Below are 57671 nucleotides of genomic sequence, written 5' to 3'. Positions count from 1 at the left end.
GGCGTTGACGTGGAGCTGCGCAAGGACATGTGGGAAATCGTGAGCGCCCTGCAGGCCGACGGCGTCACCATCATTTTGACCACGCACTATATCGAGGAGGCCGAGGCGATCGCCGACCGCGTCGGCGTCATCGACAAGGGCCGCCTGATGCTCGTCGAGGACAAGGTGACGCTGATGCAGCGCCTCGGCACGAAACAGATCCGCATCGAGCTGCAGGACCCGCTCGGCAGCATCCCGGAAGCACTCTCCCAGTACGAGCTGGAAATCGACGGCAGCGGCAACGCACTCATCTACACCTACGATCCGACCGGCGGTCGCACCGGCATTACCTCGCTCTTCACCGACCTGAAATCGGCGGGCCTTGTGCTGTGTGACGTGCAGACGCACCAGAGTTCGCTGGAAGAGATCTTCGTCGATCTCATCAAGGGCCAGACATGAACATTCACGCCATCAAAGCGATCTATCTGTTCGAGATGTCGCGCACGTTCCGGACGCTGCTGCAGAGCGTCGTCTCGCCGGTTCTGTCGACGTCGCTTTACTTCGTCGTCTTCGGCGCCGCCATCGGTTCACGCTTCGCCGAGGTCGAGGGCGTCAGCTACGGCACCTTCATCGTGCCCGGGCTGATCATGCTTACTGTCTTGACCCAGAGCGTCTCCAACGCCTCGTTCGGCATCTATTTCCCGCGCTTCATCGGCACCATCCAGGAGATCCTGTCCGCGCCGATCTCCAGCATCGAGATCGTCGTCGGCTATGTCGGGGCCGCGGCCACCAAGTCGTTCATCATCGGGATCATCATCTTGCTTACGGCCAATCTCTTCGTGCCGTTGCGCATCGATCATCCGGTGTGGATGCTCGGGTTCCTGGTGCTGACCTGCATATCGTTCAGCCTGTTCGGCTTCATCATCGGCGTGTGGGCGCAGAATTTCGAGCAGCTTCAGCTCGTGCCGCTGCTGGTGATCACGCCGCTGGTGTTCCTCGGCGGCAGTTTCTATTCCATCAACATGCTGCCGCCGCTGTGGCAGAACATCACGCTCTTCAATCCGGTGGTTTACCTGATCTCCGGCTTCCGCTGGAGCTTCTTCAGCGAAGGCGATGTCAGCGTCGAATTAAGCCTGGCGATGGTCGCCCTGTTCCTGGCGGTCTGTCTCGGCACCATCATGTGGATCTTCAAGACCGGCTACCGCATCAGGAACTAGCCGACGCCGGTGATCATCGAGACGATTTCGTTCTTGTCCGTCCTGGCCGTTTCGCGCACGCCGATCTGCACGCCGCGGCGCAATACGCAGATACGGTCCGATAGCCGGAACACCTGATCGAGGCTGTGGCTGATGATCAAGATGGCGATGTTGCGCGCTCGCAGTGTCCTGACGATGTCCTCCACCTTCGCGGTTTCGGCAACGCCCAGCGCCGCCGTCGGTTCGTCGAGCAGGATGAGCTTTTTGGCCCAGTGTGTCGCGCGGGCGATCGCCACGCCCTGCCGCTGGCCGCCCGAAAGGTCGCGGATGACCGCCTTTGCCGACGGTATGCGCACGTCGAGTTCATCGACGAGCGCCTGTGTCTCGCGCATCATCGCCTTCCGATCAAGCAGCTTGAGCGGGCCGCGCACCGTTTCGCGCCCCAGGAACATGTTCATGTAGACCGGCTGCTGGTCGGCCAGCGCAAGGTCCTGGTAGACCACTTCAATCCCGTGCGCCCGGGCGACACTCGCATCGGCGAACGACACCGCCTCGCCGTCAAGGCTGATCGAGCCGGATGTCGGCGCATGGACGCCCGATATCATCTTCACGAGGGTCGACTTTCCCGCCCCGTTGTCGCCCACCAGCGCGACAATCTCGCCGGCGTGAAGGTCGAGCGAGAAATCCTCGACGGCGACCACGCCGCCGAACGCCTTGTGGATGCTCTTCAGTTCGAGCACCGGCGCCGTGGCTTTATCGCGGTTGGTTGCGGTCATCAGCGCAGCTCCGGCCAGGTTTCGGCGCCGCCGAATATGTTCTCGATGGACACCACCTTCGGGTCTCCCGCCGAAATGCCCGAGATGCCGACCGTAAAGGCCCTGGTGACGAAGGCCTGGCCGCGGAACCCGAAGACGACACTGTCGCCCGGCTTCGGATCGGCCGGGCCGGACGTATCGATCATGCCGTAGTAGTCGATGGCCGAAGGCGGCGGGATTTCAACGCTGGCAAGCGCCGTGTCGCGCGTCGTCGGCTCGCGCGCGACGACGGCCCTGACGTCGTAGTCCGGGAAGACCGGATCGATATAGAGCCCGCCGCCGAAGCAGTAGGCGCGCCCGCCATGCAGATGCGAGACCTCGCTGAGATAGGCCACCGCGGGGCGTTCGGGCAGGTCCTCGAGCGCGTGAAGCGGCGTTGTTCCATGCAACCCGTTTCCCGGCTCGCACTGCGTCGCACCGGCATCGGCAAGCGCATCGAGCACCACCGATGACGTCGTTCCCGGCGCATTGATCTCGATTGCGGAACGGCCCGCCGCGGCCAGCTTCTCGGCCGCCTTCGCAAGCGTGGCAAGGTTCGGCGTCGGCTTGACCTTCCGCGTCTCATTGTCGAACAGCAGTGCCGGAAAGGTCGTGATGCCGGCAAAGCGCGCGCCGGCAAGCGCGTCAATCATCTCCGCCGCGGCAACAACATCATCGGCCGGGAACCCGCCCTCGTGGCCGCGATAGAATATGTCGCCCTCAGTCTGGATCCTGGCCATGAGCGCCTGCTCGCGGCCTTCCCCGTGCGACGCGGCGGCGGCTTCACGTGCCTTTTCCTCGCTGAACACCGTCCAGTATTCGGGCCTGATGTTCCTTGCCGCCGGCGCTGCTTCATGGCGCGGCACCTGAACCAGATGCCCAAGGTGACCGATGGTCATGCCGGCGCGCCTGCAGGCCACCGCGCAGGCCATGTCCACGGCGACCGCGCGATCGACACCGCCGCGCATCAGCGCCTGGCAAAAGGCGCTGTTGCGCCCGACCTGCTTGGTCATCGCGAAGACCTTGAGGCCGCGCTTGTCGGCCTCGGCCTTGAACCGCCGCGCGTTCTCCTCGACGGCGTCGATATCCAGCACGTAGGAATTGGCCGGAATCCGGCCCTTTTGGTGCAGCGCGATGGCCGCCTCGATCAATTCCGGGTTGCGTCGCCTCAATACGTCCAGGAACAATTTTGCCTCCCTACCTGCCGGGATCGCGCAGTGAAATCGCCACGGCGATCAGTATGATCAGTCCGCGCACGATCATCTGGTCCGATACCGAAAGACCCATGAGAATGAGCCCGTTGTTGAGCATGCCCATCAGGAGCGAGCCGACCAGCGCGCCGATGATCGAGCCCTTGCCGCCGTTGAGCGCGGTGCCGCCGACGATCACCGCTGCGATAACCGTCATCAGATCGCTTTCGCCGAGCGTGTACCGGGCCGCCTGCAGCCGCCCGGCATAGAGCAGTCCGGCAAGCCCGGCGCAGCCGCCGCTGATCATCATAACGGCCAGCCTGATGCGCGGCACCTTGATGCCGGAGACCTGCGCCGCTGCGGCATTGTCGCCGGTCGCGATGACATGCGCGCCGAAACGCGTTTCCCGATAGATGACGTGACCGACGATCACCGCGCCGATGGTCCACAGGATCAGCGACGGGATTCCGAACAGCGCCCCGGAGCCGAAAAACCCGGTAAAGGCATCGTTGGTGACCGGGATCGAGCGCAGGTCCGTCATCGACCGGGCGACGCCCGCAAAAAGCCCGAGGGTCGCGAGCGTGACGAGGAACGACGGCAGGCGAAGATAGGCGACCAGGAACCCGTTGAACCAGCCGATCGCCAGGCCGATCCCCAGACCGGCCGCGATACCGGCGACCATCGGGTAGTCCTGCATCACCACCGCGCCGGACAGGGCCGAAACAGCGACGATGGACCCGAACGACAGGTCGATCTCACCGGCCGACAGCACGAAGACAAAGCCGATCGCCATGATCGTCGCCGGGGCCGTCTGCAGCACGATGTTCGACAGGTTGCGCGTGGTCAGGAACCCGTCGTCGCTCAGCGTGACGGCGAAGAACAGGAAGATGGCCAGGAAACCGAGATAAACGACATATTGCTGCAGATCGAAGGTGTGTCTGGCGGATCTCAGCCAATCCATGAATTCAGGCTCTCCGGCAAGCGGTTGTTTCGGTGACCGGCCGGCTGTCGCCGGCCGGGTGTGGCGGGTTGCTTACTTGCCCGCGTTCTTGACGCTGTCCGGCGCGTCGCGGTGCAGCGATTGCTGCCAGCCGGCCTCGACATTGGCCGGGGTCACCGTCACGGCGGGCGCGACCACGAATGGCGGCGTCTCCTGCCCGACGAGGGCACGTGCGCCGGCGGCGGCCATCGCCCGGCCGAGTTCGTAGGCCTCGTCGGCAACGATCGCGGTGACGTTGCCGCCCTTGACCATATCCAGCGCGATCGGCTCGGACAGATCGAGGGTCACCACCTTGGTCGTCTTGTTGCCGTTGGCGCGCAGCGCCGCGAGAACACCCTCTGCCGGTCCAGCCCAGGTGACGTAGATGCCGCCGAGGTCCGGGTTCTTCAAAAGCATCGCATTGGCGATATCTTCGGCCCGGGCCGGATCGCTGATGCCCTGCTCCGCGACGATCTCGATATCCGGATAGTCCTTCTCGATGGTCGTCTTGAACGCATTGTCGCGCTGGTTGGTGACATAGTAATTGGCATCATGGAAAATCCAGCCGACGGTGCCCTTGCCGCCCATGCCTTCGGCGAGCGCGTCGGCAGCCTGTTTGCCCATCTGGAACAGGTCGTCCGTAACGATGGCCGCGTAGTCGGTCGGGTGCTGGTAGTCCTGCGGCAGGTTCGACAGGAACACAAGCTTCACGCCTTCGGCCTTGGCTTCCTTGAAGGCGGCTGCGGATGTAACCGGATCGAGCGGCAGCGAAAGGATGATGTTCGGTTTCTTCGCCAGCGCCGTCTCGATGTCACTGCGCTGTTTTGCGGCGTCGAACCCGGCGCTGGTCGTCGCCACCACCTCGATGCCGAGCCGGCTGAACTCGTCCGTTGCTCCTGCCGTCACGGCATTCACGAAGTCGGACTGGTCGTGCCACAAGAGCGCAGCACGGTAATTGCCATCCTTGAGCATCGAGACCTTGTCATCGTCCACCTTGATGGTGGAGGACGGTGTCGCGGTTTCGCCCTGCGGACCGACGGTCTGGGCGTAGGCAAGACCGCCGAGCAGCATCATCGTCACCGACGCCGTCGTTATCATTCTGGAAATATGCATAACAGGTACCTCCCTTGTTGATGCCGCGGTGGGTCAGTGACCGACGACACCGCACTGGCTTGCGATAAAGGCGGCAAACGCAACGGCGCCGGCCGCGTATTCTTCAACATTCACGCGTTCTTCGAGCGTGTGGCAGTTGGTGATGTCTCCCGGGGCGCAATAGACCGCCGGGCATCCGATCTGGTCGATCAGGAACGGGACCTCCGACCAGTAAGGCGCGCCCTCGATGCGGCCGCGGCCCGGCATCGCCTCGGCGAGGATCCCGGCAAGGTTCCGGATCGACGGAAGGTCTTCCGCGACCTCTGCGGGCGCGCCGCCGAAACGGTGGTCCCGGCCGGCCGGATAGGAAAATTCGATGGCGATGCCATCGGCAACATTGGCGCCGCGCACGGCCGCTTCGAACTCCGCAACAGCGTCATCCAGCGCTTCCCCTGGCAGCAGCTTGCGGATCAGCGAGAGCCTGCATTCGCCCGGAACGGCGATATAGCCGCCGCCGCTCATCTCCGTCACAAGGGCGAATGCCCTTCCGACCAGCGCATGGTCCGCCCGCGCGGATATCGCGTCCGAGTGTTCCCAGATGGCCGCGGCGACGGCATGCGCGGCCTTCAGGGCATCGACGCCGAGCTCCGGCACCCCGAAATAGGCAGACTTTCCGGTGATGTTGATGTCGGCAATGAAGAATCCCATCTGCGCCGGATAGACCGAAAGCCGCGTCGGCTCGACATAGACGGCAAAATCCGGCTTCCCGATCTCGCCGGAAAGGACGCGGCGCGTGTAATCCTTGATGCCGGCGCTGACGCCGGTCTCCGGCTCGCCGCTCTCCTCGTCGCCGACAAAGGCAAACGCGACGTCGCCCTTCAGTTTCAGGCCGGCCTTGTCGATCAACCGCAGCGCCGCCAGCGCCGAACAGATACCGGCCTTGAGGTCACCGGCACCGCGCCCCCAGATCTCGCCGTCGATTTCGGCGGCCGCAAACGGGTCCTCGCGCTCGGTTCCTTGCCATCGCTCCTGCCAGCCGCGGACGTGGACCGTATCGGTATGGCCGATGAACAGGAGCCGTTCACCGCCCTCCGCGCCCTTGCGCTCGCCCCAGATATTGGGCCGCCCGGGCAGGAAATCCGCCTGCTGCGGGTCAAGGCCCAGACCGGACATCTGCATCTCGAGGAAATCGACAAAATTGGCTTCATTGCCGGTGATGCTCTGCCGCTGGACGGCAGACTGCAGCAGGGAAACGAGCTCTCCCCGGTCGGCCAGTCGCCGGAATTGTTCAATGTGGGGAGCAGATGCCGTCATGCCCGCGCTCCGCCGAATTTCATCACGTCGCGCGGCGGCAGGGCGATCGCTGCGCCCGGCACGCCGCCGGAAAAGAGCGTTGCATGCAGGTGGCTGAGGCCGACGGCCGCCGCGCCGATGATGGCGGCCTGCGTTCCCAGAGACGAAACAGCAATATCGATCCGGCGCGGAAAACACTGCGCCGCGAAGGCCCGCACGCGGTCGGCGATCTCATCGCGGCTGCCGATCGATCCGCCGAGGACGACCCTGCCGGGTCCTGTCACGGCGCAGATCGCCGCCACGGCGCGCGCGACCAGCCGCGCCGTCTCGTCGAGAACCGTCAGCGCCTCGGCCTCACCGTTCGCCGCGGCGTCGAATATGGCAGGCACGCCTTCGTCCTTTCCGGTCAACTGGCTGTATCTGTCGCGCATGCCGAATGTGGCGGTCACGCGCTCAAGTGCGCCGATGCGCAATGATTCCGGTTCGAACGGATCGGCGCCGAACGGCAGGAAACCCAGCTCGCCCGCCGCGTGCGCGTGACCGCGAACAAGTTCGCCGCCGACCATGATACCAGCGCCAATGCCGGTTCCGAGCGCGACATAAGCAAGATCATCGATGCCCGATCCCGTCCCAATCCAATGCTCGCCGAGAACCGCGAGATTGACGTCGTTTTCGACGAACACGTCGCGGTCCAGTTCCTGTCTGAGGGTCTCGACGACATCAAAATTCTCAATGTCCGCGATATTGGGCGCCATCAGCACACGCCCGGTATCGGGATCCGGCACACCCGGCACGCCGACGACGGCAAGCCGCACCTTCTCGAAATCAATGTCATTGTGCCGCGCCACGTCCCGGCACATGCGCGCAATTTGATTGACGACATGGACCCCGCCCCTTTCGTCGGTGGGCTCGACAAGCTCGGCCAGGACATTGCACGACAGGTCGGCGATCGCTGCCCGGGCCTTCGTGCCGCCGAGGTCGACGGCCGCAATACAGGCCGCATCCGGAACGATTTCATAGGTCACGGCGCTACGCCCCACATGGCCGCTGGTCCGTCCGGTCTCACGGATCCAGCCGTCCTTTTCCAGCAAGCGCGCGATTTCGGAGATCGTCTGTTTGGAAAGCCCGGTCTGCTTTGCCACGCTCGCCCGCGAGATCGGGCCGTAATGGACGATCGTCTCCATGACCGCGCAAAGCGAGAGTTGTCGTGAAATGCGTGTGGCGTCGCTCAACAGACATTCCTTTTAGTTCGTTCTGTTACCGAACTAATTAACGAAAACCCGTTCGCACGTCAACAGTCGCTGTCAGATCTGTCGGGATTCCGGCCGCATTCTCGCAGCTCCCGGACAATGCGTGCGCTGCACCGGGCATCCGCCCGCGATCCAGCCGACAAACTGCAAGAAAACGATCACAGAACTGAAACCTGCGGTTCACAGCCGTGGCCGAACCTGACACTCTCACCTTATCAAGGAGCGGCCATATGATATCCCGGAAACTGATGACGACCCTTGCCGTGCTGCTCGCCGGCACGGCCATGACCTACGCCAAGGATGCGACCTATATCGGGTCCGTCGAAACCATAAAGGGCGAGGCCGGCGACAAGGCGCGCGGCACCGTCTTTCTCGACGCGAACCGAAATTCCAGGTTCGATGGCGGCGAAGCCAGCATCGAGGGTGTCATGGTATCCAACGGACGCGAAGTCGTCCTCACCGGCGCCGACGGCACATATGAACTGCCGGCCTATGACGACATGAACCTGTTCGTCACCAAGCCGGCCGGCCATGCGACGCCGGTCGACGAGGACATGATTCCGCAGTTCAACTATGTCCACAAGGTTGCCGGTTCGCCCGACCTGCGCTTCGGCGGCATCGAGCCGACCGGCCCCCTGCCCGCGCAGATCAACTTCCCGCTGATCGCCGACGGCTCCGGCACCGGGTTCGACTGCCTGGTCTTCGGCGACGTGCAGGCCTACACCAACCGCGAGCTCGGCTATGTGCGCGAGACCGTCGGCAAGATGCTCGTCAACCGCGACAACGACAAGACCGAATGCCTCATCTACGCAGGCGATGTCGCCGGCGACGACCTGTCGCTCTATCCGCGCCTCAAGAGGATCGGCGCGGTCGGCCGCGTGCCCCAGTACTGGGTCGGCGGCAACCACGATCTCGACCTCGACGCCGAGAGCGATGCCGATTCCTTTGACACCTTCAGGACCGAATGGGGACCGGAATACTACTCCTTCGACATCGGCAACGTGCACTTCGTCACGCTCGACAACGTGCGCTACCCCTGCAACGGCGTCGATCCGCACCCCTTCTGCTCACCCGACAAGAAATCGGCCTATAACGGCGTGATCTCGGACCGGCAGCTCGCCTGGCTCGCCAACGATCTCGCCCATGTGCCGCAGGACAAGCTGATCGTTGTGAGCGCCCACATTCCGTTCCAGACCTTCACCGACAACATCACGGCCAAGCACCAGACGGACAATTTCGACAAGCTTGCCGCGCTGCTGGAGGGCCGTCCGGCGCTCGGTCTTTCCGGCCACACGCACACGACCGAGAACATCTTGCCGGGCGAGGACTACCAGGGCTGGGAAACGTTCACCAAGGTCCCGTCGGCACCCTTCCACCAGATCGTCACTGGCGCCGTGTCCGGTTCCTGGTGGGCCGGCGACCTCAATGACAGCGGTGTCCCGCGCTCGACCCAGCGCCTCGGCTCGCCGCGCGGCTACTATCAGCTCGAGTTCGACGGCTCCGACTATGTCGACACCTATTTCAAGTTCGGGGGCGAGGAAGATGAGCAGATGCACGCCTCCTTCAACACGCCGCGTTTTCGCGAATGGGCCATGGACCTTTACACCTATGTCCAGCTTAACGGAGCGCCTTCGGACGTGATCCCCACGGTCACCATCAATGACCTCTTCGACCTCAACATGCTGACCAGGGCGGATCTTAAGGGCGGCACCTGGGTCGCGGTCAATGTCTGGAACGGCACCAGGGACAGCAAGGTCAATGTCTCGATCAACGGCAGCGAGCCGATTGCCGCAAAGCGGACCCAGGAAGGCACGGGCGAGGCCAAGCGTACGGGTGTCGAATATGCCGATCCGCTGGCACTGGCGATACAGTCGACGAATGGCCGCATCGCCTTCAAGTCGACGAAGAACAGTAAGGAGACAGACGGATTTGCCACGTGGGATGGCGTCGAATGGCAGGGGGTCGCGGGTCCGCTCGAGGGCTGGATGCTGTCGCAGAACTCGCAGCACCTCTGGCGCGTCGACCTGCCGGCCGACCTGCCTGCCGGCGTCCATACGCTGACCGCCCGGACGACCGACCGCTACGGCCGGAGCTTCGACTATACAATGACCTTCGAGGTGGTCGAGGAAATGCCGCAGATGACCTGGCAGAAGGATCTGTGGGACTGATCAGGCATGGCCCTTCCCGAACGCGGGAGGGGCTGCCTTCCTTCTACGTATCGAAGTTCAGCCGCTTGAACTGCCGCTCCACGACGCTCAGGAACAGGTGCTTCACCGGATCGATGGCGGTCGCGGCGGAAATGATCAGCCCGATCTTGTATTCGCTGAGCGCCTTGTGCGACAGCTTGACGAATTTCAGTTCGCCGCGCGCGATCTCGTCCATGAAGCCCATCTTCGTATAGATGCCGACCACCTGCTTGGACAGGATCGCCTGCTTGGCGATCACCAGCGCGTTGGTGAAAATATGCGTCGACAGGTGCACCGAGAGTGACGCCATCTCCTGGTCGAGCAGCGAATGCCCTGCCCTGGCGTCGATGGTCCTGACCAGCGGGTAGCCCTCGATATCGTCGACCGTGACGCTGGTCCGTTCGGCCAGCGGATGGTCCGGGCGCATGATGACGCCGAACGGCGCAGCCTTTTCCGCAAAGACCCGTACGTCCGGATGCACGTAGTTGCTGAAGCTGATGCCGATATCGGTGTCGCCGGAGACGACGGAGTTGACGATGGATTCCGGCTGGTCCGTCGTCACCGAAAGGGAAATGCCGGGATAACGCTCGCCATATTCAGCGAGCACGTGCGGCAGGACGCCGAAGGTCACCGAATCCAGCGTCTGGATGTTCAGGTGGCCTGTGCGCAGGTCCCTGATGTCGTCGATCATCGCCTTGATCCGGTCAAAATCGTAGAGCGTCTTGCGGCAGTGTTCGAGCACAAGTTTGCCCGCCGGCGTGATCTCCACGCCCTCCGGCGAACGGTCTAGCAGCCGGATGCCGAGCGCCTCCTCGATGTTGATGATCTTGCGATTGACGGAGGTAGACGAGACATTGAGCAGGTTGGCCGCCTTGCGGATCGAGCCCTGGCGGGCGACCTCGTCCAGGTAGCGCAGAAAGACCGTGTGCATGGGGCCCTCGCTAGGGTGGTGCATTTTTTGCACCACTGTTGGCAAATATTGGTTCTTCTTGCCTCACCTAAATCGCGACTAGAGTCAAGTCGTGTGGAAAGCGACCGGTTCCCGCCGTTTCTGTCGGCATGGGTCGCAATTGAACCCGCAATGGGAGGAATTAATGTCAATCAAGGCCAATCATCAGATTCACAGACGCACGCTTCTCAAGGGCATGGGCGCAGCCGCAGGCGCGGCATTCACCGGCACGATGATTAACATCGACAAGGCGGCAGCCGCCGATGAATTCAAGGTCACCATGCAGCTCGGCTGGCTGGCGTCGAACGGCATTCTCGGCGAGGTCGCCGCCGACAAGCTCGGTTACTACAAGGACGAAGGCCTCAGCCTCGAGATCGTTCCTGGCGGACCGAATATTGACGGTGTTGCATCCGTCGCTTCGGGACGTGCCAATCTCGGCTCGATTTCCTCCAGCCCGTCGCTGATGCTGGCGCGCGCGGCCGGCATTCCGATCAAATGCATAGCAGCCGGTTACCAACAGCATCCGTTCACCTACTTTTCCTTGAAGTCCAACCCGGTCAACACGCCGCAGGACCTCATCGGCAAGAAGGTCGCCACCAACGGCACGGCACGCATTTTGCTGCGTGCGCTTTTGGCCAAGAACAACATCAACGAGGACGATCTGGAAGTGATCGTCAGCGGCAGCGATATGTCGGTATTGATGACCGGCCAGGCGGACGTCGTCACCGGCTGGACCACCAACGTCAACGCCCTTTCGGTGCTCGGCGACCAGCGGGTTGATCTGAGCCTGTGGGATGCCGGCATCCAGCTTTACGCCAACCCCTATTACGTGACCGACACAACGCTCGCCGAACACCGCGACAAGGTCGACGCCATGATCCGCGTCAGCGCCAAGGGTTGGGGCTGGGTCCACGAGAACCAGGAACAGGCGTGCGAATTCCTCGTCGAGCGTTATCCGAATCTCGACCTGGCAAGCGAACTCAAAGCCGTTCCGCTCGTTGACGGATATTCGTTCAATGCCGTTACGGCCAAGAACGGCTGGGGCTCCATGACCCGCGAAAACTGGCAGGCTCAGATTGACGCCTACGCCGCACTCGGTCAGTTTGAAGGCGACCCGCCCAAGGTCGACGATATGATGACCCTGTCGGTCCTCGAGGCAACAGCCGCCGATCGGCCCAAATACGGATAAGCAAAATGCCTTCTGGTGCAACAGTCCAGGCAGCGGCAACCGGTTCTCCTCCGGTTGCCGCATCCCTGAAGAACGCCTACGTGCGTTTCGGTTCTTTTACAGCTATCGAGAATCTCAGCCTCGACGTCGAGGACGGCGCGTTCTACACCATTCTCGGACCTTCCGGCTGCGGCAAGTCCACCATGCTCAGGCTGGTGTCCGACCTGATCCCGGCAGCCTCCGGTGAGGTCAGCATCTTCGGAAAATCGACCGAGGCGGCCCGGCTTGCACGCGAGTTCGCCTTCGTTTTCCAGGATGCAACGCTGCTGCCCTGGCGCACGGCCCTGCAAAATGTCGAGCTTCCGCTGGAAATCGGCCGCAAGCGCGGGGTGAAGATCCCGATCAGTGAGAAGAGCCCGTCGGAGCTGCTTGATCTGGTCGGATTGTCCGGTCGCGAGGATGCCTTGCCCCACGAACTGTCCGGCGGCATGCGTCAGCGCGTTGCCATCGCCCGAGCGCTCGTCTGCAAGCCGAAGCTTCTGCTGATGGACGAACCCTTCGGCGCGCTCGATGAAATGACCCGCGACCATCTGAATTTGCAGTTGCTCAAAATCTGGCAGGAAACCGGCGTGACGATCCTCTTTGTCACCCACTCCATCCCGGAGGCTGTTTTCCTGGGTCAGAAGGTGCTGATGCTGGCTGCCCATCCCGGAAGACTGCGCGAAGTGGTCGATATCGACCTGCCCCATCCGCGCGAGATCAAGCTGCGCGACACGCCTGAATTCACTCGGCACGCAGCCCATCTGCGCGAACTGCTGGAGACATGCTGATGACCATGGTGGACAAAGCAAATCCAGGCGACGTCGAAAACGACGAAACGACGGAAAAGGCTCTGATCGCGGAGCAGAAATTCGAACGGCGTCGCAAGATCGAATCCATTGCCATTCCGATCGGAACCGTGATCTGCCTGCTGATTATATGGCAAATTGGCGTGCGGCTGTTCGGCGTGCCGACCTATATCGCACCGGCTCCCAGCGATGTTGCCGAAAAGCTCGTCTCGCAGTTCCCCATACTGCTGGCGAATTTCTGGCCGACACTGCTTGAGGCCGTGCTCGGGTTCATCACCGGAAATCTCGCGGCGGTGTTCATCGCCATCGCCTTCGTGCACTCGAAATCCGCGGAAAAGGCATTCTTTCCGATTGCCGTCTTCATCAACACGATCCCGATCCTGGCAATCGCACCGATCCTGGCACTGATTTTCGGCCCCGGGCTGACGACCAAGGTGGTGATCGCAGCGATGATCTGTTTCTTTCCCACACTCGTCAACATGGTACGCGGCCTGCAGTCGGTCAGCCCGCAAGCCCTGGAACTCGCACGAATTTTGTCGGCATCCAAATCGGAAATATTCTGGAAGATCCGACTGCCCTCCTCGCTTCCGTTCCTGTTTTCGGCGCTCAAGATCGCCGCGACCACCTGCGTGATCGGAGCCATCGTCGGCGAATGGATCGGGGCTGACTACGGACTGGGTGCGCTGATCCTCGATTCGATGTTCAACTACCGCTCACCGCTGCTCTACGCGACCGTGTTCATGTCGTCGGGCCTGTCGGTGCTGCTGTTCGCAATCGTGTCGGTTGCGGAGCGAAGAATAATCCGTTGGCACACATAGGGAACGCTTGAACCGAATTTGTAAGGCAATCCCTTAAGCCGCTGAAAAATTGGAATATAACAGCAACCGAATAGCCGTTCGGCAGGTCAGTTGCGCCCCAAGGAGCAAGTAAAAATGGCTGAACAGACAAAAGATTTCGTCCTGTCGTCAAGTCAACAGATACCGGTCGTCGCCGCTTCGGACGTAGTGGTCATCGGCGCAGGTCCCGCCGGCCTGACCGCCGCCGTATCGGCGGCCCGCAACGGTTGCTCCGTGACCCTCGTCGAACGCTATCACCACCTCGGCGGCATGGCATCCGGCGGCATGGTCCTGGTTCTCGACGACATGGTCAACGAGGGCAACGAGATCGTCACCACCGGCATTGTCAATGAGTTCGTCGACCGCATGGAAAGCCAGGACGGCGCCGTTTATCCTCCCCGCGAAGACTGCCTGACCAACTGGGAGATGTGGCAGAAATGGTCGCGCTGGGGCTGCATCGACTTCCACAAGACCGGCATGCCCCAGCCGATCATCCACGCCGTCGCCTTCGATCCGGACTGCTGGAAGCGGGTGAGTCTGGACCTCGTACGCGAGGCCGGGGTCAATCTGCGCCTGCACAGCTGGTTCTCAGAAGCGCTGGTCGAGGACAACAAGGTCACGGGCATCATCGTCCAGACGAAACTCGGGCGGCAGGCGATCAAGGCCGACATGGTCATCGACGCCTCCGGCGACCTCGATGTCGCGGCATCCGCCGGCGCATCATTCATCAACGGCCAATACATCGTCACCACGGTCTTCCGGCTGTCGGACGTCGACACGGACAAGGCCGAGGCCTTCGAATACAGCGAACCGGAGGCCTACAAGAAGCTCGACCGCGAGGCGCGCCGGCGCATCGGCGGCGCCTGGGGCATGTGGTGGCTCAAAACGCCCCTGCCCGGCGTGGTGTGGTGCAACTGCCCGCACATGCCGGGCTATGACGGCATCTCGCCCGAGGACATGGTCGCTGCTGAGTTCGAGGGCCGAGAGCGCATGATGAACCTCCTGCATTTCGCCCGCGAGAATCTTCCCGGTTTCGAAAACGCCAAGATGCTGGGTGCCGCCGAACAGTTGGGAATTCGGCAGACCCGGCTTCTTCGGGGCGAATATGTGGTGACCAAGAAGGACGTCGCCAGCCGCCGCTATTTTGCTGACAGCGTCTGCCGCGGCCGCGACTACTACACGCCCTACCGGGCCCTGCTTCCGAAAGGCATCGACAACCTGATCGTCGCCGGCAGGCACTATTCCGTCGACAGCGACGCGCAGAAACTTTCGCGCGAGATCCCGCCCTGCATGGCGCAGGGCGAGGCCGCCGGCGTCGCGGTGTCGCTGGCGCTGAACAGCGGCGGCGCGCTGCGCGATGTCGACGCGAAGCTGATCCAGAAGCAGATGCGGGCGCAAGGCGCCGACCCGGGCGACGTCCCGTCCGCCAACGCCCTCATCGAAGACACCGTTACCGCCTGAGGACAAGAACAATGACACAAACAGACACAATGCCCCTCGACGGCGTGCGCATCCTCGATTTCACGCAGGTGATGCTCGGCCCGTGCGCGACGCAGATGCTGGCCGATTTCGGCGCCGACGTCATCAAGATAGAACGACCGGGCGCCGGCGACCTCTCGCGCAACTTCTTCGGAGAGACCTCGGAAGCGGCGATGAACAACGCGGTATTCTCGTCGCTCAACCGCAACAAGCGCTCCATCGAGATCGACACCAAGTCGGAGGAAGGCAAGAACGCCATCTACGAACTGGTGAAGCACAGCGATGTGGTCGTCGACAATTTCCGCGCCGGCGTCATGGAAAGGCTCGGTTTCGGCTACGAGGACCTCAGGAAGATCAATCCTCGCATCATTTGCGCCTCGGGCACCGGTTTTGGCGAGAAGGGTCCCTACGCCCACAAGGGCGGACAGGACGTGCTCGCGCAGGCAATGAGCGGTGTCATGGAAAAAACCGCCGACCCGTCCGTTCCGCGCTCCATCTATCCGACCACCCTGTGTGACTACACCGCCGGGATGCACCTGGTTCAGGGCGTCCTGGCGGCACTTTTGATGCGCGAGAAGACCGGGGTCGGACAGAAGGTCGGCGTATCGCTCTACGATTCGATGATCGCGATGCAGATGCAGGAAGCGGCGCAATGGAGCAAGCACCGCGAGGTGCTCAACTGGGCGGCCATGCCGCTGACGGGCGTGTTCGACACCACCGACGGCGCCATCGTCCTTGTCGGCGCCTTCAAGGCCAACCCGCTGCGCGATATCTGCACGGCGCTCGGCATCGACGATATCTCGCCGCAATATCCGGACCTTGCCGCGCAGCGCAAGAACAAGCCCTATCTGCAGGAGCTTTTCCGCAAGCACTTCGCGACCAACACGACGGCCCACTGGCTCGAACGGCTTGAGGGTCAGGACCTGTTGTGCGCGCCGGTGCGCCCGCTGGGCGACGCGCTCGACGATCCGCAGACGGCGATCAACGATATGCTGGTCGATATCGACCATCCGGTGCTAGGGCCGCTCCGGCTTGTCGGATCGCCCGTCCACATGAGCGCCGCGCCCCTGACCGTTCGCCACACGCCGCCGCGGCTCGGCGAGCACACGGATGAGGTCCTCGGTGAATTCGGACTGCGTCCGGCCAAGGACAAGGTTGCAATATGAGCGTTGATTTTCAGATTACCGATTGCGTCGCCAGGATCACGATCAACCGCCCCGACCGAATGAACGCGGTCGATGCGCCGACGGAAGCCGAACTGGAGCGGATCTGGACCGAAATCGAGGCGAATGAAAGCATCCGCTGTGTCGTGCTGACCGGGAGCGGCGACCGTGCTTTTTGCGCCGGTGCGGATCTGAAATCTGACGAAGGCAAGTCTGGTCTGGACTACTGGTCATCGCGCAGCCCCAACTGCTTTGGCGGTATCGCCATGCGCCAAGGCTTGAGCGTGCCGGTCATCGCACGCGTCAATGGTCTGGCATTGGGGGGTGGTCTGGAGATGGTTCTTGGCTGCGATATCGTGATCGCGGCTGACACCGCCCGGTTTGGTCTCCCCGAGGCAAAGGTCGGCCGTGTGCCGCTTGATGGGGGCATGGTGATGCTGCAACGGATGATTCCCGAAAAAATTGCCGCCGGACTAATGATGACGGGTCGTCTGATGTCGGCAAGTGAGGCCGCCGCACATGGCCTGCTGAACTCGGTTGTGTCCGCCGACCAATTGGACGAGGAAGTCGACCGCTGGGTCGCCGATATCGTGGCCTGCGCGCCTCTTTCCATTGCGGCAATCAAGGCCACTATCAGGAAAACCTCCCATTTGGCCCCGCATGAAGCGTACGCACAGAGGCTACCCGAACTGGTTGCTGCACTGAACAGCGAGGACGGCGAGGAGGGCGTTGCGGCGTTCCGCGAGAAGCGTCCTCCGCAGTGGAAGGGCCGCTAGGGCAGTCAGAGCACCATGACGCTGATCATCAAAAGCGAGTGCATTGACGTCAAGGACGGCGAGTGCACCGCCGTGTGCCCGGTCGACTGCATCTATGAAGGCGCGCGCATGTACTACATCCACCCGGTCGAGTGCATCGAGTGCGGCCTTTGCGAAAGCGTCTGCCCGGTCGACGCCATCCGATGGGACGACGAAGTTGCCGCCGAAGACGAGATTTATGTTGCCATCAACCGGGAGTACTTCGAAGATGCCGTCACCGGGCTCGGCAGCCCGGGCGGCTGGAACTCCGATATGCCGGCCGACAAGGATCATCCGCTCGTTGCCGCCGCACCGCGAAACCCGCTGGCCGACACGGCGGCACAGAAAGAAAGTTCACGATAGATGCAAGGTGTCATTGCCGCCGTCCCCACGCCGATCGCGACCGGTGGAGAGCCGATCCGCGACCTTTTTATCGCCCATTGCCGCTGGGCGCTCGAAAACGGCTGCGACGGCCTCAACGTGCTGGGTTCGACCGGCGAGGCCAACTCGTTCGCCGCTTCCGCGCGGAAAACCGTCATGGCCTGGGCAGCCGAGGACCTGGACCGGTCCCGGCTTATGGTCGGAACCGGCACGCCCTCGCTCGCCGAAACAATTGATCTGACCGAGACAGCCGACGATCTCGGTTACGGCGTGGCACTCGTATTGCCGCCCTACTACTACAAGCCCGCCTCCGAAGACGGCCTGTTCGCCTGGTATGCAAGCCTGCACGAAGCGCTCGGGGATCGCCCGATCGCCGTCTATTTCTACAATTTTCCGCAAATGACGGGCATCAACCTGTCGGTTGCGCTGATCGAGCGGCTCAATGGCATGTGGCCCGATCGGTTTCGCGGCATCAAGGATTCGTCCGGCGACCTCTCCTATTGCCGCGAGCTGACCTCACGGCTGCCGGATCTCAAGGTGTTCCCAAGCTCCGAGGTGGCGCTCGGCGAGGCCGCCGCAAGCGGCTTTGCCGGCTGCATCTCGGCGACCGTCAACGAGGCTCCGCACCTTTCCGCACAGCTTTGGGAAAGCCGCGCCGAGCCTGATCCGGCACTTGTCGGCAAGATCGCCGACATCCGCGCCGCAGTCTCGGCCCAGCCGTTGATCCCGGCTGTCAAGTTCCTGGTCTCGCGCCGCACGGTCGAGACCCAATGGCGGCGCGTCCTGCCGCCCTTTTGCGAACTGGACGACGCGCAACACACTGTCCTGTCAGAGGCGATTGAGAAGCTCGAGGCGCTATGACAGTCTTAAACGAAACATCACGCTAGAGGATCAAAATGACCAAGCACGACAATCTGATCGGCGCCGACTGGATCAGCTTCGGCAACTATCAGGACAACATCAATCCGTCGGACGTATCGGATGTCATCGGCGCCTATTCCTATGGCGACAACGAGAGCGTCAATGCAGCGGTCGAAGCGGCCAAGGCCGCCTTGCCCGCCTGGCGGGATGCGACTCCGCAGGCCCGCCATGACGTTCTCGACGCGGTCGGCAATACCATTGCCGCACGCAAGGACGAAATCGGTCGGCTGCTTTCACGCGAAGAGGGCAAGACGCTGGCCGAAGGCATCGGCGAAACCATGCGCGCGGCACAGGTATTCAAGTTTTTCGCCGGTGAAGCGCTGCGCCAGTCGGGCGACCTGCAGGCATCGGTGCGCCCCGATATCGACATCGAGGTGACGCGCGAGCCGGTCGGCATCGTCGGCCTCATCACACCGTGGAACTTCCCCATCGCCATTCCCGCATGGAAGATCGCCCCGGCCCTTGCCTACGGCAACTGCGTCGTCCTCAAGCCGGCCGACCTGACGCCCGGCTGTGCGCACGTGATCGCCGGGATCCTCAACGAATGTGGCTGCCCCGCCGGTGTCTTCAATCTTGTCATGGGTCGCGGTTCGGTGGTCGGCGAGGCGCTGATCAGTCATCCCGATATCGCCGCAATCTCCTTCACCGGATCGGTGGCAACCGGCCAGCACATCGCCGAGACCTGCGGCCGGCTGCGCAAGAAGGTGCAGCTCGAAATGGGCGGCAAGAACCCCATGGTCGTGCTCGATGACGCCGATCTTTCGGTCGCGGTGCCGGCCTGCATCAACGGCACCTTCTTTTCCACCGGCCAGCGCTGCACGGCGTCGTCGCGGCTGATCGTCGAAGCTGGCATTCACGATGCCTTCGTCGACGAGATGACCCGTGCGATGAAGGCGCTCAATGTGGGCAACGCTCTTGACCAGGCGACCCAGATCGGACCGGTGGTCGACGCCAGGCAGCTCAACTCCAACCTCGAATATGTCGAGATCGCCAGGGGCGAGGCCGATGAGGTGATCGGCGGCGAGCGGCTCGAACTCGCCGACAACGGGTTCTACCAGGCCCCCGCTCTATTTGTCGGCACGCGCAACGACATGCGCATCAACCGCGAGGAAATCTTCGGGCCGTGCGGCTCGATCATCAAGGTCGCCGATTTCGACGAGGCCGTCGCAGTGGCCAATGACACGGATTTCGGACTGTCTGCCGGTATTTGCACGCAGAGCCTCAAACACGCCCGCGCCTTCAAGCGCAAGGCCGAGGCAGGCATGGTGATGGTCAACCTGCCGACCGCCGGTGTCGACTATCACGTGCCGTTCGGCGGCCGCAAGGGATCCTCCTTTGGCGCGCGCGAACAGGGCCGTTACGCGGTCGAGTTCTACACCACGGTCAAGACGTCCTACGTCTACGCGGGCTGATGGACGGGGCAAAAAAACAGAAATGGGATCGGCGGTTCATGGAACTTGCCGATCACGTTTCCACCTGGACGGAAGACCGGGACTTTTCCGTCGGCGCGGTGATCGTTGGTCCGGACCTCGAGGTCCGCTCCACCGGCTATAACGGCCTGCCGCGCGGCGTGAAGGCCGACGACGATGCCCGTTTCGACCGGGCCTCCGGGGAGAAGTTCTTCTGGTTCGAGCACGCCGAACGCAACGCCATCTACAACGCGGCGCGCATGGGAACCCCGGTTGACGGCTGCACCATCTACGTCAACCGTTATCCCTGCGCCGATTGCGCGAGAGCCATCATCCAGAGCGGCATTTCCACGGTTGTCTGCCCCCCGAAACCGGCCCATGACGGCGCGCTCGACCACAGTTTCGATGTCTCCGAGGTCATGCTGGCAGAGGCAGGCATCCACGTTCAGACCGACACGGCCTGACCCACCGCGGCGGGTTCGGATACGCCAAGATAGGCGCTGTGCAGGATTTCAGGGTCTGATTTCAGCCGGTCCGGCGAACCCTCATACTGGATTCTGCCCTGATTGATGACGTAGCACCGGTCGGAGATTTCCAGCGCCAGATGGGTGAACTGCTCGATCAGCATGATGCCGATCGGCCGCGCCTTGAGCGCAAGCACGACGTCGACGAGGCGCTCGATGATGACGGGCGCAAGACCAAGCGACATTTCGTCGATCAGCAGGAAGCGCGGCCGGCTCACCAGCGCCTGGGCCAATGCAACCATCTGCTGCTGCCCGCCGGACAGGGATCCCGCCGCCTGGCGGCTGAGCGGCCTGAGTTCGGGAAACACGCCATAGGCCTCGTCTTTCGACAGCTCCAGCTCCGCCGACGCCAGCGCGGCGCCGGCGGCGGCCAGATTGTCGTCGACGGTCAGGCCGGCAAGGACCTGATGTCCTTCCGGCACAGCGGCGACGCCGGCTTCGCGCACCTTCTGGGGCGCAAGGGCCGAGATATCCGCACCATTCACCGACACGCTGCCAGCTGTTTTCGGAATGACACCGGCGACGGCGAGCACCAGCTCGCTCTTGCCCGCGCCGTTCGGGCCGAGCAGCGAGACCACCTCCCCTGCGGCGACGGTCAGCGAAACGTTGTTGACGACGGTCTTGCCGCCGACCGCGACGGAAAGTGCCGAAACCGACAATGTGGAATTCATGCCACCTCCTACCGGCCGAGATAAGCCGCCTTCACCTGATCGTCCTGCAGGACCGTGCGGGTCGGCCCGAAGGCAATGAGCCGCCCGAAATCCAGCACCGCGGTCCTTCCGCACACAGCGCGGATGAGATCGACATCGTGGTCGATGAGCAGCACCTGCGCCCCGAAGCGCGGCCGGATTCCTTCAATCACGGCACGCAGCCGCGCCGTTTCGACTTCGGACAAGCCGCCGCCGGGCTCGTCCAGCAGAACGATCCTCGGCGCCGCCGCGAGGCAGCGCGCGATTTCTGTCATGCGCCGTTCGAACTGGTTGAGTTCCGCGCCCAGCGCCCCGGCCCGGCTGGTCAATCCGACATAGGCGAGCACGTCCCGAGTGGTCTTTTCACGTTCGTGCCGCGTACGCTGCCGCGCGTCGAGAACCACCTGCACGTGGTCTTCGACCCGCAGGTCATCGACGATCTGCACCTTCTGGAACGAGCGTGACAGACCCCAGCGCGCGCGCCGGTGCGGGCTGAGCGACAAAAGATCCGTTCCCTCGACCAGAACGCTTCCCGAGGACGGGCGGACAAAGCCGGAAAGGACGTTGACCAGGGTCGATTTGCCGGCGCCGTTCGGTCCGATGATGCCGGCGACGTCATCGCAGATGCGCAGCGAAACGCCGTCGAGGGCGCAAACACCGCCGAAATGCACGCTCAGGCCGGAAATCTCGATCATCGCGCGCTCCCGACCGATCCGAGCACACCCGATAGCTGCCCGGCAATGCCGCGCGGCGCCGTCATGAGCGCGTGAAGCAGCGCGGCGCCGAAGAGAACGAGCGATAAATCGGAGTCCAGCCCCCAGTCGTTGAGCAGCGCCGGCACGACCCTGTAGAGAATGCCGGCCAGGACCGCGCCCAGCCAGCCATAGACGCCGCCGACGACACAGAGCGCAAAGAGCAGGATGCTCTCGCCCGCCGCGAAGGAGCGCGCATCGAGGATATTAAGCGCCCCGGCGAGCAGTCCGCCAGCCAGTCCCGCCAGGAAGCCTGCGAGGCCGAAGGCCCAGACCTTGTACACGGTCACGTTGACGCCGGCGGCCATGGCATTGGCTTCCGACTGCCGGATCATCGCCCAGGCACGCCCCGGCCGGGCCCGCTCATGCCAGGCGGCGAACAACATGCCGAGGGCGGCGATACAGATCACGTAGCGCAGATAGGCCGTATCCCCCGCCGCGATCGCCGGCCTTCGCATCTCGCCCGGCGATTGCAGCGCGACACCCCAGAAGCCGCTGCCGCCATTGGGAAACTGAAAGGCCGTGAACAGGATCTGGAAGGCGCCCGCAGCCATCAGCGTGACGAGCGCGAGGTAAAGGCCCCGCATGCGCAGGGCCGGAAGCGCCAGCAGCATCCCGATCAGGGCGGTGACGCCGGCACCGGCGAGGAGAAGGACCTCGAACGGAAGCGACGTGGCGTAGTTCAACCGCAGGACAGTCCAGCCGCCGACGCCCACCAGGGCGACCTGCGCCAGGTTGACGAGACCCAGCCGCGCGTAGAGTACCGATGCGCCCCGCGCCGCCAGCGCGAAAATCGCCGCGGAAGTAAAGACTTTGACCCATATGGCGCCGGCGATCGCGGGCACCACGGTCAGGCACAGCAGCAGAAGGGTCAGAACCGGGAGGCCGTCCCGCAGCGGTTTCATGCGAACCATCTACCCCTCCCTCGCGAAGGTCAGGGTTTCCTTGCGCTGCATCCAAAGGATCACCAGGGCCGCAAGCAGAAACGGTGTCATGGAACGCAGCGGCGCAAGCGGCTTGACGAGGGTCAGCATCGCTTCGCAGACCCCGATGGCCAGTCCCCCCGCAAAGGTCAGGGGCAAGGAATTCAGGCGCCCGCAAACAGCGGCCGCGATCGCCGGAATGACCGTGAAGGTGATAACCGTCGGGTCGAGCCGTACCAGGTCTCCGAACATCAGGCCGGTAAACCCGGCCAGCGCGCCGGACAGCGCCCAGGCCGCGGTCTCGACCCTGAAGACCGGTATGCCGATAAGCGCGGAATGGTCGCGATTGTCGGCAAGCGCCCGCATGTGAAGGCCGGTGCGGGTCTTGTCGAGATAAAGAACTGCCCCAATCAGGATCGCAATGCTTCCGAAGAAGGCGATCATCCGGGTCACCGTGATCTTCATGCCGAGCAACCGCACGCCCATCTTGTCGGTGGGAAGCACGAGCTTGCGCGCCGCATCGTCCCAAAGAAATGAGACGACCCCGAGGATGATCAGCGCGAAACCCAGCGTCGCGACCGCCTTGACGGCCGGCTCGCGCCAGGCCAGCCCCGGGGCGACGACCATCCCGTATAGCAGCGACAGGGCCGTCCCCGTCACAAGGGCCGAGAGCCAGGCCGCCGGCCCCGGAAAGTCCCACTGCCCGAACTGCCAGCAGACCATGGCCGCGGCCGCCGCGATCGCACCGTAGGCGAAATTGAGCACGCCGGTCGCCCGCCGCAGGACAACGAGGCCGATGCCGCCCAACGCGTAGAGCGAACCGACCGCAAGTCCGGAAATAAGGAAAAGACCGTAGATCTTCATTTGTGATCGCCGAAGTAGGAGGCGCCGCGTCGGCCGGGAACGGCAACGCGGCGCGCTATGTTACTGTGTCAGGCCGAGCTGGCGTTCCTGCTCGCGGATCGGATCGAGATAGGACGATTCGATATCGTAGCACTCGCGAACCACGTCGAACCGGCCGTCGCGGAACACCACCATGCGCCCGGCGTGATTGGGCATGTGCCGGTCGAAGTCGCCAACATAATACGGCCCGCACAGAAGGTCCGACGTCTTGCCGGAAATGCTCTTGATCGCCTCCGTCACCGATGCGCGGTCGATGGAGCCCGGATCCATTTCGAGCAGCGCCTCGACAAAGAATTTCGCCGATACGTATCCGGACTGCGAGAACGTGTCCCGCCTGTCGTCTTCCCGGCCATAGGCATCCATAACGGCGTTCCAGTTCCGGTTGTCCGGGCCGTCGGAATCGAAGGGCGCCAGTTCGATATTGACGTAGAGACTGTCGTTCCAGTAGTCGCCGAGGGCGCCGGGAACCGTCGGATCATAGAGCGGTGTGGGTGAAACCCATTTGAACATGTCGCGCCCGTCCTGCTCTTCCGCGACCTTCAGGATGCCGAGCGCCGGACCCGCCGGCAGCATGAGAAGGATGGTATCGACACCTTCGGCCAGGGCCTGCAGGTAGACGGAATTGAGATCGACCGCGGCCGGATCCATAAGCAGGGCCGTGGATTTCCTGCCCTGCGATTCCATGTATTTGCCCATCCAGTCGCAGGCCCATCCGCCGTTGTTCGGGATGTTGAAGCCGATGCAGGCCGCGTGCTCCGTCCCCAGCTCCTCGATGGCGAACTTCAGCGCACCGATGCCGGAAGGCAGCGGCCCCTGGTTTGTGGATACGATATTGGCGTTCTCGTAACAGTCCGATATGGCGCAGGCCGATGCCATCGCCATGACATTTTCGTCCTTGTAGAGCTTGGCATTGACCGCCATCGAGACCACCGATCCGTTGCCGACCAGCGCCACGACGCCGCGGTCCTTCACCAGTTTGGTGGCCACCTGCGCGGCCAGTTCCGGGTTCCACTGATCGTTCTCGACGATGTATTCGATGGGCCGGCCATGGATGCCGCCATTGTCGTTGACACATTTGAAATAGGCGGCCGCCGCGTCGGTGCCGCCGGAAAAATCGCCGGGCGGCGCATTGCCGTTGATCCCGCCGACAACGATCGGCTCGCCGGTCGCCTTCTCGCCATTGTCCAGGCCGCAAGCCGGTTCCGCGGCACCGGCCGCCGGCTGCAGGGCAAACAGCGCAAGCGCTGCAGCGCCTCCGAGTCCCAAAAGTCTCAGGTTCATAGTCTCCTCCATCATGGTTGCGGCGCGGCGGGGCCATTGACCCTCGCGCCGCGTCTTGCGCATCAGGCAGGCTCAGCCGCCTGCATGGCGATTCCTCCGAGAAACCCGGTGCCCGGGCTGCAACGCACATACTCTGCCACCTGCCTGCCGGCGGGCAGAACCGACACCTCGTGCCAGAGCCGCAACTGCAGCGCCGGTCCGTATTTCGGTGCGATTTCCAGGAACTTGTTGAAGATCGCCAGATGCGTCGGGTGGTGCTCGGCCCAGGCCTCGAGATCCGCCATGGTACGGAAATAGGCGAGCCCGAAACTGCGTTCGGCATCGGCAAAGCCGTCATCCAGCTCGCGCATGTAGCGGCAGGAATAGCAGCCGACCTCGGCGCCGTTGTCCCGGAGGAAACGCATGCCCGCATCCAGGACAGGCTCGATCTGCTCGAGATATTCCTCGCGCTGGACGCCTTCGGTCAGGGTCCAGTCCTGGCCCGAGCGGATGATGCACAGGTTCTCGTGCGCTTCGACGGATATGCGCTCGCCATCCTCCTCGACGACGCGGATCGGCCCGCCCGCCTCCAGGGCATCGTCCGCAGACAGCGGTATGCGGTCGCGCATCCCGCCCCAGTACATGTGACGGTCCACCGGCCCTTCGAGGGAGACGCGCTTCTGGCTCATGCCGTGATCGTGCTCCGGTCCGGAAAACAGCGTCTCGGATCGCTCCAGCGGTATGTTCACCATCTCGCGGAAGACACCGTGTTCGCCGGCCTCGGCATGCTTGCTCCAGAAAGCGCCGAAACGGTCCGACCCCGCCCACCGGGCCGAGTCTTCAGGATTTAGCCAATAGAGGATCCCGACCGTCTGCTGCCTGCCGTCCGCATCGGAACTGCGGGCGAAGTCGACGATATCCGCGCCTGTGGCCGCCTGCTTCAGATCGCTCAGGAAGCCCGCTACGTCCTGGTCTTCGTTGTGCTGGCAACCGATCACCGACATGGAAACGGAATGGACGCCCTCGTCGAAGACCGACATCCAGGCCGGCACCGGCGGGTTCCAGCCCGGAGGCATCCGCAAGGGATACGTCCGGGCGTCCTGGGAGTTATTCTGCTGCATCCTTGACATCCTCCGCCTCGGCCGCGCTGACGCCCTCTTCGATCTCCGCGGCCAGCTTGGTGCCTTCCTCGAAGGCCATCACCGGCGGATTGGCGCGGCGGTTGAACATCAGCCTGAGCACGTCGGGCCGTGAATAGTGACCGACCGGATCGGCGGCCGCCTTGGCATAGGCGATGGCCGCGAGGTCGATTTCGGCGATCAGGAGCCCCTCTTCGTTCTCACCGAGCGGCTCGCCGATGGGCGCGCCGTCCGGACCGAAAATGCGGGCAAAGCCGCCGCCGGGCTGCAGAAATTGCTGCTTGTCGGGCGTATCGCACAGGAGTTCGTACATCTCCTGGGAGACGGTGGCCGAGGACGCAATGACGAAGCACTGGCCTTCCGCCGCATACATCTGGCTCGCCGATGTGTTGAGTTCCGGCCCGAGTGCGTAGGCCGCGCCGCGGTAAAGGCTGAAGCTGGGCCAGGACGCGATATGGATCTGCTCGTGCTGCGAATACATCGCATATTTGGTCAGCGGCTGCAGGTGTTCCCAGCAGCACAGCGCGCCGACACGGCCGATTTCCGTGTCGTGGACGGTGATATCGCTGCCGTCGCCCTCGCCGAACACGGTGCGTTCCACATGGGTCGGCTTGAGCTTGCGGCGCCGGGCGATGATTTCGCCGTCCGATCCGATGATCCACTGACCCATGTAGAGGCTGCCGCCGGCGCGTTCCGAAACGCCCAGGACAACTTGCGTGCCGTTACGCCGCGCGGCTTCGCGAAGCGCCTCTTCGTGCTCGCTGCCGGCCTCGATCGAGTTGTCGAAGTACCGCCCGACGAACTGCATGCCCCAGGCCGGGGCGCCGAGCCAGATCCACCACGGATAGCCCGGAATCCAGGTTTCGGGAAAGGCGATCAGCTTGACGTCCTTGGAACCGGCCTCGTCGATGAGGGCGATCGCCTTCTCCACCGCTTTGTCGAGATCCAGGAACGCCGGCGCGGCCTGCACGGCCGCCACTTTGAACGGTTGCGACATGACACTCCTCCCGTCGCTTTGCATTGACACTGGAGGAAGTATCGCACCGGCCCGCGTGGCTCGGCTTTGGCGTATGGGCGGAAAAACTTGTCAATTTGAGCGGAAAAACGTCTATAATTGCGAAAAAACGTGCGCAAAGACGCTTCGTCGGGAGGACAATCGGACTTGGCTCACCACTACCGGACAAGAGACGTTCGGCCGCACGAACGCTTTTCCTACTGGCGCGAGGCGGTGTGCGAAGCCTATGTCCAACTGGGCTGCGAAGGCGGCGACCGGGAGGATTTTTCCGGCGGCATCGGGGTCGAGCACTATCCCAATCTGTCCATTTCGAATGTCTATGGCATGGCGCACGAAGTCTACCGGCGCAGGAAGGACATCGCCCGCGCCGATGACGAGTATTTCCTGCTCAGCATGCAGATGAAGGAGATTTCCTTCGTCGCCCAGAACGGCCATGTCGCCGAGCTCGAGCCGGGGGACCTTGCGCTTTACAGCAGCACGGATCCCTACCAGCTCACACTCACCGACAATTTCAGCCAGATGGTGGTGCAACTGCCGAAGAACCGGCTGCTCGCCCGTTTGCCAAACGCCGATATGCTGACGGGAAGGCGCATCAGCGGCAGCAGCGAGGTCGGCCGCCTCGTCGGCGAGAACATCGTCAATTTCTCGCGGCTGATCTCCGATGGCGGCGAAGTGATGCAGAGCGTCGTCCAGGACGTCCTCATCGACCTGATCGCCACCGGACTGGCATCCCTTGACGACAGCAAGGTCGAGATGTCGCTGCCCGAACAGCACATATTGCTGCGCGCGCGCAGCTACATACAGGCCAACCTGACCGATCCTGCCATGGACCGCAATTCAGTCGCGGCTTCGGTCGGACTGTCGGTGCGGCGGCTAAACGAGCTCTTTTCCAAGGAAGGCACCTCCGTCGCCGGTTTCATCCGGTCGGCAAGGCTGCAGCGGGCGGCGCAGGATCTGGCGGATCCGCGGTATTCCGGCCAGTCGATCAGCGAAATCGCCATGCGGTGGGGCTTTTACAACTTCCAGCACTTCTCGAAACTGTTTCGCACGCATTTCGGCCACGCGCCGAGCGACTACCGCACGCTCCGGGCCGGTCCGGAGCGCCTGCGTCACTAGTCACCCATCCAGCCAAGCCCTGCGGTCGTTCCGGCCCGTGGACGGTATTCGCAGCCAACCCAGCCGTCATAGCCAAGCGCATCGATCTTTTGGAAAACGCGTGGATAGTTCAACTCGCCCTCGTCCGGCTCGTGACGGTCCGGAACGCCGGCGATCTGGATATGCCGGATCAGCGGCATGTGGCGTTCGAGGCTGTGCAGGACATCGCCGTGCATGATCTGGTGGTGATAGACATCGAACTGCAGGCCGGCATTCGTACTATCCAGTTCGGCTAGTATATCGGCGGCGAGCTCTGTCGATGACAGGAAATAGCCGGGCATGTCGCGCTGGTTGATCGGTTCGATGGTCATCTCGAGCCCCGCCTCTCCCAGGCGGTCGGCGGCAAACCGCAGGTTTTCCAGAAAGGTCGAGCGTGCCACACCGAAAGAGATCTTGCCCCGGTTCCCGGCCATAACATGAAGCCGTTTCGCACCCGTCGCCTCAGCATAGCGGATCGCTGTGTCGACGGATGCACGGAATTCGGTCCCGCGCCCGGGATCGCAGGCCAAGCCGCGCTCGCCCCGCTCCCAGTCGCCCGGCGGCAGGTTGAAGACGCTGATGGAAAGCCCACTATCTTGGACGGCCTGCCTGAGCGAGGCGACCGGATAGGCGTATGGAAACATGAACTCCACGGCCTCGAACCCTGCATCGCGTGCCGCGGCAAAGCGCTCCAGGAAGCGGTGTTCGTCGAACATCATCGAGATATTGGCTGAAAAACGCGGCATGGGTGCAATCCGATCGGTCCGGCTTGCTTTTTAGCGGTATCGCAAGCCAGCGTCAGCCCGATATTGCATGAATGTCAGCCGCCGGTGCGAAAGCCTCGACCTGATCGGACACGTTGCGCAGCTCGAATTCGCCGAGCGACTGCATCCGGTCATGGTGGCCGTCCGCGATCGCCTGTGTCGTGACGACCCGGTGACCGAGCTGTTTTCCGAGATCGCCGAGCCGCGCCGCGACATTGGCGGCGGAGCCGATAACCGTGAAGTCGAGACGCTGCTCCGAGCCGACATTGCCATAGGTGACATTGCCGAAGGCAAGGCCGATGGCACATCGAATCCGCTCGTCCGATTCCCCCAGTCCCATGTTGACGTCGCGGTCCATCGCCAGCGCCGCCGACAGCGCCTGACGGCAGGCATTGGCCGGATCGTCGCCGGCCGGGAAGATCGCAAGCACGGCGTCACCGATGAATTTCAGCACCTCGCCGCCGAATTCATGGACGATATCCGTCGTCACCTCGAAAAACTGGTTGAGCAGATCCAGGTAATCCTGCCGTCCCATCTCCCCTTCAAGGCGCGAAGAGCCGCGCAGGTCGCAGAACAGGATCGCCGCGTCGATTTCGTCGCCGTCGCCGCGCCGTATCTCGCCACCGAGCACCCGTGCGCCCGTGCCTTTGCCGAGATAGGTTTCAAGCAGCGAAGACGCATTGTCGCGCAGCGTGAACACCTCATAGAGCCGGCTGATCACGGAAGAGCACTCGAACACCAGACCGAGGTTGGACGTGGTAAAGCCGTCCGGATGGTCGCTGGTCATTGTCATGACGTTGATCTGGCCGTTGGAGAACGGCAGCGGCATGGCCACATAGTCGGTCCCGCCGTCCGCTTTCAGATCCTCCATGATCGGAAAGCTGAACTCCGCCTCCTCGCTGAGGAGGTTCTGGCGCACGCCGCCAAGGCCGTTCGCGACGTGCCTGAGCGGGCTGTTGACGTAGCTCGGATGATTATAGAGGTCATAGGACGGCGTATAGGTGTTTACCTTGCCGTCTCTCTTCGACCAGACATAGTTCCGCCCGGCGATCATCGGATGCAGGGACCAGATCATCACGCTCATCCGGGAGACGGCGATGCCGTCCTCGTTGAACTTGCGCGCGATTGCCTCGGTGAGTTCCTCGGGCGAGCCGCAAAGCCACGCCTCGCGCATGATCCAGTCGATGGTCGGGCCGGAGATGTTGCCGTAGTCGATGGGTCCGGCGTCCGCGTCCTTGATATCGACGGAACCAAGCACATTCGGCATGAAGCTGACCATACCCTCGATGTCACGCGCCTCGGGGATGGCGTTTTTGTATGACCAGGCGCCGTTCTCATAGATACGGCCGCCCACTTCGACGTCCCAGTAGGTTGCCGTGCCCTTGAACGGACAGAATGTGCGGTGATCGCTGGTCAGGAGCAGTTTCGCCTTCACGTCCTTTTGCGGGAAGTAGACGACGGAGGGCAGCCGGGTCTCGTGCATGAGTTTCGCGCCCTGGCTTGCGGCCAGAACATGATCGCCGCAACTTGCGACGGTTTCACCGGAAAGCGGCGCGACGGCGAGCCGGTAACCCAGCGATTTCGAGTCGGGATGTACAGTCATACGCTAAAGATGGTCGCCATTTCCGGAAAGTCCAATAGTTGCCGCGGGCATGTCGGTGCGGTTTCGACGCCTCCGGCCCGGGTCTGCACGAGAGACCGCCTACCGCGATGTATCGGTGGCCGCCGGATCGATCCACCGCTTCGTCATGTCGGCCAAAACGCCATTGTCCTTCTGCAATCGCATCCAGTAGTTCAGATAATCCGCAAGGCCCGGCGCGTCGGGCGGCATCAGATAGGCGAAAAGGAACCGGGTCGCGATGTGACGCGGCACGGCCGTCGAGTAGCCGTCATGCGAAATCGCCCAGGCGCGTGCCTGCTCAAGCGTCCAGATAGCAGCGTCGACATCCGTTTCTTCCGCCAGCTTGTCGTAGTTGGGCAGGACCTTGATATTTGCAGATGGAAAGGCGCGTTTGGCCGTCGGAATGAGCACAGGATCGTCGAACACGGCGATCGTCAGGTTCTCGATTGCATTTATCTTGTCGCGCGACGCGAAATCATTGATCTGGTCCGTGCGTACGATCAGTGCCAGCGGATTTTCATAGTAGGGATCGCTGACGGTGACCGAATCCAGCCTGCTGTTGGTGATATAAAGCCCGCCAATCGCGATATCGAATTTGTTTTCGGACAGGTTGTTGGTCATCGACTGCCAGTCATAGGGCACAAACACGACCTGCACGCTCATGCTCTGCGCGAAACGGTACATCATTTCGACGTCGTAGCCGACCAGCCGCTCCCTTTTGTTCTCGTAGGCAAACGGCATGACATTCGGATTGATGCCGACACGAAGCACGCCGTTTGATTGAATGCGTTCGAGCACATCGACATTTTTGTCAGTCGATGCGGCCTGCGATGGGGCCTGTCCATGCCCCGTATCAGCCGTGGCCAGTCTGGAAACAAGATTCTCGTCGCTGAGTGCCTGGACTTCTTTCGGCAGGCCCATCTCAAGATAGTTTGTTTCGGAATGCAATTGGATATGTGTTCCGCTCAGCCGGCCAAGGGACAGGATCGCCGTCAGGCAGACAGCCGCGACCGCGATGGTCAGGACAAATCGTCTTATGTTGAAGCGGAGCCGTCCGTAGAACGCGAATGTGACGAGGATGGTGACGAATGCGAATCCGGCAACGGAGGCAAGCACCTGGACATATCGCGTGACCGCCATGGTCTCGACATAGAGATTGGCCGTCTCCGACGGCATGTTCAGCCAGTTCGCCATGAAGGCAACTGCGCCGATCGACGAGGTCGGAGAACCGATGCCCGAAAGCAGCGTCACGATCGGAAGCTCCATCAGATGCCAGCTGGTCAGCGGAATGAAGAAATAGAAGGATGCATAGAGGAGAAACGCCAGGATGAAGAAATTGCCGATCTGCGCCAGCGGATAGCTGACCGACAGCGTCGTCTGTATGATTTCCTTCTGTTCCGTCTCCTCCTGGGAATCGCAGTATTTTTCCGCCATGTTCTGCGTCGCTCTCTGGATCATCGGCAGCGACGCAACCGACAGCGACGTGACCATCGCAATGAGGAACGCATCTTTGAGCTCCGACATCAGCTCCCAGTATTTCATTGGCAGGAAGGCCGTCAGCATCATCGGCAGGATCCACAGGCTGAGCAGCAGCGCACACAAGACGACGACGAGGATGTAGATCGACATCGCCGCATAACCCTCGGGATCCATCGAGCTGATGGAACTGGCGAAAAGCGCGCACACGCCGGTCGGCGCGAGCAGGACGACCCACTCCCAGATGCGGATGCAGGCCTGGCGGACCACCGAGAGCATGTCGAGCAGTTCGGTCGGTTTCTTGCTTTGCTGCACCGCGATCCCGAAGATGAGCCCCATCAGCACGATCGACGGGATGTAGTTGTTGCTCAGTGCCTGGAAGAAATTGTCGGGAACCAGCAGATCGATCAGCGTCGAGCCTTGATTGACAGGTGCGGTGAGGCCGCTCGAGAAATCGACGACAGCCGCCTGCCGCACGAGCGGCACCGTCAGCGCCGCGAACAACAGAACGGTGAACGTCATGGCCCAGAGGGCGAGGTAGATGGCCCAGCTCTTTTGAAAGAGCTTGCGCGCCGTGGCCGGTGCCAATTGTCCGAGACCCAGGATCAGAGACGAGATCAGATAGGGAAGCACCACGACTTCCATGAGCCGGATGTAGATATCCCCGACCGGCGCGACGATTGCCGCGAGCAGCGGGCTGAAAAGGCCGATAAGTATCCCGGCGGCTCCGCCGATCAGCACGTATAGCGGTAGGCGCTTGTTCTGCAATATTCCGCTCTCCTCAAGCCGCTGGTCTGCGCAGCATGGAAGGTGCTGCCGCCGAATTCAACTGTAGGATGGAATACAAGTATGATTCTACAACAAATTCATAACACGCCGGAGGTTGCGTGATCAGTGGTTATCATGCCCCTGCGCGGCCAGATCCAGCAATATGGCGGAAAAATCCTGCCCTCTTCCACCCGAATCGACAAAGGTCTGGTAGAGAGCGCTGGCCAGACTGCCCATCGGTGTCGCCGCGTCCGCGGAAGCGGCGGCACGCTGGCTCAACAACAGATCCTTCAACATCAATTCGGCCGCAAAGCCGGGCTTGTAGTCATTATCCGCCGGACTTTCAGGGCCGACGCCCGGCGCGGGACAGTATTGGTTGACCGACCAGCAGGCGCCCGACGACGTGGAAACCACCTCAAAGAGGCTTTGCCTGTCGAGATTCAGCTTGTCGCCAAGCGCAAACGCCTCGCAGACGCCGATCATGGATATTCCGAGGATCATGTTGTTGCAGATCTTTGCCGCCTGGCCGGCACCCGGATCGCCGCAATGAACGGCTTTCTGGCCCATGATCTCGAACAGCGCTCCAGCCGCCGCGACGCTTTCGGGCGAACCGCCCGCCATGAAGGTAAGCGTTCCGCCGGCGGCACCTGCGATACCGCCCGAAACGGGTGCGTCAACCGACAGAAGGCCGGCCTTTGCGGCCTGTTCATGAGCAGCGCGTGCGCTCTCGACATCGACGGTCGAGCAGTCGACAAACACGGCGCCGCGCTGACCGTGCGGAACGATTTCGTCGTAGACGGAACGAAGAACCGCGCCGTTCGGCAGCATGGTGATCACCGCGTCCCTGCCCCTTGCGGCTTCCGCAGCGGTTGCCGCTGTTTCCACCCCTTCAACGCCGACACCGGCGGCGTCAAACCCGATGACCTGGTGTCCCGCCACGGCCAGGTTCTTTGCCATTGGCGCACCCATGTTGCCGAGCCCGATAAATCCGATCTTCATTAATGTCCTCCCCGGCCGCCATGGCCGCATTTTGCCGGCCGCCCGGAGGTCCGGGCGGATCCTGTTGATTGCCTGTTCGGTGGATCTAGCGGTTGCGCCGCATGCCCGCGACTTCGGCCAGCACGACATTCGCCGCGTCCAGCACGTTGGATCCCGGACCAAAGATCGCCGTGACGCCCGCATCCTGCAGGAAGTCGTAATCCTGCTCGGGAATAACACCGCCGCAAATCACAATGATATCTTCGCGGCCCGCCGCCTTCAGCTCGCCAATGAGTTCCGGCACCAGCGTGCGGTGGCCGGCCGCGAGCGACGAAACGCCGATCACGTCGACATCGCCGGCGATCGCCTTGGAGGCGACTTCCGGCGGCGTCTCGAACATGTCCGACAGCTCCACGTCAAAGCCCATATCGGCAAAGGCGGTCGCAATGACCTTGGCGCCGCGGTCATGGCCGTCCTGGCCCATCTTGGCGACCAGGATGCGCGGCTCCCGTCTGCGCTCCTTTTGGTAGTCGGCGATCTTCTTCTGGATCAGCTCATATTGCGCATCGCCCTTGTAGGCCTCGCCGTAGACGCCGGAAATCACCCGCGTGGTCGCCTTGTGCCGATTGAAGGCGCGCTCCATTGCGTCGGAGATCTCGCCGAGGCTGGCCCGCGCCCGCGCGGCTTCCACGGCGGCGGCCAAAAGGTTCCCCTCTCCGGACGCGGCCACCTCCTCCAGGGTGTTGATTGCCGCGTCATACGCCTTGTCATCGCGCGTCTCGCGGATTTTCTTGAGCCGCGCGATCTGCGCGTCACGCACCTTGGCGTTGTCGATCTCGAGGATATCGACCTTCGGCTCGTCTTCGAGGCGGAAACGGTTGACGCCGACAATGACGTCCTCGCCCTTGTCGATCCGCGCCTGCCGGCGGGCGGCGGCTTCCTCGATGCGCATCTTGGGCAGGCCCTGCTCCACCGCCTTCGTCATGCCGCCGAGGCTTTCGACCTCCTCGATCATCCGCCAGGCCTCGTCGGCCAGTTCCTTCGTCAGCGCCTCGACATAATAGGATCCGCCAAGCGGATCGACGACGTTCGTCACGCCGGTCTCGTGCTGCAGGATAAGTTGCGTATTGCGGGCGATACGCGCGGAGAATTCGGTCGGCAGCGCGATCGCCTCGTCGAAGGAATTGGTGTGCAGCGACTGCGTGCCGCCGAGCGCCGCGGCCATCGCCTCGAAGGCCGTACGCACGATGTTGTTGTAGGGATCCTGCTCGGTCAGCGAAACGCCTGACGTCTGGCAATGGGTGCGCAGCATCTTCGAGCGCTCCGACTTGGCACCGAAATCGGTCATGATCCGGGCCCAGAGCTGCCGCGCGGCGCGCAGCTTGGCGGCTTCCATGAAGAAGTTCATGCCGATGCAGAAGAAGAACGAAAGCCGCCCGGCGAAGGCGTCCACGTCAAGGCCCTTGCTCATCGCCGCGCGGACATATTCCATGCCGTCGGCCAACGTATAGGCAAGCTCCTGGGCAAGCGTCGAACCGGCCTCCTGCATGTGGTAGCCGGAGATCGATATCGAGTTGAACTTCGGCATCTCGCGCGCCGTGAATTCAATAATGTCCGCAACGATCCGCATCGATGATTCCGGCGGGTAGATATAGGTGTTGCGCACCATGAATTCCTTGAGGATGTCGTTCTGGATCGTGCCGGAGAGCGCCGAACGCTCGACGCCCTGCTCCTCGCCGGCAACGATGAACATCGCCAGCACTGGAATGACCGCGCCGTTCATGGTCATCGAAACCGACATCTGATCGAGCGGAATGCCGTCGAACAGGATTTTCATGTCCTCGACGGAATCGATCGCCACACCCGCCTTGCCGACATCGCCGACCACCCGCGGATGATCGGAATCATAGCCGCGATGGGTGGCGAGATCGAAGGCGACCGACAGGCCCTTCTGCCCGCCGGCGAGGTTCTTGCGATAAAACGCGTTGGATTCCTCGGCCGTCGAGAACCCGGCATACTGGCGGATCGTCCAGGGACGCCCGGCATACATGGTCGCTCGGATGCCCCGTGTGAAGGGCGCGAAGCCCGGATGCTCGCCCGCGGTGGCGGGCGGCAGGTCGCCGGCACCGTAGAGCGGCTTGATGGTGATGCCCTCCGGCGTTTCCCAGTTCAGGCTCGACGGCGGATTGCCTTTCAGCTCCCTCGTTGCGAGCTCGATCCAGTCGCGATCTGTCTTCGTCATGGGTTCGTCCTCACGGCATCGGCGCGCCGCGGCTGGCTTCCAGGATTTCATACCAGTCGCGGCGGCTCATCTTGATTTCGAAGGCACCGGCGGCCGCCCGTATGCGCTCGGGCGACTGGGTACCGATAATGGGAACGACGCCCGCCGGATGGGCGAGCAGCCAGGCAAGCGCGACGCATTCCCGCGTCGATCCGTTGTCCTTCGCGATCCGCTCGAGAACGGCGACCAGCCCTGTAGCGCGGAGATCCGCCCTGTCCGGCACCCGGCCGGTCGCCAGTGACCCGCCCGCCAGCGGCGACCAGGCCAGGGGAAGAATGGAAGCGCCTTGCGCATAATCGAGCGTACCGTCATCGAGCGGATCGGTATGCAGGGCTGAGAATTCGGGCTGCGTGACGACAAGCGGAATGTCGAGGAAGGATTGCAGGGCGCGCGTCTGTTCCAGCGTATAGTTGGAGACACCCACCGAGCGGGCCTTGCCGCTGGCGACAATCTCGGCCACTGCTTCGGCAACCTCGGCCGCGCCGGTCAGGAAATCCGGCCGGTGGATCAGGAAGACATCGACTGCTTCGCAGTTGAGGCGCGTGAGCGAGGCCTCGCAGGAGGCGATCAGATGGCGCTTGGTCGAATCGTAGGGAACCGGCGGCGTGATGCCGCCCTTGGTCACAAGCACGATCTCGTCGCGAAGCGAAGAGCGCTCGGCAAGCAGCGCACCGAGCATACGCTCGGCCTCGCCGGCGCCGTACACGGCAGCGGTGTCGATGATATTGGCACCCACCTCCAGCGCCGCGTCGATCTTGCCGGCAAGCGCCTCCTGCGGCGTTTCCGGCAGGCGCCAGCACCCATAGGCAAGACGGCCGACCTCGCGGCCGACGAGGTAGCCGTGCCGGGCCAGGGTCAGATGTTCAGGGCCATCGCTCACGCTTCGAACTCCATGATCACCGCGTCAACCGCGAGGCTGTCGCCCACGGAAACCGGTATCTTCGCGACCTTTCCCGGCCGCTCCGCCCTGAGGACATTCTCCATCTTCATTGCTTCGACGATGGCCAGCGACTGGCCCTCCTCGACCTCGGCGCCCTCCTCCACGTGCAGCGCAACGACGAGACCCGGCATCGGGCACAGCAGCATCTTCGACGTGTCCGGCGGCAGTTTTTCAGGCATCAGCGCGGCCAATTCGGCCACACGGCCTGAAAGCACCTGTACGGTCCGGTCGACACCCCGGTGACGCAGGCGGTAACCGCCCGGAACCGGATCGACCTTGAAGGCGGCGGCCGCACCGTCGATCCCGACCTGGCACAGTGTCTCGCCCGGTTGCCAGTCGGTCTTCAGGCGCATCGGGCTCTTTTCGCCGACTGTCACGGCGTATTCATCGCCCTCGCGCCGGATCCGTACCGGGGTGTTTTCCCGTTCCATGCGGGCGGTTTTTTCCGTTGTCTCCGACGCGCCGTCCTCCGCAAAGCGGTCGCTTGCGGTTCTCGCCCGGCGTTCGGCCTCGATCGCGTCGAGGACCGCGGCAACGGCGCAAAGATCCGCCGCCGTCTGGCAGTCGGCCTCCACGCCGTGAAAGCCCTCGGGATATTCCTCGGCGATAAAGGCGGTCGTGATGTTGCCGGAGCGGAAGCGATCATGATCCATGACCGCCGACAGGAACGGGATGTTGTGCCCGATCCCCTCAACCTCGAAATGGTCGAGCGCGTCGGCCATACGTTCGACGGCCATGTTCCGGTCCGGCGCCCAGGTGCACAGCTTGGCGATCATCGGATCGTAGAACATGGAGATCTCACCGCCTTCGAAGACGCCGGTATCGTTGCGCACGATGTGGCCGTCCGCGCCGGCCCCCTCCGCGGGCGGGCGGTAGCGGGTCAGCCGGCCGATCGACGGCAGGAAATTGCGATACGGGTCCTCGGCATAGAGCCGGCTTTCCACGGCCCAGCCGTTGAGCTTGATATCGTCCTGGCCGATACCGAGCGTCTCGCCGGCGGCGACCCGGATCATCTGCTCGACCAGGTCGACGCCGGTGATCAGCTCGGTAACGGGATGCTCCACCTGCAGACGCGTGTTCATTTCGAGGAAATAGAAATTGCGGTCCTTGTCGACGATGAACTCGACGGTGCCGGCGCTGGCGTAGTCGACCGCCCTGGCGAGGGCCACCGCCTGCTCGCCCATCGCCTTGCGGGTTTCCCGGTCGAGGAACGGCGACGGCGCCTCCTCGATGACCTTCTGGTTACGCCGCTGGATGGAGCATTCGCGTTCGCCCAAATAGATGCAGTTGCCCTTCGTGTCGGCCAGGACCTGGATCTCGATGTGGCGCGGCTCGGTGACGAATTTCTCGATGAAGATACGGTCGTCGCCAAAGCTGGAGGCGGCCTCGGACTTCGAGCGGTCATAGCCCTCCCGCGCCTCTTCGTCGTTCCAGGCGATACGCATGCCCTTGCCGCCGCCGCCGGCGCTCGCCTTGATCATCACCGGATAGCCGATCTCCGTGGCGATGCGCACCGCGTGATCGGCATCGTCGATCAGCCCCATGACGCCGGGAACGGTCGAGACCCCCGCCTCGGCGGCGATCTTTTTGGAGGTGATCTTGTCCCCCATCGCCTCGATGGCCCCCTTCGGCGGTCCGATGAAGGCGATGCCCTCGGCGGCCAGCCGCTCGGCGAACTCGGCGCGTTCCGACAGGAAGCCGTAGCCCGGATGCACGGCCTCGGCGCCGGTCTGCTTGCACGCCTCGACGATCTTGTCGATGACCAGATAGCTTTCCGCCGCCGCCGGCGGGCCGATGAAGACGGCCTCGTCGGCCATCTCGACATGCAGCGCGTTGCGGTCGGCCTCCGAATAGACGGCAACGGTGGCAATGCCCATGCGCTTGGCCGTCTTGAAGACGCGGCAGGCGATTTCCCCGCGATTGGCGACCAGGATTTTCTTGAACATCTGCCGTCCCCTAAAGCGGAATGTTGTCGTGTTTCTTGGCCGGTGCTTCAGCCTGCTTTGTCTTCAGAAGCTCGAATGCCCGAAGCACCCGCCGCCGCGTCGAGTGCGGCATGATCACCTCGTCGATGAAACCGCGCTGCGCGGCGACGAAGGGATTGGCGAAGCGGTCCTCGTAATCCTTGGTGCGCCGGGCGATCTTGTCCGGATCGTCCAGTTCAGACCGGTAGAGGATCTCGGTCGCGCCCTTGGCGCCCATCACCGCGATCTCGGCCGTCGGCCAGGCATAGTTGACATCGGCGCGGATATGCTTGGATGCCATGACGTCATAGGCGCCGCCATAGGCCTTGCGTGTAATCACCGTGACCTTCGGCACCGTCGCCTCGGCATAGGCAAAAAGCAGCTTGGCGCCGTGCTTGATGATGCCGCCATATTCCTGCGCCGTTCCGGGCAGGAAGCCCGGGACGTCGACCAGGGTCAGGATCGGTATGTTGAAGGCATCGCAGAAGCGCACGAACCGCCCCGCCTTCTTGGCGCTGTCGATGTCGAGGCAGCCGGCGAGCACCATCGGCTGGTTGGCGACGACGCCGACGGTCGAGCCGTCGAGGCGGACGAAACCGCACAGGATGTTGCCGGCGAAGTCCCGTTGGATCTCGAAGAACTCGCCCTCGTCCGCGATTTTAACGATCACCTCGTGCATGTCGTAGGGCTTGTTCGGATTGTCGGGCACCAGCGTGTCGAGGCTTGTCTCCATGCGATCGGCCGTGTCGGGCGTGTGCCTGACCGGCGGCTTCTCGCGGTTTGACAGGGGCAGGAAGTCGAACATGCGGCGCACTTCGAGCAGCGCCTCCACATCGTTCTCGAAAGCACCGTCGGCAACGGACGATTTCTTCGTATGGGTCGAGGCGCCGCCCAGTTCCTCTGCCGTGACCACCTCGTTGGTAACCGTCTTGACCACATCCGGGCCGGTCACGAACATGTAGCTCGTATCCTTCACCATGAAGATGAAATCGGTCATCGCCGGCGAATAGACCGCCCCACCGGCGCACGGCCCCATGATGACCGAGATCTGCGGGATGACACCGGAGGCCTGCACATTGCGCCAGAACACCTCGGCATAGCCGCCGAGCGAGGCCACGCCCTCCTGGATGCGCGCGCCGCCGGAATCGTTGAGGCCGATCAGCGGCAGGCCGTTCTGCATTGCAAGGTCCATCACCTTGCAGATCTTTTCCGCATGGGTCTCGGAAAGCGATCCGCCGAAGACGGTGAAATCCTGGCTGAAGACGTAGGTCGGGCGGCCGTTGATCGTGCCCCACCCGGTGACGACACCGTCGCCGGCGATCTGCTGGTCCTGCATGCCGAAATCGGAGCAGCGGTGCGCCTTGTACATGTCGTATTCTTCGAAGGAACCCTCGTCGAGCAGCACCTCGAGCCGCTCGCGCGCCGTCAGCTTGCCCTTGGCGTGCTGCGCGTCGATGCGCCTCTGGCCGCCGCCGAGATGCGCCTCGCGGCGCTTTTCCTCCAATTGCTCAAGCACCTCGAGCATCAGACCGCTCCGCGCGATTGCAGGAACTTCCACGCCGCCGGGAAGATCAGCGCGGCGAGCGCGGCCTTGGTCAGGTCACCGAGGATGAAAGGAAAGAGGCCCCAGGCGAGAACCGGCTTGTCCCAGCCGACGACACCGCCGAGCCACAACAGTCCGGGAACGTAGAGGATGGCCGATCCGGCAAGCGCCGCGATGAAGGCCAGGACCACGTTGCGGTCCCACCCGCGCTCGGCAAGCCAGCCCGTGAGACCCGCAGCAAGCACGAAACCGATCAGGAAGCCGCCCGTCGGCCCCATCATGTAGGCAATCCCGATGCCCTTTTCCGGCGTTCCGGAGAAGACGGGAAGGCCGGCCGCACCCTCGACGAGATAAAGCAGGACGGAAAGCACCGCGAGCCTTGATCCAAGCGCCAGGCCGAGACCGACCACAACGAGCGTCTGCATCGTCATCGGCACCGGATAGAACGGCACGGCGGCCTTGGCCGAAAGGGCAAGAAGGATGGAGGCGAGAACGACGATAAGGGAATCGCGCAGCAGCGAATGGCTGCGTCCGGCGGTCAAGGTGGCATAAAGTGTCATGGGATCCCTCCATGGAATATTGTGGTGGTCCTTAAGGATGGCCCAGATGTACCGCGCTGCGGAAATCGGCAAAAGGCTTGAAATAGCAACAAAGTTGAGTTAGCTAATTTTGCAAACGTAATTTTGCAAAGTTGCGAACATGCGCGCACGCAAGCTCTTCATTGGCCGCAATATCCGCCGGATCCGCGAGGAAAACGGCCAGACTCAGGCGGTCTTCGCCAAAAATCTCGGCATATCGACCAGCTATCTCAACCAGATCGAGAACAACCAGCGCCACGTCACCGCGCCGGTCCTGCTGGCGCTGGCGGAGAATTTCGCCGTCGATATTGCCAGCCTTTCGGAAAACGACAGCGACCGGCTGCTCGCCGATATGGCCGAGGCGATCGCCGATCCGCTGTTCAAGGGCCAGCAGCCCTCGGCCCAGGATCTGAAGCTGGTGACCCAGAACACGCCTTCCGTCGCGCGGGCGTTCCTCGCCATGCACCAGGCACTGCGGCGGGCCGGCGAGCAACTGGCCGAGCTCGACGATACGCTGGAACGGTCGGGCGGACTGAACGAGCCGACCCCTTACGAGGAGGTTCGCGATTTCTTCCATTACCTCGACAATTACGTCCACGAGCTTGATATCGCGGCAGAAAAGCTGGCCGGCGATCTGCGCGGCGCCACCCGCAACCGGGTCCGAACCCTGGCCGACCACCTGGAACGCAATCACCGGGTCCGCGTCGCCATCGGCGGCGCGGCGACGGGTGCCGGGGCGATCCGGCGCTACGACCCGGTCTCGCGGGTCCTGTCCGTCAACCCGAAGGCGCCGCCGTCCACGCACGCCTTCCAGTTGGCGCATCAGATCGGGCTTCTGGAACATGCCGAAACCATGACGGCGATCATCGACAAGGCCGGCTTCCGCACCGGAGACGCGGCCTCCGTGTGCCGCATCGGCCTTGCCAACTATTTCGCCGGCAGCGCCCTGTTGCCTTACGGCGAATTCCTGGCCTCATCCGGAGAGCTGCGCCACGACCTGGAGCTCCTGGCCGATCGTTTCGGCGCCAGCATCGAGCAGGTCGCGCACCGCCTGAGCACCCTGCAACGCCCCGGAAACAAGGGGATTCCATTCTTCTTCGCCCGGGTCGACCAGGCCGGCAACATCACCAAGCGCCACAGCGCGACGAAGCTGCAATTCGCCCGCTTCGGCTCCGCCTGCCCGCTCTGGAACGTCCACAACGCCTTCGCGACCTCGGCGCGCATCCTCAGGCAGCTCGCCGAGACACCCGATGGCGTGCGTTATCTGTGTCTGGCAACGGCGGTGACCAAGCCCGGCGGTGGATTCCGCGATCCGGTCCAGCGCTACGCGCTCGCCTTCGGCTGCGAGATCAAGCACGCCGGTGCGCTGGTCTATGCCGACGATCTCGACCTTGAGAGCAATACGGCCTTCGAGCCGATCGGCATATCGTGCCGCATCTGCGAGCGGACCGATTGTCACCAGCGGGCCGTGCCGCCGCTCAAACGGCGGTTGTCGGTCGATCCGAACAGCCGTGACACGATCCCCTATTCGTTCGATTGACGCACGTTACCCGGCGATGCCATCCGCCACGTGGATGGCAAGGCTGACGCCGGTCAGCGTGGGATTGACCGCCATTCTGGTCGGGATCAGGCCGTTGGTGGCGAGATGCAGGTTGTCATATCCCCAAACACGGCCGCGGTAATCCGCGACACCGGTTCCGTCGTCCTCGGCGGACATGCGGGTGGTTCCGGTCATGTGGGCGAAGCCGAACGGCATCCAGGTCACGTCACAGCCCTCGCGGATACGCCCGATCAGGTCGGCGATGTTCCGTGCCTCCTTCTCCGCCCCCGCCATGCGGCCAAGATCGGCCTGCGAAAGGGGGACATCGAAAGTCACCCGTGCATCGTCATGGAAGATCGCGCGTTTGTGTTCTTCGTTGTCGACCGGACAGATGGACTGGATCTCGACCAGGCGGTTCCCTTCGACCCGCGCATCATTCCCCGAGGGCATGAAGGGCGAAACGTCATGAAGAACGATCGTATACCACTCCACTCCGCCGCCCGGACGAAGCTGAATTCGCGGTTCGAAGTCTGACACGCCGCTTTCGCGACAGAACTCAGGCGCAACGACGATTTGGCAAATGGCCAGCGGGTGATAGGACAGGTAACGGCCCAGCGCCTTCGGACGGATACCCGACCGGTGAAGCAGCTGCGGCGTCGCAATTGCACCGCCGGCGATGATAACCTGCGGAGCCTCGATGGAACCGGACTCCGTTTCCAGACCCGTGACATTGTGGCCCTCGGTGATGATGCGGTTAACCCGGGCGTTTCGGATCGTCACTTTCCCGCCGGCACTGCTGCCGTTCAGAATGTCGATTGAGCCGGTGAAATGCAGCAGGCCGTCCTGATCGTAGCGTCCCGCAACGGGCAGCGGCGTGGCCTGCCGGCCTGAGGACTCGACAAGGCCGTTGAGCGCATCGCCGATGCGTTGCTGACGGATCGACCGGTCAAGCCGGTCCGCTTGCACATGCAGGTAGCCTTCAGCCTGGCCGTAGCGCTCGGACCAGGCCTCGTCCGACATTGCCGGCCACGGAGCGTCGCCGCGCGGACACAGATTTGTCCAGATCACACCCTGGCCGCCGACCGTTCGGGTCACGGCCGCTCCGGGCAGCGCATCGCGCGGAACGGTATCATCAATGAATTCCAGGAACCCGGTTGCAGCCGGAAGGTAGCTGTCCCGGTCGTTTGCAAACCGCTCTGCATTTCGGAAATGCGATCCTGGAGGATCGGAGATCGCGTTTCCCTGCTCCAGCACGAGCACCTGCGCGCCCTTTTCCGCCAGTCTCCTTGCCGCCGCCAACCCGAGCGGGCCGCTGCCGACGATCACGACGTCATGGTTCTCAGGCATGGCACGACCTCGATGATGGTTGCGGAGCTTATGACCGTTACTATAGCCGAGCGAGCGGCCTGTTTGTCACCCCTTTCGGTTGCGCAGCGCTGATCAGAAGTTCAGCGAGATATCGCGGTGATCGGACGTGCAGGCCGCGACATAGAGTGCCTGTTCGCGCGTCAGCCGGCGTTGCTGGCGTATGCCGATCGTCGGTCCGAGCGTGGTGACATACTCATCGATTCCGACCCTCAGCGCACCATCGGCCTTTTCGCGCCACGCAAGTTGCGTCTGGTACTCGGCGACCGCCTTGTCGATTTCCGCGAGCGCCTTTTCCTTGCTTGGCGTCTTGGACCGCAACGCGCGACGTGCCTTCGAAAGGTCAGACTTGATATCGTTCGCGCCTTCGATCTCGCCGAACTTCTTGGAGAGCTCGTTGAGCGGCTCTGTCATATCGGCCGGCTCGTTATCCATGACCTGTGCGCCGATGGCCTCCAGTTCCGGCCCGAGAGCCTTGAAAGCATCATAGGCGTTCAGGCTGGCGAGCAGCGAGGCCGGCGGTGCAAATGCCTTCTCGGCGGTCTGGTAGAACTCACGATTGAGTTTCGTCTGATTGTCGATCAGCTTGTCGAAATCGCTGTAAACCTGCTCCCATTCACCGGGTATCGACGCGGCCAGGGCCTCCCGGTCACCCTGCAGTTTGGTGACACGGTTCTCTAGCCGCTCTTTCTGCGCGGCCTGCGAGGGATCGCGCGCGCGCTCGATCAGCACTTCGAGTTCCTCGAGCCGCTCGTCGATGCTCCGGATGTCCTGCTCAATCGCACGGACCTGCCTGTGAAGCGGCCGATAGTCCGACGACGCGGTGTCTATATCGGTTCTGGCCGTCTGGCCCTCGTCAAGCAGGGCGATGGCCTTTGCGACATTTTCGAAGCTCCCGGTTACCGATTTCGACAGCTTGTCCGGCAGGACGCCGTAGTCGAGTTGCCGCGCCTTGTCGACGGCGCCCAGGAGCGCGCCGCGCGTCTCGCCCAGTTCCTCGCCGAGATACTGTTCGACGCAGTAGGCGAGCCGCGGGTTGCGCGGCGGCGGCGCCGTCTCGGACAATAGAGCCACCCGGTTCGGCAGGTAGTTCACCAGCTGCGGCAGCATGCCGACGATCACCAGCGCGATGAGCTGGATGCAGATGAACGGAACCACGCCCTTGTAGATCTGCAGTGTCTTGACTGCCGCGGGGGCCACCCCGCGCAGGTAGAAAAGGGCGAAGCCGAACGGCGGCGTCAGGAACGATGTCTGGATGTTGAGCCCAATCATGACGCCGAGCCACACGGCGGTCACGTTGGCCTCGGGATCGGCGAGCAGGATCGGGGCGACGATCGGCACGACCACCACCGCGATCTCGATGAAATCGAGGAAGAAGCCGAGCACGAAGATCACCGCCATCACGATGACGAACTTCGTCCAGAAGCCGCCGCCGAGACCGTTGAGGAATTCCTTGACGAGATGCTCCCCGCCGAAGGCGCGGAAAGCCGCCGTCAGGATGGCCGCGCCCAAAAGGATAATGAAGACCAGGGACGTCGTCTTGGCCGTCTCGATCATGACGCCCTTGAGCGTGTCTTCGATTTTGAACGACCGCCATCCGCTCCACACAAGGGCGATGATGAGCCCCGCCACGCTGATAAAGGCCAGCGTCACGCCCAAAACATCCGAGTTGGTCTTGATGTTTTTGATGTTCGTATTGAAGAAGGAAAGGATAAAGGCCAGCGCGATCAGCGACAGGATCGCAATGATCGCCGGGTAATAGGCATTCCGGTGTCCTTCTCGAAGACGGTATCCCCCCATGATCAGCGCGCCCGCGGCGCCGATCGCGCCGGCCTGGTTGACGGTCGCGATGCCGGCGATGATCGAGCCGAGCACCAGGAAGATCAGGATCAGCGGCGGGAACAGCGACAGACAGACCTTCAGGATGAACTTGGTATCGTATTTGCCGTCATAGTGCACCGGCGGTGCCGATTTCGGGCGCAGCGCCGCGAAGATCAGGATGTAGACCATGTAGAGGCCGACGAGCACCAGCCCCGGAACGATAGCGCCGAGGAACATCTCTCCGGCGCTGGTCGATCCGACATCGAAGATGCTCGGCATGGTCAGTTCGCCGGTGGAATCCTTGAACAGCGCCTTGCGCGCGGTGCCCGCCTGGTCGGCGGCGCTGGTCAGCTGGTCGGCGAGGATGATCAAGACGATCGACGGCGGGATGATCTGCCCGAGCGTGCCGGAAGCGGCAATGGTGCCGGTCGCCAGTTGCTGGGAGTAGTTGTTGCGCAGCATCGCCGGAAGCGAGATCAGGCCCATGGCCACGACGGTGGCACCGACAATACCGGTCGTGGCAGCGAGCAGCGCGCCGACGAAGACGACGGAAATGCCAAGGCCGCCCGGGATCGGGCCGAAAAGCTGCGCCATGGTAATGAGAAGATCTTCGGCGATCTTCGAGCGCTGCAGCATGATGCCCATGAAGATGAACAGCGGAATGGCGATCAGCGTGTCGCGTTCGGGTTCCCAATAGACCCCACGCAGGTTAGTCACACCCGCACTCAGCCACTGTGACGGCCCGCCTTGCGCAAAGAAGATGTCGGTGTCGCCGACAAAGACGTAACCGGCGATTGCCGCGATCAGGATCGTCACGATGGACGAGCCCGGCAATGCGAATGCGACGGGATAGCCCGATCCGAGGGCCAACGCCATCAGCAGGATCAGGAGGGCGAGAAAATACAGTTCCATGATTGGTGGTTCCTACTGCACCGTCGGCTCGTGATCCACGTGCCCGGGTTCGCCGCGGTAGTCGGCGACGGCCTCCAGCAGGTAACTGACGAACTGGATCATCATTGAAATGGCGAAAACGCCCAGGAATCCGGCCATCATGTATTTCACATACATGCCGAATCCGGCCTGGGTGACCTCGAAATTGAGCACCGGACTGTTGATGATCGAGGCCTTTTGTCCCATCCCGACGATCAGGATCGTCCAGCAGAACACAAGCCCCATCAGCAGTGTGCCGACCGCGTTGACCACGGCCTTTGTCCGATTCGTGAACGCCGCATAGAAAACGTCGACGCGCACATGCCCCTCCTCCTGCAGCGTATAGGCGCTGGCGAACAGGAACAGCGCGCCGTACCAGAACCGCACCAGGTCGGCCATGAAGGCCTGCTCGTAGGAAAAGATGAAGCGCATGAAGACGATGCCGAGTTCGGCAATCACGATCAGCAGCGCCAGCCACGGAAATCCGAGCGTGCGCGTAAAGCAGGCGAGGACGATCCCGAGTCCCATCAGGGGAACGTGCACGAACATGCCGCGAAACTGCGAGCGTCCGAGGTCCGACGCCAGATCCTCGCCGAAGATTCCGTCGAGCAATCCCTCGACCCGCAGGAACGAGATGGCGACATCGACGACGCCGACGATGAGGACGCACCAGAATGCGGCCCGGATGAAGAACGTGTTAATGCCGGCAATGCGCCTGCCGTCGGTCCGCAGCGCGGTCTCGCGGCTGCGCATGACGAAGAGGAGCGCCAGGACGACGCCGAGCGGGTAGAGCACCAGTTGAAACAATCCCGCCGCGCCCGCGCCGCCGCTGAACGGCGAGTCGGCGCCCGGAAATCCGGCGCCGAATGACAGGAAATTGTTGATCAGAAAAGCGACCATGATGGCCAGCACCGACCATCCGAAAAATCGCACGAAGTTCGAGAACGACGTGCTTGGCAGTGTGTCGGCCGTTGGCGATTCCGCCATTTTTGTTCCCCCAGCCTGGGTCCGAACGATCCAGGGCGCCCTGTTTGCCGGCTGCTGCGCACAACTGCAGCCGCCTACGGCCCCAGGCTGTCCAGCGGATACGACCTGTCGTCGGTTCCGCTATGCGAGCCCGTCCGTCCTATGCCCTGTCGAAGCCTGCTCAAATTGCGGGACGGGGGCACACCCCGTCCCGCGAGCTTCGCGCATTGTCTGCGCTTTTATTGGTTGATAACGGCGTTGCGCTTCTGGACATATGCCGTGTCGGACAGAGCCGTCCAGGCACCCAGCTCGGCGCGTTTCTCGAGCACTGCGTCGTAGATCTTCTTGGAAAGATCGTCGAATTCACGCGCTTCTTCGATGACTTCGGCCGAAGCTTCGCCGAACGCATCGTAGACGTCGTCGTTGAATTCACGCAGCTGAACGCCGTGATCGTTGATCAGACGGTTCAGATATTCACCGTTGAACGCGTTGGTTTCGGCCATGGTGCGCGCGTTTTCTTCGTTACACGCCGCCTGGACGATCGCCTGCTCGTTCTTGGTCAGTCCGTCCCACCAGCTCTTGTTCATGCCGAAGGCGATCTGCGCGCCCGGCTCGTGCATGCCCGGCCAGTAGTAGTACTTCGCAGCTTCGTAGAACTTCATGAAGTAGTCGTTGTACGGGCCGACCCACTCGGTGGCGTCGATGGCGCCGGAAACAAGGTTCTCGTAGATCTGGCCGCCGGGAAGCGAAACGGGCGAAGCGCCGAGCTTGGCCATCACGTCGCCACCAAGGCCCGGAATACGCATTTTCAGACCCTTCAGGTCGTCCGCGCTTTCGATTTCCTTGTTGAACCAGCCGCCCATCTGCACGCCGGTATTGCCGCATGCCAGGTTCTTGAGGCCAAACTGGTCAGCCAGTTCGTCCCACAGTTCCTGACCGCCGCCGTATTTGATCCAGGCGTCGATTTCGGTGTAGGTCATGCCGAACGGAATGGCGGTGAACGGCGCCCACCCCGGGTGCTTGCCCTTCCAGTAGTAGTCGGCGGCAATATAGGCCTGGGCATTGCCCGATGCGACCTCGTCGAACGAGTCGAAGGCGCCCACGCGTTCCCCAGCAGCAAAATACTGCACGTCGAGGCGACCATCGGTCAGTTCGCCGATGCGTGCTGCCAAACGCTGCGCCGGCAGTCCAAGCCCGGGAAAGTCACGTGGCCATGTGGACACGATAACCATCTCTTTCTTCGCCTGCGCAACGGCAGGTGCAGCGAGCGTGGAAGCGGCGCCTGCGACTGCAGCACCTGTCAAAAAAGTACGACGTTCCATAAATTTCCTCCCAAAAAAGGCCTTTTGCAACGAGGGTTTGTCAAACCGTTGCCGGGCCTGCATAGGCATTTGACAACAGTTTCTCAATTCGTGCAAATACCAGTCTTATCAGCACTACTACTGAGTTGGCCACAGTCTGCGTGCATTCGCCGCGGACCTGTGCCATTTTCCTGCCTTCGCCGCGTTCGGACGGCGAAAAACGCGGGTTTGAGCGCATGAAATTCAAGACAAAACTGTTCTTCATCACGCTGTTGCCGGTGATCCTGATCTCGGCCGCGATGATCTTCGTCATCGACTTCCAGTCGGCGCGATTGTCGCGATCGCAGGCCGAAACCGTCGAGACCCTCTATCTCGATCTCAAGCATGCCGAGCTGAAAAACTATGTCATGCTCGCACGCAATGCCCTGACGCCCATTTACGCGTCGAAGCTCAAGACCAAGCGGCAGGCGCAGCGCCAGGTCACCGAAATCGTCCGCAAGATGACCTTCGGCGAGGACAGCTATTTCTTCATCTACGACGAGGACGGCACGAACATCGTCAATCCGCGTCTGACCTATCTCATCGGCAGCAACTGGATCGGGCTGGAGGACGAGGATGGCCGTCGCGTAGTCAGGGAGCTGATCGACCGTGCAAAGAAGGGCGGCGAATTCTATCCGTTCATCTGGAAGAAACCGTCGACCGGCGAATACGTGGAAAAACTCGGCTACTCGGTCTACCTGGACAAGTGGAAATGGATGCTCGGCACCGGCATCTATCTCGACGAGGTGTCGCGCCAGGTCGCCGCCGTCCAGTCGGAACTGCACGACAATGTCGGCGAAACCCGGCTGGTGCTGTTCGTCCTGATGCTGGGTGCGGTGAGCCTTACCGCCGCGACCATCGCCGCGGCAAGGCTGTCCGAACAGCGTTTCGCCGACGCGCGCCTGAAGGAGCTTTCCGCGCGTCAGGTGGATTTCCAGGAGGACGAACGCAAGCGCGTTTCGCGCGAGTTGCACGACAGCATCAGCCAGTTGCTTGTCTCAGCGCGCTACGGGCTTGAGAACGCCTTGAACAGTTCGCGCAAGGAGGGCGACATATCCCAGCCGATCGAGAAGTCGATGAACGCGCTCGACGATGCCATTGCGGAAGTGCGCCGGATCTCAATGGCGCTCAGGCCCTCCGTTCTCGACGACATGGGGCTGGCGGCCGCCGTGAAGAGTCTCGGCAGCGAGTTTTCGAGACAAAGCGACATCGATGTCCAGGTCGAAGCCGAACCGCTAAAGGACCTTCTGACCGATGAGGCCAAAACCGCCCTTTACCGGGTGATCCAGGAAGCGCTGACCAATGTGGCGCGCCATTCGCGCGCCCGCAACGTCCAGATCCGCCTGTGCCGGCGCCGCAGCAATATCCACCTGCAACTCGAAGACGACGGGATCGGCATGCCCAGGGGTGCGGAACGGCGCTACAGGGGCGGCGGACTCGGCATCCGCAACATGCAGGAGCGCATCGACACGTTCGGCGGTTCGATCCGCTTTTCCAAAGGCCGCTCGGGCGGGCTTGCAATCGAAGTGACTTTGCCGATAGTAAAACATAAAAAATGAGTACCGAATAACAAAGGGGAACGGAACGAATGCGGTCTGCACGATCAGACGGCACTCGGATTCGGCTGGTTATCGTCGACGATCACGACCTGGTGCGCGAGGGCATCCGCTCGCGGCTGGCGGACGAGGATTTTGTCGATATTGTCGGCGAAGGCAGCAATGGCCGGCAGGCCGTGGAACTGTGCCAGTCGCTGGAGCCGGACCTGGTGCTTCTCGATATCTCGATGCCTGAAATGAACGGCCTCGAAGCGGCGCAGAAGATCAAGCGGACGCGGCCCGAAACGAAGATCCTGTTCCTGTCGATCTACGACAACGAGGAATATGTGCAGGAGGCGCTGCGCATCGGCGCCAACGGCTTCGTGCTGAAAGATGTCTCGAAGGACGAGATGATCAACGCGATACGGTCCGTTGTCCAGGGCGCAACCTATCTTGGCCCGCAGGCGGCTGCATCCCTCGCCAACCGCACCGTCGACAAGCTGGTGCCGGCCAATGATTACGGGCTGACCGAGCGAGAGAAGCAGGTTCTGGCCGCCGTCTCCAAGGGCATGACCAACCGCCAGATCGCCGAACAGCTGCATATCAGCGTCAGAACCGTGGAGAGCCACAGGCTCTCGATCCGCGAGAAGACCGGCGGCGGCAACGCCGTCGCACTGTCGAAGATCGCCAACCGGCTGGGCCTCTAGAACCGCAGCAATGCACCTGCGCGGAAACATAAGGGGCACGCCGATCTGATGAAAACAGACAGAACGTTCGTCTTGTTTTTGAATGGACACGATGTAAACTGCCGTCGGAAACCGGACGCTTTCCGGCGGGCGTCACATTTGACAGGAATGCGATCATGAAGAACCCGTTCGAGACCGACGAGCAGCGCGCGTTCAGGGACAGTTTCGCGCGGTTCGTCGACACCGAGATCAAGCCCTTCGCGGACGAATGGGACGAGGCCGGCGCCATTCCGTGGGACCTGCACCGGAAGGCCGGTGCGCTCGGCATGTTCGGTTTCGGCATCGACGAGGCCTATGGCGGGTTGGGGTTCGACGACTGTTTCATGCGCGCGGCGGTCGCCGAGGAACTCGGCAAATGCGGCGCGACCGGCGTGGGCGCGGCGCTCGGTGCCCGCAATATCTCGACGGGGCCGATCGCCCTGCTCGGATCGGAAGAACTCAAGCGGCAAGTCCTGCCGCAGATCCTCTCCGGAGATGTTGGCTCATCGCTGGGCATTACCGAGCCGTCCGGCGGCTCCGACGTCGCCAATCTCAAGACCACCGCCCGCCAGGACGGCAACGAATGGGTGCTGAACGGCACCAAGACCTTCATCACCGGCGGCATGACCAGCCGCTATTTTGTCATTGGCGCCCGCACCGGCGGACCGGGTCTTGCCGGCATATCGCTGTTTTTCGTGGAGGCCGACACACCCGGATTCACCCGCACCCCGCTCGATCGCAAGATGGGATGGTGGTGCTCGGATCAGGCCACTTTGTTCTTCGACGACTGCAGGCTCCCCGCCGACAGCCTGATCGGCCCCGAGAACAAGGGCTTCATCGCCATCATGAACAATTTCAACTTCGAGCGCCTGGCGCTGATTGCCCAGAGCCTCGGCATGGCCAAGCTGTGCCTGTCGGAGTCGATCGCGTACGCCAATGAGCGCGAGACCTTCGGCAAACGCCTGATCGAACATCAGGTCATTGCGCACAAGATCGCCGACATGTCGGCCCGCATCGACTCCCTCGACGCCTATCTGAACCAGATATGCTGGATGGCCAATGAAGGCCCGACGCCGGTCGCGGAAATCAGCAAGGCCAAGTTCCTGTCGACCAAGATCCTCGAATATTGCGCCTCGGAAGCCATGCAGGTCTTCGGCGGGGCCGGTTATCTGCGCGGCAATCCCGTGGAACGTATCTACCGGGAGGTGAAAGTCATGGCGATCGGCGGCGGATCCGAGGAGATCATGAAAGATCTCGCGGTTCGGCAGATGGGTGTGGTGCACTGACGCAAAGCGCAAATTGTCCAGCGGCGAGACAACAGTGCATCGCGCAAGATAGCTGTCGACAGCGCCCGAAAAATCTGCCACCTGCGAAACGGGCGACGCCGCGCGGGGGTCCGCACGACCGCGCAGGAACAGCGAGTGAGCACGCAGGCCAATGGAATCGAACCAACAGACGCTGACGGATCGGCTCGCCGAAATCGCGCTTGCCGCCGGCGAGGCGGTCATGCAGGTCTACAACGACATGCCTGAGGCCGAGTTCAAGACGGACGGCACACCGGTGACGGCGGCGGACAAGGCGGCCGAAGCGATCATCCTTGCCGGCCTCAGGCAACATGCTCCGGAAATCGCGGTTGTCTCCGAGGAGAGCGAGGAAAGCCATCGTCTTGAAGCGCCGCAGCGGTTCTTCCTGGTCGATCCGCTCGACGGCACCAGGGAGTTTCTGCGCCGTGACGGCAAGGGGTCCTTCACGGTCAATATCGCACTGATCGAGGCCGGCGAGCCGGTTCTCGGCGTGGTCTATGCCCCTGCCCTGCGGCGTCTGTTTGCCGGCGTGCGCAACGGCGGCGCGACGGAAACCGCCGATGGTCAAAAGCGCCGCATCGCGGTACGCCCCATGCCCGAATCCGGTCCCGTCGCGGTGGCCAGCCGCTCGCACCGCGACGCACAGACCGATGCCTGGCTTGCCGAGCGAAAAATCACCGAAACGGTTTCTATCGGGTCATCGCTGAAGTTCTGCCTGCTGGCCTGCGGCGAAGCCGATGTCTATCCGCGCTTCGGGCCGACCATGGAATGGGATACGGCCGCAGGCCACGCGGTGCTCACCGCTGCCGGAGGTGCGGTGACGACGCCCGAAAACAAGCCGTTCAGATACGGAAAGGCCGAATTCCGGAACGGTCCGTTTATCGCCTGGACGAAAGTGCCTGGCTAACGACCGCTAACCCGTCGGCCGGCATTGCTTGCAGAAACCGCGCAGCTCGACTGTTGCCGCATGCACTGAAAAATGATCGGCGGAAGCCAGGGCGTTGAGCTGCGCCTCAAGGCGGTCATCCGCAAGTTCCGAGACCTTGCTGCATTTCTCGCATATGGCGAACACGATCGTTTCGCGGGCTTCGCATTCCGAATTGCTGCAGGCGACGAAGGAGTTGAGGCTTTCCAGGCGATGCACAAGACCCATTTCAAGAAGCTTGTCGAGAGCCCGGTAGACCTGCAGCGGAGCACGGATTCCGTGCTCGCGCACACCGTCGAGAATAGCGTAGGCGCTGAGCGGTGCCTTGGAACGCGTGAGCGCGTCGTAAACCAGGCTCTGGTTCTTGGTCAGGGCCGGCTGTTCCGCATGGATGTGCGCACTCATGGTTTTTCTCCCTGCGCTTGGCGCCTGCTGTGAGAAATCAACGCGGCGACGGGTGAAACGCTCACCAGGAAAAACACCAGCGCCGCGACGACGATCGACGGCCCGGATGGCGTATCCCAGGTCAGCGAGCCATAAAGGCCGCCAACGATCGATGCAATACCGATGATTCCGGCGATGACGGCCATCTGCTCGGGGCCGTTGGAAAACCGGCGCGCCGCCGCCGCCGGAATGATCAGGAGCGCGGTGATCAACAGCACCCCGACGATTTTCATCGAAATTGCGATCACCGTCGCCATCAGCAGCATGAACACCATGTTCGTCCGTTCAGGACGCATTCCCTCCGCTTCGGCAAGTTCCCTGTTGACGGTGGCGGCAAACAGCGGTTGCCAGATCAGGGCGAGCACGCCAAGCACCGCGGCGCCGCCGATATAGATGGTCGCGATGTCAGCCTTGGAGACGGCCAGGATATCGCCGAACAGGAAACCCATCAGGTCCATCCGGATCCAGGTCATGAAGGCGAGCACGACGAGACCGAGCGCCAGCGAGGAATGCGCCAGGAGCCCAAGCAGCGAATCCGACGACAGCGTGGCGCGCCGCTGCAGCAGAACCAGTGCCAGTGCAACGGCCGCGCAGACGATAAAGACGGCCAGCGTTATGTTGAGTTCGAACAGGAACGCGAGCGCGACGCCCAGCAGCGCAGCGTGCGAGAGCGTGTCGCCGAAATAGGCGAGCCGTCGCCACACGACAAAACAGCCAAGCGGAGCGGCAACGATGGCGACGCCGATCCCGGCGATCAGCGCCCGGGTGAAAAAATCGTCAAGCACGCTGGCCTCCCCTTTCCTTGCCGCCGTCAGTGCCGGCCTTGTCTTTCTCGTGATGGTGGCCGTCGTCGGGATGGCAGTGATCGGTTATCGAACCGTCGGCATGGCGCACCCGGCCGTCGGGCAGATGGGTGTGGTCGTGATCGTGCTTGTAAATCGCCAGTGCGGCCGATGCCCGGTCACCGAATAGCTGCCGGTATTCGTCGCTCCGCGCCACCGTTTCGGGCGATCCCTTGCAGCAAACATGGCCGTTGAGGCAGATCACCTGGTCTGTGGCGGCCATCACGACATGCAGGTCGTGCGAGATCATCAGGATCCCGCAGCCGAGACCGTCTCGAATAGACGTGATCAACTCGTAAAGGGCGATTTCCCCCGAGAAATCGACACCCTGTACCGGTTCGTCCAGAACCATGAATTCGGGCCGGCCGGCAATGGCCCGCGCCAGCATCGCCCGTTGGAACTCCCCGCCCGACAGTGTACGCACTTCCGCGTCCACGAGATGCGAGATGCCGGTTGCGTCAAGAGACGCTTCGAGCTGCCGGTCGTCGATGCGCTGCGTCAGGCGCATGAACCGCCGCACGCTGAGCGGCAGTGTCCAGTCGATGGAGACCTTCTGCGGAACGTAGCCGACCTTCAAGCCGCGGCTGCGATGCGCGGTCCCCTCGCTCGGTCTGTGGATGCCCAGCGCCAGTTTCGCGGTTGTCGATTTGCCGGAACCGTTCGGACCGACGAGTGTCACGATTTCGCCCCTGCGGACCGACAGGTCGACCCCGCGCACCAGCCAGTGCCCGGCCCTTTCGAGGCCGGCATTCTCAAGCGAAACGAGGGGTTCTGACACTTTCAACACTGCTTGCTACCTTGCCGGGTTCATTACCGGCTGTATTGCATACGTTATAGTGTAACACAACAGAAGTTAAACAAGTACGGAAGCGTTCAAAACCTGAGTTTAGTGCGAACCTACGCTCTCACCCGATATCGCACTTGGCATCGCGTTCGCAGCGGGTCTTGTCCAGCAACTTGGATATTCTGACCCGGCGTCGAAACGGCATCAACCATGCCGCCATCGCTGTCGTTGCGGTGACAAGGTCAACGGACAAATTCGGGCCTCTTCATCGAAGGAAATTGATGTTTCGATCCTGCATTCATACAATCTGACGCTGTATTTCATGCAAATTGATTTTTGGGAGGACAGATTTTGACACGCATACTTTCAGCATTGACCTTCGCTGCCTTTTCATTTGCGTTTACCGGATCGATGGCGCCCACCGCGGTAGAGGCGGCATCCTGGAAATGCACTGCAAAAAAGCTGAAGAACGCCAGCTATCGCGGCGGAAGGACCGCGATGATTCACTTAAGTCCCTACAAAAGTGGAGGTAGATACCCGGTCACCAGAGTCAGTGACCGAAGGGTTGTTGGAAAAACAAAGGATGGAACACCCTTTACGTGCACATTACAGTAGCAACAGCGCTGCCCTGGCCGCTTCCGGTTCAAGGAGCGGGGCGGTCAGGTAAAGCAAACTTCTGGCTTTTTGGCATGGCACGGGTGTCGCAAACATGAAGATTTGCTGGTAAACGCGACCATTTTCCTTCAGATCAAATCTGAGTTAACCCGTTCTGTATCTAGTCTCCGCCGCCGAGAAACTCCTCGGAAATCACCACGTCACTGTCCCTGACGAGCTTTCCGACTGGAATTGTGACCGGATGCGAGCCCGGCCGCAGCCGGAACTCGGCCAGATGGTCGCCGACAAGAACCCGCAGCACATTGGTATGTGAACGGCTGAAAGCTGAGGAAAAGCGCGGCACCAGCACAATCTCGTCCCCGACGGCCGCACAAGGATAGCGCAGCTTCACGGTCAGATGACCGTTCGGCCGCTCGGTTCGCAAGGATTCGGCATCGGCCTCGCACGGCCTGCCGTCCGATTCCACGCGCCACATTTCCTGCATCCGGTCTGCGGCCTTCCCGTCGCCGGACAGGCTCAGTCCGGCCGCCTCTGCCAGTCGCTTGCTGAAGAACGTAATGCGCAGCTCGATTCCGGGCGCGGCAATGTGGACCCATGTCTCGGTTCCCGAAAGCGTATGGGCAAGCACCGGTTTCGCGCCGGGCACCATGAGCAGTAGCAGTAAGGCAATTGTCCGGCTGAAACGTACCATCGCGCTGCAAATCTTCTCCATTCGATCTCAGTCGAGGAATAACAGGAAAGCGCCGCCGAAGTGAACGTCGAAAGTTACATGGCGGCAATGACGAAATGAAGATTTTGTAAGAAAGACCCGCGCAGCGCGCCATTGCCCTTTGATCCTCCAAAATCACGACTATATCGATGGTAGGTCAGTACAAAGACACAGCTGCGGGGAGGGAGAGACCGCTTTGTCGAACAAACGACGCACGATTCTGAAGGGCGGCGCGGCCATGGCGGCGGTGTCTCTTTTGCCTGCTTCGGCACTGGCACAAAATCCGCGCCGCGATGGCGCTTCGCTGGACCTGCCCACCCATCTCCTGCACGAAACCATGATCGATTTCTTTGAGGGCAAGGGCTACACGCTTGTCGATCACCAGCCGATTGTGACCGGAAATGAGAGTTTCAACGGCGGGCTGCGTTACGACGACACGGAGATCGATACGCAAAGGGGCCAGATGGCCGTTCAACCCTGCGCGCGGATCGAGGACATAGACAAAAAAGGTGATCCGGAGGTGCTGCCCCTGTTTCACATATTCTATGTTCGCTCGCCCAAGGACATGGCACCTGCCGGTTCGCTCTCGATGGTGCTCGAATTCCTGGTGGATGTCGCGGGCCTGGAGCAAGACAGATTTGCATTCGTTACAACAACGGCGTTCGAG

At 62.4% G+C, this 57671-nt stretch carries 51 protein-coding genes (2 of these 51 only partly in view); 20 read left to right on the top strand and 31 right to left on the bottom strand.

The genetic code is table 11. The features are described 5' to 3' along the window. Both E4M07_RS02280 and E4M07_RS02275 read left to right on the top strand, forming a co-directional pair. On the top strand, positions 1-438 hold the end of the coding sequence (locus E4M07_RS02280) for an ABC transporter ATP-binding protein (protein ID WP_136656662.1). 546 nt of this gene lie to the left of the window's left edge; only the last 438 of its 984 coding nucleotides appear in the window; its start codon lies off the left edge, out of view; its stop codon occupies positions 436-438. Continuing rightward, positions 435-1196 (top strand): ABC transporter permease, encoded by a 762-nt coding sequence (locus E4M07_RS02275; protein WP_136656661.1) that lies wholly within the window; start codon positions 435-437, stop codon positions 1194-1196. The genes E4M07_RS02280 and E4M07_RS02275 overlap by 4 nt, the downstream gene beginning before the upstream one ends. Here the strand turns inward: E4M07_RS02275 and E4M07_RS02270 are convergent. The 6 genes from E4M07_RS02270 to E4M07_RS02245 form a co-directional block, all read right to left on the bottom strand. Next, entirely contained in the window at positions 1193-1951 is a 759-nt protein-coding gene (locus E4M07_RS02270) for an ATP-binding cassette domain-containing protein (RefSeq protein ID WP_136656660.1), read from the bottom strand. The two genes, E4M07_RS02275 and E4M07_RS02270, sit on opposite strands and share 4 nt — an antisense overlap. Further along, a complete protein-coding gene (locus E4M07_RS02265) occupies positions 1951-3156 on the bottom strand; it encodes an alanine racemase (protein ID WP_136656659.1) in 1206 nt (401 codons plus the stop codon). Before E4M07_RS02265 ends, E4M07_RS02270 begins: the two co-directional genes overlap by 1 nt. Positions 3157-3166: 10 nt before the next feature. After that, positions 3167-4120: an ABC transporter permease gene (locus E4M07_RS02260; RefSeq protein ID WP_136656658.1), complete on the bottom strand. Its 954-nt coding sequence runs from the start codon at positions 4118-4120 to the stop codon at positions 3167-3169. A gap of 72 nt (positions 4121-4192) precedes the next feature. Then, complete coding sequence (locus E4M07_RS02255) at positions 4193-5251, bottom strand: substrate-binding domain-containing protein (RefSeq protein WP_136656657.1); 1059 nt, start codon at positions 5249-5251, stop codon at positions 4193-4195. A gap of 33 nt (positions 5252-5284) precedes the next feature. Continuing rightward, entirely contained in the window at positions 5285-6544 is a 1260-nt protein-coding gene (locus E4M07_RS02250) for a M20/M25/M40 family metallo-hydrolase (protein ID WP_136656656.1), read from the bottom strand. Continuing rightward, positions 6541-7755: an ROK family transcriptional regulator gene (locus E4M07_RS02245; RefSeq protein WP_136656655.1), complete on the bottom strand. Its 1215-nt coding sequence runs from the start codon at positions 7753-7755 to the stop codon at positions 6541-6543. Before E4M07_RS02245 ends, E4M07_RS02250 begins: the two co-directional genes overlap by 4 nt. 248 nt (positions 7756-8003) lie before the next feature. Between E4M07_RS02245 and E4M07_RS02240 the strand changes: the two genes are divergently transcribed. Further along, positions 8004-9941, top strand: a complete 1938-nt coding sequence (locus E4M07_RS02240) for a calcineurin-like phosphoesterase family protein (RefSeq protein WP_136656654.1) — start codon at positions 8004-8006, stop codon at positions 9939-9941. Between the two features lie 43 nt (positions 9942-9984). Here the strand turns inward: E4M07_RS02240 and E4M07_RS02235 are convergent, their stop codons facing one another. Then, the gene (locus E4M07_RS02235) at positions 9985-10890 is read right to left on the bottom strand and encodes a LysR family transcriptional regulator (RefSeq protein ID WP_136656653.1); all 906 of its coding nucleotides are present in this window, start codon (positions 10888-10890) and stop codon (positions 9985-9987) included. Positions 10891-11053: 163 nt separating this feature from the next. Between E4M07_RS02235 and E4M07_RS02230 the strand changes: the two genes are divergently transcribed. The 10 genes from E4M07_RS02230 (at position 11054) to E4M07_RS02185 (ending at position 20371) form a co-directional block, all read left to right on the top strand. Next, positions 11054-12097: an ABC transporter substrate-binding protein gene (locus E4M07_RS02230; RefSeq protein ID WP_136656652.1), complete on the top strand. Its 1044-nt coding sequence runs from the start codon at positions 11054-11056 to the stop codon at positions 12095-12097. 5 nt (positions 12098-12102) lie between these two features. Continuing rightward, positions 12103-12906, top strand: coding sequence for an ABC transporter ATP-binding protein (locus E4M07_RS02225; RefSeq protein ID WP_136656651.1), 804 nt, complete (start codon positions 12103-12105; stop codon positions 12904-12906). Continuing rightward, entirely contained in the window at positions 12900-13742 is an 843-nt protein-coding gene (locus tag E4M07_RS02220; protein WP_136656650.1) for an ABC transporter permease, read from the top strand. Before E4M07_RS02225 ends, E4M07_RS02220 begins: the two co-directional genes overlap by 7 nt. Positions 13743-13856: 114 nt before the next feature. Continuing rightward, the gene (locus tag E4M07_RS02215; RefSeq protein ID WP_136656649.1) at positions 13857-15221 is read left to right on the top strand and encodes an FAD-dependent oxidoreductase; all 1365 of its coding nucleotides are present in this window, start codon (positions 13857-13859) and stop codon (positions 15219-15221) included. Positions 15222-15232: 11 nt separating this feature from the next. After that, the gene (locus E4M07_RS02210) at positions 15233-16405 is read left to right on the top strand and encodes a CoA transferase (RefSeq protein WP_136656648.1); all 1173 of its coding nucleotides are present in this window, start codon (positions 15233-15235) and stop codon (positions 16403-16405) included. After that, the gene (locus E4M07_RS02205; protein ID WP_136656647.1) at positions 16402-17178 is read left to right on the top strand and encodes an enoyl-CoA hydratase-related protein; all 777 of its coding nucleotides are present in this window, start codon (positions 16402-16404) and stop codon (positions 17176-17178) included. The genes E4M07_RS02210 and E4M07_RS02205 overlap by 4 nt, the downstream gene beginning before the upstream one ends. Before the next feature lie 15 nt (positions 17179-17193). After that, positions 17194-17559: a ferredoxin family protein gene (locus E4M07_RS02200; RefSeq protein WP_136656646.1), complete on the top strand. Its 366-nt coding sequence runs from the start codon at positions 17194-17196 to the stop codon at positions 17557-17559. Beyond that, positions 17560-18438, top strand: a complete 879-nt coding sequence (locus E4M07_RS02195) for a dihydrodipicolinate synthase family protein (RefSeq protein WP_136656645.1) — start codon at positions 17560-17562, stop codon at positions 18436-18438. A 35-nt stretch (positions 18439-18473) separates the two neighbouring features. Then, complete coding sequence (locus E4M07_RS02190; protein ID WP_136656644.1) at positions 18474-19910, top strand: aldehyde dehydrogenase family protein; 1437 nt, start codon at positions 18474-18476, stop codon at positions 19908-19910. Further along, positions 19910-20371, top strand: coding sequence for a dCMP deaminase family protein (locus E4M07_RS02185; RefSeq protein ID WP_136656643.1), 462 nt, complete (start codon positions 19910-19912; stop codon positions 20369-20371). Before E4M07_RS02190 ends, E4M07_RS02185 begins: the two co-directional genes overlap by 1 nt. On the opposite strand, the gene E4M07_RS02180 is transcribed toward E4M07_RS02185, so the two are convergent. The 7 genes from E4M07_RS02180 to E4M07_RS02150 form a co-directional block, all read right to left on the bottom strand. Then, complete coding sequence (locus tag E4M07_RS02180) at positions 20353-21102, bottom strand: ABC transporter ATP-binding protein (RefSeq protein WP_136656642.1); 750 nt, start codon at positions 21100-21102, stop codon at positions 20353-20355. The two genes, E4M07_RS02185 and E4M07_RS02180, sit on opposite strands and share 19 nt — an antisense overlap. Before the next feature lie 8 nt (positions 21103-21110). Further along, positions 21111-21815, bottom strand: coding sequence for an ATP-binding cassette domain-containing protein (locus tag E4M07_RS02175; RefSeq protein WP_136656641.1), 705 nt, complete (start codon positions 21813-21815; stop codon positions 21111-21113). After that, complete coding sequence (locus E4M07_RS02170) at positions 21812-22786, bottom strand: branched-chain amino acid ABC transporter permease (RefSeq protein WP_136656640.1); 975 nt, start codon at positions 22784-22786, stop codon at positions 21812-21814. The genes E4M07_RS02175 and E4M07_RS02170 overlap by 4 nt, the downstream gene beginning before the upstream one ends. Next, positions 22787-23659, bottom strand: coding sequence for a branched-chain amino acid ABC transporter permease (locus tag E4M07_RS02165; RefSeq protein ID WP_136656639.1), 873 nt, complete (start codon positions 23657-23659; stop codon positions 22787-22789). It abuts the gene before it with no gap. Positions 23660-23719: 60 nt separating this feature from the next. Further along, positions 23720-24979 carry an ABC transporter substrate-binding protein gene (locus tag E4M07_RS02160; protein ID WP_169054054.1) on the bottom strand — a complete coding sequence of 420 codons (1260 nt, stop codon included), beginning with the start codon at positions 24977-24979 and terminating at the stop codon, positions 23720-23722. A 62-nt stretch (positions 24980-25041) separates the two neighbouring features. Next, the gene (locus tag E4M07_RS02155; RefSeq protein ID WP_136656637.1) at positions 25042-26079 is read right to left on the bottom strand and encodes a phenylacetaldoxime dehydratase family protein; all 1038 of its coding nucleotides are present in this window, start codon (positions 26077-26079) and stop codon (positions 25042-25044) included. Next, positions 26066-27094 (bottom strand): carbon-nitrogen hydrolase family protein, encoded by a 1029-nt coding sequence (locus E4M07_RS02150; RefSeq protein ID WP_136656636.1) that lies wholly within the window; start codon positions 27092-27094, stop codon positions 26066-26068. Before E4M07_RS02150 ends, E4M07_RS02155 begins: the two co-directional genes overlap by 14 nt. A 165-nt stretch (positions 27095-27259) precedes the next feature. Here E4M07_RS02150 and E4M07_RS02145 point away from each other — a divergent pair, with 165 nt between their 5' ends. Continuing rightward, complete coding sequence (locus E4M07_RS02145; RefSeq protein ID WP_169054053.1) at positions 27260-28228, top strand: helix-turn-helix domain-containing protein; 969 nt, start codon at positions 27260-27262, stop codon at positions 28226-28228. Here the strand turns inward: E4M07_RS02145 and otnI are convergent. From otnI to E4M07_RS02100, 9 genes are all read right to left on the bottom strand, one after another. Beyond that, positions 28225-28992: a 2-oxo-tetronate isomerase gene (gene otnI / locus E4M07_RS02140; protein ID WP_136656634.1), complete on the bottom strand. Its 768-nt coding sequence runs from the start codon at positions 28990-28992 to the stop codon at positions 28225-28227. The genes E4M07_RS02145 and otnI overlap by 4 nt on opposite strands. Positions 28993-29044: 52 nt before the next feature. Then, positions 29045-30613: a DUF427 domain-containing protein gene (locus E4M07_RS02135; protein WP_136656633.1), complete on the bottom strand. Its 1569-nt coding sequence runs from the start codon at positions 30611-30613 to the stop codon at positions 29045-29047. 99 nt (positions 30614-30712) lie between these two features. Beyond that, on the bottom strand, positions 30713-32875 hold the full coding sequence (locus E4M07_RS02130; RefSeq protein WP_136656632.1) for a cation:dicarboxylase symporter family transporter: 2163 nt from the start codon (positions 32873-32875) through the stop codon (positions 30713-30715). A 123-nt stretch (positions 32876-32998) separates the two neighbouring features. After that, entirely contained in the window at positions 32999-33874 is an 876-nt protein-coding gene (gene mmsB / locus E4M07_RS02125) for a 3-hydroxyisobutyrate dehydrogenase (RefSeq protein WP_136656631.1), read from the bottom strand. An 85-nt stretch (positions 33875-33959) separates the two neighbouring features. Further along, positions 33960-36095: a methylmalonyl-CoA mutase gene (scpA, locus tag E4M07_RS02120; protein WP_136656630.1), complete on the bottom strand. Its 2136-nt coding sequence runs from the start codon at positions 36093-36095 to the stop codon at positions 33960-33962. Positions 36096-36105: 10 nt separating this feature from the next. Beyond that, on the bottom strand, positions 36106-37014 hold the full coding sequence (locus tag E4M07_RS02115) for an aldo/keto reductase (protein WP_206057157.1): 909 nt from the start codon (positions 37012-37014) through the stop codon (positions 36106-36108). After that, a complete protein-coding gene (locus E4M07_RS02110) occupies positions 37011-39020 on the bottom strand; it encodes an acetyl/propionyl/methylcrotonyl-CoA carboxylase subunit alpha (protein WP_136656629.1) in 2010 nt (669 codons plus the stop codon). The genes E4M07_RS02115 and E4M07_RS02110 overlap by 4 nt, the downstream gene beginning before the upstream one ends. Positions 39021-39030: 10 nt before the next feature. Continuing rightward, on the bottom strand, positions 39031-40563 hold the full coding sequence (locus E4M07_RS02105) for an acyl-CoA carboxylase subunit beta (RefSeq protein WP_136656628.1): 1533 nt from the start codon (positions 40561-40563) through the stop codon (positions 39031-39033). Continuing rightward, entirely contained in the window at positions 40563-41141 is a 579-nt protein-coding gene (locus tag E4M07_RS02100) for a biotin transporter BioY (protein ID WP_136656627.1), read from the bottom strand. Before E4M07_RS02100 ends, E4M07_RS02105 begins: the two co-directional genes overlap by 1 nt. A gap of 139 nt (positions 41142-41280) precedes the next feature. On the opposite strand from E4M07_RS02100, the gene E4M07_RS02095 reads away from it, so the two are divergent. Continuing rightward, entirely contained in the window at positions 41281-42699 is a 1419-nt protein-coding gene (locus E4M07_RS02095) for a helix-turn-helix transcriptional regulator (protein ID WP_136656626.1), read from the top strand. Between the two features lie 6 nt (positions 42700-42705). Here the strand turns inward: E4M07_RS02095 and E4M07_RS02090 are convergent, their stop codons facing one another. From E4M07_RS02090 to dctP, 4 genes are all read right to left on the bottom strand, one after another. Then, positions 42706-44046 carry an FAD-dependent oxidoreductase gene (locus E4M07_RS02090; protein WP_136656625.1) on the bottom strand — a complete coding sequence of 447 codons (1341 nt, stop codon included), beginning with the start codon at positions 44044-44046 and terminating at the stop codon, positions 42706-42708. A gap of 93 nt (positions 44047-44139) precedes the next feature. Beyond that, the gene (locus tag E4M07_RS02085) at positions 44140-46797 is read right to left on the bottom strand and encodes a TRAP transporter large permease subunit (RefSeq protein ID WP_136656624.1); all 2658 of its coding nucleotides are present in this window, start codon (positions 46795-46797) and stop codon (positions 44140-44142) included. A gap of 12 nt (positions 46798-46809) precedes the next feature. After that, a complete protein-coding gene (locus E4M07_RS02080; RefSeq protein WP_136656623.1) occupies positions 46810-47802 on the bottom strand; it encodes a TRAP transporter small permease subunit in 993 nt (330 codons plus the stop codon). Between the two features lie 218 nt (positions 47803-48020). Then, positions 48021-49103, bottom strand: a complete 1083-nt coding sequence (dctP, locus tag E4M07_RS02075; RefSeq protein ID WP_136656622.1) for a TRAP transporter substrate-binding protein DctP — start codon at positions 49101-49103, stop codon at positions 48021-48023. Positions 49104-49318: 215 nt separating this feature from the next. Here dctP and E4M07_RS02070 point away from each other — a divergent pair, with 215 nt between their 5' ends. The 4 genes from E4M07_RS02070 (at position 49319) to cysQ (ending at position 53592) form a co-directional block, all read left to right on the top strand. Then, a complete protein-coding gene (locus E4M07_RS02070; RefSeq protein WP_136656621.1) occupies positions 49319-50680 on the top strand; it encodes a cache domain-containing protein in 1362 nt (453 codons plus the stop codon). Between the two features lie 29 nt (positions 50681-50709). Next, a complete protein-coding gene (locus E4M07_RS02065) occupies positions 50710-51363 on the top strand; it encodes a response regulator transcription factor (protein ID WP_136656620.1) in 654 nt (217 codons plus the stop codon). Positions 51364-51518: 155 nt separating this feature from the next. Next, positions 51519-52667: an acyl-CoA dehydrogenase family protein gene (locus E4M07_RS02060; protein WP_136656619.1), complete on the top strand. Its 1149-nt coding sequence runs from the start codon at positions 51519-51521 to the stop codon at positions 52665-52667. A gap of 151 nt (positions 52668-52818) precedes the next feature. Next, positions 52819-53592: a 3'(2'),5'-bisphosphate nucleotidase CysQ gene (gene cysQ / locus E4M07_RS02055; RefSeq protein WP_136656618.1), complete on the top strand. Its 774-nt coding sequence runs from the start codon at positions 52819-52821 to the stop codon at positions 53590-53592. 6 nt (positions 53593-53598) lie between these two features. On the opposite strand, the gene E4M07_RS02050 is transcribed toward cysQ, so the two are convergent. From E4M07_RS02050 to E4M07_RS02035, 4 genes are all read right to left on the bottom strand, one after another. Further along, positions 53599-54015 carry a Fur family transcriptional regulator gene (locus E4M07_RS02050; protein WP_136656617.1) on the bottom strand — a complete coding sequence of 139 codons (417 nt, stop codon included), beginning with the start codon at positions 54013-54015 and terminating at the stop codon, positions 53599-53601. Then, positions 54012-54839, bottom strand: a complete 828-nt coding sequence (locus tag E4M07_RS02045; RefSeq protein ID WP_136656616.1) for a metal ABC transporter permease — start codon at positions 54837-54839, stop codon at positions 54012-54014. The genes E4M07_RS02050 and E4M07_RS02045 overlap by 4 nt, the downstream gene beginning before the upstream one ends. After that, complete coding sequence (locus E4M07_RS02040; RefSeq protein WP_136656615.1) at positions 54832-55683, bottom strand: metal ABC transporter ATP-binding protein; 852 nt, start codon at positions 55681-55683, stop codon at positions 54832-54834. Before E4M07_RS02040 ends, E4M07_RS02045 begins: the two co-directional genes overlap by 8 nt. A 772-nt stretch (positions 55684-56455) precedes the next feature. Continuing rightward, positions 56456-57007 (bottom strand): hypothetical protein, encoded by a 552-nt coding sequence (locus E4M07_RS02035; RefSeq protein WP_136656614.1) that lies wholly within the window; start codon positions 57005-57007, stop codon positions 56456-56458. 193 nt (positions 57008-57200) lie between these two features. Between E4M07_RS02035 and E4M07_RS02030 the strand changes: the two genes are divergently transcribed. Beyond that, a protein-coding gene (locus E4M07_RS02030) for a twin-arginine translocation signal domain-containing protein (RefSeq protein ID WP_136656613.1) crosses the window boundary here: on the top strand, positions 57201-57671 show its 5' portion. Its footprint extends 405 nt past the window's final position; only the first 471 of its 876 coding nucleotides appear in the window; its start codon is at positions 57201-57203; its stop codon lies off the right edge, out of view.

This window comes from Nitratireductor sp. XY-223, assembly GCF_004959855.1.
Taxonomy (GTDB): Bacteria; Pseudomonadota; Alphaproteobacteria; order Rhizobiales; family Rhizobiaceae; genus Hoeflea_A.
Note: the sequence above shows the minus strand (reverse complement) of the source record. Positions and strands in the feature narration are given on the sequence as shown.

What these genes read in the sequence shown, in the direction of transcription:
- E4M07_RS02275 (WP_136656661.1), top strand. Translation starts at nt 435, where the DNA reads ATGAACATTCACGCCATCAAAGCGATCTATCTGTTCGAGATGTCGCGC.
- E4M07_RS02110 (WP_136656629.1), bottom strand. Translation starts at nt 39,020, where the DNA reads ATGTTCAAGAAAATCCTGGTCGCCAATCGCGGGGAAATCGCCTGCCGC.
- dctP (WP_136656622.1), bottom strand. Translation starts at nt 49,103, where the DNA reads ATGGAACGTCGTACTTTTTTGACAGGTGCTGCAGTCGCAGGCGCCGCT.
- E4M07_RS02175 (WP_136656641.1), bottom strand. Translation starts at nt 21,815, where the DNA reads ATGATCGAGATTTCCGGCCTGAGCGTGCATTTCGGCGGTGTTTGCGCC.
- E4M07_RS02100 (WP_136656627.1), bottom strand. Translation starts at nt 41,141, where the DNA reads ATGACACTTTATGCCACCTTGACCGCCGGACGCAGCCATTCGCTGCTG.
- E4M07_RS02260 (WP_136656658.1), bottom strand. Translation starts at nt 4,120, where the DNA reads ATGGATTGGCTGAGATCCGCCAGACACACCTTCGATCTGCAGCAATAT.
- E4M07_RS02270 (WP_136656660.1), bottom strand. Translation starts at nt 1,951, where the DNA reads ATGACCGCAACCAACCGCGATAAAGCCACGGCGCCGGTGCTCGAACTG.
- mmsB (WP_136656631.1), bottom strand. Translation starts at nt 33,874, where the DNA reads ATGAAGATCGGATTTATCGGGCTCGGCAACATGGGTGCGCCAATGGCA.
- E4M07_RS02035 (WP_136656614.1), bottom strand. Translation starts at nt 57,007, where the DNA reads ATGGAGAAGATTTGCAGCGCGATGGTACGTTTCAGCCGGACAATTGCC.
- E4M07_RS02235 (WP_136656653.1), bottom strand. Translation starts at nt 10,890, where the DNA reads ATGCACACGGTCTTTCTGCGCTACCTGGACGAGGTCGCCCGCCAGGGC.
- E4M07_RS02250 (WP_136656656.1), bottom strand. Translation starts at nt 6,544, where the DNA reads ATGACGGCATCTGCTCCCCACATTGAACAATTCCGGCGACTGGCCGAC.
- E4M07_RS02185 (WP_136656643.1), top strand. Translation starts at nt 19,910, where the DNA reads ATGGACGGGGCAAAAAAACAGAAATGGGATCGGCGGTTCATGGAACTT.
- E4M07_RS02080 (WP_136656623.1), bottom strand. Translation starts at nt 47,802, where the DNA reads ATGGCGGAATCGCCAACGGCCGACACACTGCCAAGCACGTCGTTCTCG.
- E4M07_RS02060 (WP_136656619.1), top strand. Translation starts at nt 51,519, where the DNA reads ATGAAGAACCCGTTCGAGACCGACGAGCAGCGCGCGTTCAGGGACAGT.
- E4M07_RS02225 (WP_136656651.1), top strand. Translation starts at nt 12,103, where the DNA reads ATGCCTTCTGGTGCAACAGTCCAGGCAGCGGCAACCGGTTCTCCTCCG.
- E4M07_RS02210 (WP_136656648.1), top strand. Translation starts at nt 15,233, where the DNA reads ATGACACAAACAGACACAATGCCCCTCGACGGCGTGCGCATCCTCGAT.
- E4M07_RS02155 (WP_136656637.1), bottom strand. Translation starts at nt 26,079, where the DNA reads ATGCAGCAGAATAACTCCCAGGACGCCCGGACGTATCCCTTGCGGATG.
- E4M07_RS02205 (WP_136656647.1), top strand. Translation starts at nt 16,402, where the DNA reads ATGAGCGTTGATTTTCAGATTACCGATTGCGTCGCCAGGATCACGATC.
- E4M07_RS02165 (WP_136656639.1), bottom strand. Translation starts at nt 23,659, where the DNA reads ATGAAGATCTACGGTCTTTTCCTTATTTCCGGACTTGCGGTCGGTTCG.
- E4M07_RS02230 (WP_136656652.1), top strand. Translation starts at nt 11,054, where the DNA reads ATGTCAATCAAGGCCAATCATCAGATTCACAGACGCACGCTTCTCAAG.
- E4M07_RS02070 (WP_136656621.1), top strand. Translation starts at nt 49,319, where the DNA reads ATGAAATTCAAGACAAAACTGTTCTTCATCACGCTGTTGCCGGTGATC.
- E4M07_RS02255 (WP_136656657.1), bottom strand. Translation starts at nt 5,251, where the DNA reads ATGCATATTTCCAGAATGATAACGACGGCGTCGGTGACGATGATGCTG.
- E4M07_RS02050 (WP_136656617.1), bottom strand. Translation starts at nt 54,015, where the DNA reads ATGAGTGCGCACATCCATGCGGAACAGCCGGCCCTGACCAAGAACCAG.
- otnI (WP_136656634.1), bottom strand. Translation starts at nt 28,992, where the DNA reads ATGCCGCGTTTTTCAGCCAATATCTCGATGATGTTCGACGAACACCGC.
- E4M07_RS02180 (WP_136656642.1), bottom strand. Translation starts at nt 21,102, where the DNA reads ATGAATTCCACATTGTCGGTTTCGGCACTTTCCGTCGCGGTCGGCGGC.
- E4M07_RS02160 (WP_169054054.1), bottom strand. Translation starts at nt 24,979, where the DNA reads ATGAACCTGAGACTTTTGGGACTCGGAGGCGCTGCAGCGCTTGCGCTG.
- E4M07_RS02085 (WP_136656624.1), bottom strand. Translation starts at nt 46,797, where the DNA reads ATGGAACTGTATTTTCTCGCCCTCCTGATCCTGCTGATGGCGTTGGCC.
- E4M07_RS02215 (WP_136656649.1), top strand. Translation starts at nt 13,857, where the DNA reads ATGGCTGAACAGACAAAAGATTTCGTCCTGTCGTCAAGTCAACAGATA.
- E4M07_RS02220 (WP_136656650.1), top strand. Translation starts at nt 12,900, where the DNA reads ATGCTGATGACCATGGTGGACAAAGCAAATCCAGGCGACGTCGAAAAC.
- E4M07_RS02150 (WP_136656636.1), bottom strand. Translation starts at nt 27,094, where the DNA reads ATGTCGCAACCGTTCAAAGTGGCGGCCGTGCAGGCCGCGCCGGCGTTC.
- E4M07_RS02065 (WP_136656620.1), top strand. Translation starts at nt 50,710, where the DNA reads ATGCGGTCTGCACGATCAGACGGCACTCGGATTCGGCTGGTTATCGTC.
- E4M07_RS02090 (WP_136656625.1), bottom strand. Translation starts at nt 44,046, where the DNA reads ATGCCTGAGAACCATGACGTCGTGATCGTCGGCAGCGGCCCGCTCGGG.
- cysQ (WP_136656618.1), top strand. Translation starts at nt 52,819, where the DNA reads ATGGAATCGAACCAACAGACGCTGACGGATCGGCTCGCCGAAATCGCG.
- E4M07_RS02135 (WP_136656633.1), bottom strand. Translation starts at nt 30,613, where the DNA reads ATGACTGTACATCCCGACTCGAAATCGCTGGGTTACCGGCTCGCCGTC.
- E4M07_RS02170 (WP_136656640.1), bottom strand. Translation starts at nt 22,786, where the DNA reads ATGGTTCGCATGAAACCGCTGCGGGACGGCCTCCCGGTTCTGACCCTT.
- E4M07_RS02105 (WP_136656628.1), bottom strand. Translation starts at nt 40,563, where the DNA reads ATGCTCGAGGTGCTTGAGCAATTGGAGGAAAAGCGCCGCGAGGCGCAT.
- scpA (WP_136656630.1), bottom strand. Translation starts at nt 36,095, where the DNA reads ATGACGAAGACAGATCGCGACTGGATCGAGCTCGCAACGAGGGAGCTG.
- E4M07_RS02190 (WP_136656644.1), top strand. Translation starts at nt 18,474, where the DNA reads ATGACCAAGCACGACAATCTGATCGGCGCCGACTGGATCAGCTTCGGC.
- E4M07_RS02195 (WP_136656645.1), top strand. Translation starts at nt 17,560, where the DNA reads ATGCAAGGTGTCATTGCCGCCGTCCCCACGCCGATCGCGACCGGTGGA.
- E4M07_RS02200 (WP_136656646.1), top strand. Translation starts at nt 17,194, where the DNA reads ATGACGCTGATCATCAAAAGCGAGTGCATTGACGTCAAGGACGGCGAG.
- E4M07_RS02095 (WP_136656626.1), top strand. Translation starts at nt 41,281, where the DNA reads ATGCGCGCACGCAAGCTCTTCATTGGCCGCAATATCCGCCGGATCCGC.
- E4M07_RS02240 (WP_136656654.1), top strand. Translation starts at nt 8,004, where the DNA reads ATGATATCCCGGAAACTGATGACGACCCTTGCCGTGCTGCTCGCCGGC.